This is a genomic window from Aquibaculum arenosum (assembly GCF_029222965.1).
Classification (GTDB): Bacteria; Pseudomonadota; Alphaproteobacteria; order Kiloniellales; family DSM-21159; genus Aquibaculum; species Aquibaculum arenosum.
On record NZ_JARHUD010000011.1, the window covers coordinates 1 to 52,502 of the forward strand.

Sequence of the window (52,502 nt, forward strand, 5' to 3'; positions counted from 1 at the left end):
CGAAGCCTACATCCTGACCAAGGACGAGGGCGGTCGCCACACGCCGTTCTTCACGAACTATCGTCCGCAGTTCTATTTCCGGACGACGGACGTGACGGGCGTGATCAGCCTGCCGGAAGGCACTGAGATGGTGATGCCGGGGGATAACGTCTCGATGGACGTGGAGCTGATCGCCCCGATCGCCATGGACGAGGGGCTGCGCTTCGCCATCCGCGAAGGTGGCCGCACCGTCGGTGCCGGCGTCGTCGCCTCCATCACCGAGTAACCAGGGACCAGTCTCGTACGGTCCGGCGGCATTTTGCTGCTGGACCGTCGGGTTCCCAAGCGAGCGCTGAACAATGGATCATCAAAACATTCGCATCCGCCTGAAGGCGTTCGATCACCGGGTTCTGGACCAGTCCACCGGCGAGATCGTGAACACGGCGAGGCGAACGGGCGCCCAGGTGCGCGGACCGATTCCGCTGCCCACCCGCATTGAGCGTTTCACTGTGCTGCGCTCGCCACACATCGACAAGAAGAGCCGCGAGCAGTTCGAAATGCGGACGCACAAGCGGCTCCTGGACATTGTCGACCCCACTCCGCAGACCGTCGATGCTTTGATGAAGCTCGATCTGGCCTCCGGTGTGGACGTCGAGATTAAGTTGAAGGGATGACCCCAATGCGCACGGGCTTGATTGCGCAGAAACTCGGGATGACCCGGGTGTTCAAGGAGGATGGGACCCACGTGCCGGTCACCGTTCTCAAAGTGGACGCCTGCCAGGTTGTCGCGGTGCGCACTGCGGAAAAAGACGGCTACACGGCGCTGCAGCTTGGCGTCGGCGCGGCGAAGCCGAATCGTGTCTCCAAGCCGGAGCGAGAGCGCTTTGCCAAGGCGAAGGTGGCGCCGAAGAAGAAGCTCGCCGAGTTCCGGGTCTCCCCGGATGCGACGCTGGACGTGGGCAGCGAGCTGTCTGTCGCCCACTTCGTGGCCGGTCAGAAGGTTGACGTGACGGCATCGTCCGTCGGTAAGGGCTTCGCCGGCGCCATGAAGCGCTGGGGTTTCGGTGGCTTGCGGGCCAGCCATGGCGTGTCGGTCTCTCACCGCGCCCACGGCTCAACCGGTAACAACCAGGATCCCGGCAAGGTCTTCAAGGGCAAGAAGATGGCCGGCCACATGGGCGATCGTCGCGTGACCACCCAGAACCTGGAAGTGGTTTCGACCGACGAGGCGCGTGGCCTGATCATGGTGCGCGGCGCGGTGCCGGGTGCCGAGGGCGGCTGGGTGCTGGTGCGCGATGCGGTCAAGGCGAAGCTGCCGGAGGATCTTCCCTTCCCGGCCGCGTTGATGCAGGCCGCCGGTCAGGCGGAGGCCGCCGAAGCGGCGCCGGCCGATAACGAGAAGGAGCAGTGACCATGAAGCTCAAGGTCACAACGCTCGACAACGCCGAAAGCGGTGAGATCGAACTGGCCGACGAGGTCTTCGGTGTTGCCGTGCGGCGGGACATCCTGGCCCGCGTGGTCAACTGGCAGCTGGCGAAGCGCCGCGCCGGGACCCACAAGACCAAGTCCCGCGGCGAGGTGACGGGTACCTCCAAGAAGGCCTATCGCCAGAAGGGCACCGGTCGGGCGCGTCGGGGTAACCTGAAGACCAACATCATGCGCAGCGGTGGCACCGTGCATGGGCCCACGCCGCGTGATCACAGCCACGACCTGACCAAGAAGTTCCGGCAGCTCGGTCTGAAGACCGCGCTCTCGGCCAAGGCGGCCGACGGCAAGCTGGCGGTGCTGGATGCGGCCAAGGTCGACAGCCACAAGACCGGTGAGTTGGCCAAGCGGCTGCAGGCGCTGGGTTGGGGCAATGCGCTGATCATCGACGGGCCGGAAATGGACGAGTTGTTCCAGCGTGCCGTGCGCAACCTGTCTGGCATCGATGTGCTGCCGCAGCAGGGTGCCAACGTTTACGACATCCTGCGTCGCGACCAGCTCGTGCTGACCCGCAACGCCGTCGAAGCGCTGGAGGCGCGACTCAAATGAGCAGAGCACGGTCCCGCAAGAAGATCGAGGTGCGCCTCTCTGAGGAGCGCAAGCTGGAGATGATCCGGCGTCCGATCATCACCGAGAAGACCACCTTGATGGGCGAGCACAACCAGGTTGCCTTCCAGGTGCCGCTCGATGCGACCAAGCCCGAGATCAAGGCTGCGGTCGAAGGCGTTTTCTCGGTAAAGGTCAAGGCGGTCAACACGCTGATCGCCAAGGGCAAGACGAAGCGCTTCCGCGGCCGTCCGGGCCGCCGCGCGGACATCAAGAAAGCGATGGTGACGCTGGAAGAGGGTCACTCCATCGACGTGACGACGGGGATCTGAAGCGATGGCGTTGAAGACCTATAATCCGGTGACGCCGGGCCAGCGCCAGCTGGTGCAGGTAGACCGTTCGGCACTGTGGAAGGGCAAGCCGGTCAAGAAGCTGACCGAAGGCCTGACCAAGTCCGGCGGCCGCAACAATCATGGGCGGATCACCGCCCGGCGGATTGGTGGCGGTCACAAGCGGACCTACCGCATCGTCGACTTCAAGCGGCGCAAGTGGGACGTTCCGGCGACGGTTGAGCGACTGGAATACGATCCCAACCGCACCGCCTTCATTGCGCTGCTGCGCTACGAAGACGGCGAGCAGGCCTACATTCTGGCTCCTCAGCGCCTGGGCGTTGGCGACAAGGTCATCGCCAGCGAGAAGGTCGACGTGAAGCCGGGCAATGCGATGCCGCTGAAGTCGGTTCCGGTGGGCACGATCGTGCACAACGTTGAGCTGAAGCCGGCCAAGGGTGGGCAGATTGCTCGCGCCGCCGGGGCCTACGTCCAGCTCGTTGGCCGCGACCAGGGTTATGCCCTGTTGCGTCTGGCTTCGGGCGAGGTGCGCATGGTGCGCCAGGAGTGCATGGCGACCATCGGTGCGGTCTCCAACCCGGATCAGACCAACGTCAAGCTCGGTAAGGCCGGTCGTCAGCGCTGGCTGGGCAAGCGCCCCTCGGTGCGTGGCGTGGCCATGAACCCGATCGATCACCCGCATGGCGGTGGTGAAGGTCGCACCTCCGGCGGTCGCCATCCGGTGACCCCCTGGGGCCAGCCGACCAAGGGCCGCAAGACCCGCCAAAACAAGAAGACCGACGCGCTCATCGTGCGGCGTCGGCACGCGAAGAAGTAAGGAGCCGCGAAGATGGCGCGTTCTGTCTGGAAGGGCCCCTTCGTCGACGGCTTTCTGCTGAAGAAGGCGGAAGCGGTACGGGGCTCGGGACGAAACGAGATTATCAGGACCTGGTCGCGGCGCTCGACCATCATGCCGCAGTTCGTCGGCCTGACGTTTGGCGTCTACAATGGTCAGAAGTTCCTGCCGGTCCTGGTGACCGAGCACATGGTGGGTCACAAGTTCGGTGAGTTTGCGCCGACTCGGACCTTCTACGGCCACACGGCCGACAAGAAGGCGAAGCGGAGATAAGCGATGGGCAAGCCTAAGAGAGAGCGGAGCTTGGCGGACAACGAGGCGATGGCCTCGGCCAGCATGCTGCGCACCAGCCCGCAGAAGCTGAACCTTGTGGCGGCCATGATCCGCGGCAAGGCGGCGGACAAGGCGCTGGCGGAGCTGACCTTCTCCAAGCGTCGCATCGCACAGGACGTCAGGAAGGTCCTGCAGTCCGCGATCGCGAATGCTGAGAACAATCATCAGCTCGACGTCGACCGGCTCTATGTCGCCGAGGCGACGGTGGGCAAGGCGCTGACGATGAAGCGCTTCCGGCCCCGCGCCCGCGGTCGTGTCGGCAAGATCATCAAGCCTTGGAGCCGTCTGCGCCTGGTGGTTCGCGAGCGCGAGGAGACCGTTTAACATGGGTCACAAAGTCAATCCGATCGGCCTGCGCCTCGGCATCAACCGTACCTGGGACTCGCGGTGGTTCGCCGACAAGGACTATGGGACGCTGCTGCACGACGATCTTAAGCTGCGCGAGTTCCTCTCCAAGCGGCTAAAGCAGGCAGGCGTGTCGCGGGTCGTGATCGAGCGGCCGGCCAAGCGGGCGCGCGTGACCATTCACACTGCACGGCCGGGGGTTGTTATTGGCAAGAAGGGCGCCGATATTGAGCGCCTGCGCCAGGACCTCGCCCGGATGACCGGCGGGGACGTGAGCCTCAACATCGTCGAAATCCGCAAGCCCGAGGTCGACGCCCAGCTGGTGGCCGATAACATCGCCCAGCAGCTCGAGCGCCGTGTCGCCTTCCGCCGCGCCATGAAGCGCGCCGTGCAGAATGCGATGCGCCTGGGTGCCCAGGGCATCCGGATCAACTGCAGCGGCCGTCTCGGCGGCGCCGAGATCGCGCGGCTCGAGTGGTACCGCGAAGGCCGCGTGCCTTTGCACACCCTGCGCGCTGACATCGACTACGGCGAGGCCACGGGTCACACGACCTACGGCACCTGCGGTGTGAAGGTGTGGATCTTCAAGGGCGAAGTCATGGCCCACGATCCCATGGCACAGGACAAGCGTATGGCGGAAGCGCAGCCGGGAAGCTCCGGCGGCGGGCGCCAGTAAGGGCCGAACGGTCGGTCTATCAGGTTAGGGAACGGGAACGATGTTGTCTCCGAAGCGGACCAAGTACCGCAAGCAGCACAAGGGCCGGATCAAGGGCATGGCCAAGGGGGGCACCGAGCTCAACTTCGGTGCCTATGGTCTGAAGGCCACGACTCCGGGTCGGGTTTCGGCCCGCCAGATTGAGGCCGCGCGCCGGGCAATCACCCGCCACATGCGCCGCGTTGGCAAGCTGTGGATCCGCATCTTCCCGGACGTGCCGGTCTCTCAGAAGCCGCAGGAAGTGCGCATGGGCTCCGGCAAGGGTTCCCCGGAATGGTGGGCCGCGCGGGTCAAGCCCGGTCGCATCATGTTCGAACTCGATGGCGTGAGCCGCGAGATGGCTGAGCAGGCCTTCATTCTGGCCGCAGCGAAGCTGCCGGTGCAGACGCGCTTCGTCACCCGTATCGGCGAGGAGGGCTGACGCCATGAAGGTCGTCGATTTGCGGGCGAAGACGTCCGACCAGTTGAAGGACGAGCTGCTCAAGCTGCGGCGGGAATCGTTCAATTTGCGCTTCCAGCAGGCCAGCGGCCAGCTCGAGAATACTGCGCGTGTGCGCCAGGTGCGCCGCGACATCGCGCGTATCAAGACAGTTCTGCGCGATAAGACCGCGCAGAGCGCCCAGTAGGAGTAAGGTTCCATGCCGCGTCGCATGCTGCAGGGTGTCGTCGTGTCGAACAAAGGCGACAAGTCGGCCACCGTTCTCGTGGAGCGGCGGGTGATGCACCCGCTGTACAAGAAGTTTATCCGCTTGTCGAAGAAGTACCATGTCCACGATGAGCAGAATCGCTGCCGCGAAGGCGACGTGGTGCGGATCGTGGAGTGTCGCCCGATTTCCAAGACCAAGCGCTGGACGCTGGTTGAGGAAAACGGTGCTGCCGCTTCGACGCAGGCTTAAGGAGCGCGCGCCATGATCCAGATGCAAACCAATCTCGATGTGGCCGATAACTCCGGCGCGCGCCGTGTCCAGTGCATTAAAGTACTGGGCGGCAGCAACCGGCGCACGGCCGGGATCGGCGATGTGATTGTCGTGTCCGTCAAGGAAGCCATTCCGCGCGGACGCGTTAAAAAGGGCGATGTGCTGCGGGCCGTGATCGTACGCACCGCCAAGGATATCCGCCGCGACGACGGAACGGTGATTCGTTTCGACCGAAACGCCGCGGTGTTGATCAACAAGCAGGGTGAGCCGGTCGGAACCCGTATTTTCGGCCCGGTTACCCGCGAATTGCGCGCCAAGAAGTTCATGAAGATCATCTCCTTGGCGCCTGAGGTGTTGTAATGGCGAAGCAGATGAAGATCCGCAAAGGCGACCGGGTGGTCGTCCTGACCGGAAAAGACAAGGGCCGAAGCGGCGAAGTGTTGCGGGCGATTCCGAAAGAAGATCGCGTCGTGGTGCAGGGCGTAAACATGGTGACAAAGCACCAGCGTCCCACGGCGAGCAACCAGGGCGGCATCATGCAGATCGAAGCCCCGATCCACGTTTCCAACGTGGCGATGGCCGATCCGCGCGACGGTGCTCCGACCCGCATCGGTGTCAAGATTGACGGTGAGCGCAAGCTGCGCGTGGCCCGTCGCTCCGGCGAAGTGATCGACAGATAATGGGCGAGGCAATGAACATGACAGCCCGCTTCAAGGAGCGCTACGAAAGCGCGGTGAAGCCGAGCATGACCGAGGCGTTCGGCTACAAGAACGCGATGCAGATTCCGCGCCTGGACAAGATTGTCATCAACATGGGCGTGGGTCAGGCGGTCGCCGACAGCAAGAAGCTCAACACCGCTGTCGAGGAGCTGGGACTCATCACGGGTCAGCGTCCGGTGGTAACCCGCGCCAAGCGGTCGATCGCCGGCTTCAAGCTGCGCCAGGGCATGGCCATTGGCTGCAAGGTGACGCTGCGCGGCGAGCGGATGTACGAGTTCCTCGACCGCCTGGTGACCATTGCGCTGCCGCGGGTGCGCGACTTCCGGGGGCTGAACCCCAAGTCCTTCGACGGGCATGGCAACTATGCCATGGGCCTGAAGGAGCAGCTGGTTTTCCCCGAAATCGACTATGACCGGATCGACGAGGTCCGGGGCATGGACATCATCATCTGCACGACGGCGAAGACGGACGCGGAAGCGTTCACGTTGTTGAAGCAGTTCGACATGCCCTTCCGGAACTGACGGGCGCGAGGATTGAACGATGGCTAAGAAGAGCTCTGTCGAGACAAACAAGAATCGCGCACGGCTGGTGAAGCGTTATGCCGCCAAGCGTGCCGCGTTGAAGGCCCAGGCGACCGACCGGACGCTGCCGCCGGAGGAGCGCTTTCAGGCGTACCTCCAGCTGGCCGCGCTGCCGCGAAATTCGGCCAAGAACCGCCTGCGCAATCGCTGTGAGCTGACGGGGCGTCCCCGCGGCTACTATCGCAAGCTGCGCTTGTCGCGCATCGCCCTGAGGGAACTCGCTTCCCATGGGCAGATCCCCGGCATGACCAAAGCGAGCTGGTAAGGAGTACGACGGCATGTCGATGAGCGATCCCCTCGGGGATATGCTGACCCGGATCCGCAACGGTCAGCAGGCGGGCAAGACCCAGATCACCGCCCCGGCCTCCAAGCTGCGCTTCAATGTGCTGGAGGTTCTTAAGCGGGAAGGTTACATTCGCGACTATCGCACGGAGAAGGATGCGAAAGGTTTCGACCAGCTTGTGGTCGAGCTCAAGTATCACGACGGCACCCCCGTTATCCGTGAGATCGCGCGGGTCTCCCGTCCCGGTCGCCGGGTTTATTCGAAGATCAAGGAGCTGCCGCGCTTCTACAACGGCCTCGGCATCATGATCCTGTCGACCCCGCGCGGGGTGATGGCGGACCATGAGGCGCGCGCGGCCAACGTAGGCGGTGAAGTTCTCTGCCGCGTGTTCTGAGGGAGTTTTCGGTTATGTCGCGAGTGGGCAAGAACCCGGTGGCCGTTCCCGACGGCGTCGACGTCAAGATCGACGGCGTGCTGGTGACGGCCAAGGGCAAGCTGGGCGAACTGCAGTACCGGGCGACCGAAGACGTGCAGATCGCTATGGAAGACGGCAAGGTGACGGTTACGCCGGCCAACGAGGGCAAGCGGGCCCGGGCCATGTGGGGCACGGCACGTGCGCGCATCCAGAACATGGTGCGCGGTGTGTCCGAGGGCTTCAAGCGTGACCTGGAGATCACCGGCGTTGGTTACCGCGCGGCGGTACAGGGCTCGACCCTGAACCTGCAGCTCGGCTACAGCCATGATATCAACTATCCGATCCCCGAGGGTCTGAAGGTGGTCTGCGAGCGGCAGAGCGCCATTTCGATCTCCGGCGCGGACAAGCAGCTCGTCGGCCAGTTCGCGGCCGAGGTGCGCGGCATGCGTGCTCCGGAACCCTACAAGGGCAAGGGCGTCCGCTATTCGGACGAGCAGATCATCCGCAAGGAAGGCAAGAAGAAGTAATGCTCACCGCCCGGCAAAAGCTGCGGAATCGCGCCATTCGGGTGCGCAGCGATCTCCGCCGCAAGTCGAATGGTCGGCCGCGACTGTCGGTTTTCCGTTCGAGCAAGCACATCTACGCCCAGGTGATCGACGACGCCAAGGGTGCCACGCTGGTGGCAGCTTCGACGATCGATCCGGATCTGAAGGGCAAGTTGAAGTCCGGCGCGGACACCGCGGCCGCTGCCGAGGTGGGCAAGCTCATTGCCGAGCGTGCGAAGCAGGCGGGCGTTGCCGAGGTGGTGTTCGACCGCGGCGGCTACATTTACCACGGTCGGGTCAAGGCTCTCGCCGAAGCGGCGCGCGAAGCCGGCCTGTCGTTCTGAGCGTATAGGGACAGCGAAGCATGGCACGTCCGCAGAGAGAAGACCGGTCCCCGCGTGATCGCGAGGATTCGGAAATCGTCGACAAGCTGGTCGGCATCAACCGCGTGGCCAAGGTGGTCAAGGGTGGCCGCCGGTTCGGCTTTGCCGCTCTGGTCGTCGTCGGCGATCAGCGGGGCCGGGTCGGCTTCGGCCACGGCAAGGCCCGCGAGGTGCCTGAGGCGATCCGCAAGGCCACGGAGTCGGCCAAGCGCGGCATGCGTCGTGTGCCCCTGCGCGAAGGTCGCACGCTGCATCATGACATCGACGGTCACTTCGGGGCCGGCAAGGTCGTGTTGCGCGCGGCACCGGCAGGTACCGGCATCATCGCCGGTGGCCCGATGCGCGCCATCTTCGAGTGCCTCGGGGTGCAGGACGTGGTCGCTAAGTCGCTGGGCACGCAGAACCCCTACAACATGATCCGCGCGACCTTCGATGCGCTCACCCGCGTGCAGAGCCCGCGGATGGTGGCACAGCGTCGCGGCCGTAAGGTCAGCGACATCCTCGGCCGGCGCGAAGACAGCGCCGGCGCGGCTGGCACGGAGTAAGGGTCGATGAGCGATAAAGCCACCGTCATCGTACAGCAGGTGCGCAGCCCGCGTGGCCGCACGCAGGATCAGCGCGCCACGCTGCAAGGCCTCGGCCTGGGCAAGATCAACCGCGTGCGCGAGCTGGAAGATACGCCAGCCGTGCGCGGGATGATCAACAAGGTCGCGCACCTGGTCAAAGTCGTGGAGTGATTTTCCGGCTCGCTTAGGCGAACCGGACCGGCGCTGCCGGCGCCGCGGTCAAAGGATGTGATGAGATGAAGCTGAATGAGCTGAGCGACAACCCCGGTGCGCGCCGGGCGCGCAAGCGCCTTGGGCGCGGCATCGGTTCCGGCCTGGGCAAGACCTCGGGCAAGGGCCACAAGGGCCAGAAGGCCCGGCGCGGCGTCGCCATCAAGGGCTTCGAAGGTGGCCAGATGCCGCTACATCGGCGTTTGCCGAAGCGGGGTTTCAACAATATTTTCCGTCGCGACTATGTTGAGGTGAGCCTGCGTCGCTTGCAGGCGGCCATCGAATCCGGCAAGCTGAATGCCAGCAAGCCGATCGATGCGGAGACCATGCGCGCTGCCGGTCTGTTCAAGCAGACCCGTGACGGCGTTCGTTTGCTCGGCGGCGGGGAACTCAGCAGCAAGGTCGAGATCACCGTGGCCGGCGCCACCAAGGGTGCGGTCGAGGCCGTGGAGAAGGCTGGCGGCAAGGTTACTGTGGTCGCGCCGAAGCCGGCTGCCGCGGACAGCGCCGCCGCGAGCGAATGACGATCCGTCACCAACGGGACGTTCCCGGGAAGGCCTGAGGTATGGCATCCGCCGCCGAACAGCTCGCCGCAAACGTGAATTTCGGCGCCTTTTCCAAGGCGACCGAGCTGAAGAAGCGCATCTGGTTCACACTGGGTGCGCTCATCATCTACCGGCTGGGCAGCTACATCCCGGTGCCGGGGGTCGATCCGATGATTCTGGATCAGATCTTCGAGCAGCATTCCGGCGGTGTGCTGGGCGTGTTCGACATGTTCGCCGGCGGCGCGCTGGGGCGCATGACGATCTTCGCTCTTTCGATCATGCCCTACATCTCCGCCTCCATCATCATGCAGCTGATGACGGCGGTCTCGCCGACGCTCAGCCAGCTGAAAAAGGAAGGCGAAAGCGGCCGGAAGAGGATCAATCAGTACACCCGCTACTTCACGGTGGTGCTGGCGGCCTTCCAGTCTTACGGCATGGCGGTTGGCCTGGAGGCGATGCAGGGCCCCGGCGGCTCGGCGGTCATCGATCCGGGCATGTTGTTCCGGATCACCACGGTCATTACGTTGACCGGCGGCACCATGTTCCTGCTGTGGCTGGGCGAACAGATCACGGCCCGCGGTGTCGGCAACGGCATCTCGCTGATCATCTTCGCTGGCATCGTCGCCAACCTGCCCATGGCGCTGGCCTCGACGCTGGAACTGGGACGCACGGGCGCGCTTTCGACGCTGTTCATCCTCTTCTTGCTGGCGATGGCTGTTGGCGTGATCGCCTTTATCGTCTTCATGGAGCGGGCACAGCGCCGCCTGATCGTGCAGTATCCCAAGCGTCAGCAGGGCAATCGCATGATGCAGGGCGAATCCTCGCATCTGCCCCTGAAGCTCAACCCCGCGGGTGTTATCCCGCCGATCTTTGCTTCCTCTTTGCTGCTCATGCCGCTGACCGTTGCCGGTTTTAGCGCCAATGAGGGGCCCGATTGGCTGATCTGGATCACGAGCAACCTGTCGCACGGCCAGCCCATCTACATGGTGCTCTACGTGGCGTTGATCGTGTTCTTCGCCTTCTTCTACACGGCCATCGTCTTCAATCCGGCCGATACGGCGGATAATCTCAAGAAGCACGGCGGCTTCATCCCGGGTATCCGGCCGGGGAAGAACACCGCCGACTACATCGACCATGTCACGACGCGGCTCGTTACCGTTGGCGCGATCTATCTGGCGGTTGTCTGCCTGATCCCTGAGATCCTGATCTCGCAGTATTCGGTGCCCTTCTATTTTGGCGGCACGAGTTTGCTGATCGTCGTCAACGTGACCATGGACACGGTGGCCCAGATCCATGCCCATCTCCTGGCGCACCAGTATGAGGGGCTGATCAAGAAGGCGAAGCTGAAGGGGAGGCGCCGGTGAATATCATCCTGCTGGGCCCGCCGGGGGCGGGCAAAGGCACCCAGGCGGCGCGTCTGGAAGAGGTTCATGGGGTCAAGCAGCTCTCAACCGGCGACATGCTGCGCGCAGCGGTCGCCTCGGGCAGCGAACTGGGCCAGCAGGCCAAGGACATCATGGATCGCGGCGCGCTGATGCCCGATGCGCTGATGATCGACATGATCTCGGAGCGCATCGAGCAGCCGGACTGCGCCAAGGGTTTTATTCTGGACGGCTTCCCGCGCACCGTGGCTCAGGCCGAGGCGCTTGATGCGCTGCTTGAGTGCAAGGGCCTGCGGCTGGATGCCGTCATCGAGATCAAGGTGGACGAAGAGGCGCTGGTCGGGCGTATCGAAAGCCGTATTGCGGAAGCGGGCGGCAACGGCACGCGCTCCGACGACAACGTGGAGACGTTGCGCAAGCGCCTCGAGGTCTATCGTCAGCAGACGGCGCCGATCCTGCCCTACTATCGGGACAAGGGGGCGCTGAAGACGGTCGACGGCATGCGTTCCATCGAAGAAGTCGCCCAGGCCATTGAGACGCTGCTCGCCGAGGCGCGCAGCACGGCAGGCTCGGGAATATGAGGTGCGGGGGCGTGATCGAGGCTTGACCGCGAAGCATCGCTCCCTATAATCCGCGCGTCCTGGCGCGGGAGGCGGTCCGGGCGTTTCGGGCTGTCTGAGTTTGAATTCGGTTATTCGGTTTTTGTCTTAAGGAGACCACGGCGTGGCACGTATCGCTGGCGTCAATATCCCGACGGGTAAGCGCGTTTCCATCGCGCTGACCTACATCCACGGGATCGGCCATACCAAGGCCAAAGATATCTGCGGGCGCGTCGGGATCCCCGACGACCGCCGGGTGCATGAGCTGACTGACGACGAGGTGGCGCGCGTTCGCGAAGCCATCGACAAGGACTTCGTCGTGGAAGGCGATCTGCGCCGCGAGGTGGCCATGAACATTAAGCGGCTCATGGATTTGGGCTGTTATCGTGGTCTGCGGCACCGCAAGGGTCTGCCGGTGCGCGGTCAGCGCACCCATACCAATGCGCGGACCCGCAAGGGCCCGGCCAAGCCGATTGCCGGTAAGAAGAAGGCTACGAAGTAAGGGGTTCCCAGAGCCATGGCCAAGGCACAAGCGGGTCGGCTTCGCCGCCGCGAGAAAAAGAACATTACGTCCGGCATCGCGCATGTTGCCGCGACCTTCAACAACACCGTGATCACCATCACCGACGTGCAGGGCAATGCCATTGCCTGGTCCACTGCGGGTGCTCAGGGTTTCAAGGGGTCGCGCAAGTCGACCCCCTATGCTGCGCAGATGGCGGCTGAGAATGCCGGCAAGAAGGCGCAGGAACACGGTATGCGCACCCTTGAGGTGAACGTGAAGGGCCCGGGCTCCGGCCGCGAATCGGCCCTGCGCGCTCTGCAGGCGGTTGGCTTCCACATCACCGCCATTCGTGATGTGACGCCGATCCCGCACAACGGTTGCCGGCCGCGCAAGCGCCGGCGCGTTTAAGGTCATCATCGCCGTCTTCCAACGGATAGGGTCCGACGCGTCGAGCGGCGCCGGCAGCCCGGGATAGGAAGACGTGCCGTAGAAGGAAAGGCGGTCCGATGCAGTTGATGCGGGGCCGTCCTTTCGCTTTCACGAAACCAGCTCGAATTCGCGAGGCAAACCGTGTTGCATAAAAATTGGACCGACCTGATCAAGCCGAACAAGCTGGATAGCCGGCCCGGCACCGATCCCCGGCGCCTGGCCAAGCTCGTCGCCGAACCGCTGGAGCGTGGCTTCGGCCTTACGCTGGGCAACGCGCTGCGCCGCGTGCTGCTCTCCTCCTTGCAGGGGGCGGCCGTTACCGCCATCCAGATCGATGGTGTTCTGCACGAATTTTCCTCCGTGCCGGGCGTGCGCGAGGACGTGACCGACATCGTGCTCAACGTGAAGGGTTTGGCGCTGCGCATGCACGCCGAGGGGCCGAAGCGGGTGCGCCTGCGCGCCGAAGGCCCGGGCGAAGTGACCGCCGGCCAGATCGAAAGCGGTGCCGACATCGAGGTCATGAACCCCGACCTGGTCATCTGCACCCTGGACGACGGCGCGCGCCTTGACATGGAAATGACCGTGGCGCACGGCAAGGGCTATGTCTCGGGTGCGCAAAACCGCGCCGAGGACGCGCCCATCGGCTTGATCCCGGTGGACTCCATCTTCTCGCCCGTGCGCCGGGTCTCCTACAAGGTGGAGAACACGCGTGTCGGTCAGGTGACGGACTACGACAAGCTTACCATGGAGGTGGAGACCAACGGTTCCATTTCGCCGGATGATGCGATGGCTCTGGCCGCGCGCATCCTGCAGGACCAGTTGCAGCTCTTCATCAACTTCGAGGAGCCGCAGGGCCGCGAGCTGCCGTCCGAGGAGGCCGAGCCGCCGTTTAACCGGAACCTGCTGCGCAAGGTGGACGAGCTCGAGCTCTCCGTGCGCTCGGCCAACTGCCTGAAGAACGACAACATCGTCTACATCGGCGATCTGGTGCAGAAGTCGGAGGGCGAGATGCTGCGCACCCCGAACTTCGGCCGCAAGTCGCTGAATGAGATCAAGGAGGTGTTGGCCAATATGGGCCTGCACCTCGGGATGGAGATTCCAAACTGGCCGCCGGACAACATCGAAGAGCTGTCCAAGCGGCTGGAAGAGCCCTTCTGATCTCTCGCGTTTTGGCCGGTGCCTGTACTGGGCGCCGGCCATTCTATGGGTCATGCCGACCCACCCCGACGTACCGCAGCTTGTAGGGCGCCGGGCAGACAGATCGGTCTCGCGCGCGAGACCCAGACACCAAGGAGGATGCAATGCGTCACGGAATGGCCATGCGGAAGCTGAATCGGACGAGCCAGCACCGCAAAGCGATGTTCGCCAACATGGCCCACGCGCTGATCAAGCATGAGCAGATCGTCACCACCCTGCCGAAGGCGAAGGAACTGCGCCGCATTGCCGACCGCCTGGTGACGTTGGGCAAGCGCGGCGATCTGCACGCGCGCCGGCAGGCCGCGGCCGTGCTCCGCGACAATGTTATGGTTCAGAAGCTCTTTGGTGAGCTGGCCGAGCGCTATCAGTCCCGCCCCGGCGGCTATACGCGGGTGCTCAAGGCCGGGTTCCGCCATGGCGACATGGCGCCGATGGCGGTGATCGAATTGGTCGACCGCAATCCCGACGCCAAGGGCCAGGACAGCGGCCCCACTGCCGATCGCGAGGAGGACGAGGACGAGAGCTGATCTCGCCCCTCTCCTGATGAAGATCATGCAAACCCCCGTGCCGCGCGCCCGGGGGTTTGTTGTTTCTGCCTCCCTTTGACGGCCGAAGAACAAGCCGGCTCTTGCGAGCGGTGGTGCCTTCGGGGCATAGCGAAGTCATGGAGCATCTTGATCCACCCGATCCAGTGATCTGGGATGAGCGGCGCCTCTGGTTTGAGGAGCGGCAGGCGGCCTTTGCGCAAGGCGGTACCCGTGGCCGTTTGTCGGAACAGGGCACGGCCTTGCTGCTCGATCTGCAGGCGGCTTTCTGTGCCGGGGCCTGGGCCGCGGTGGTTATTCTGGCCGGCGCCGTCGTGGAGATGCAGGCAGAAGCATCGAAGCAGGCGCGCGCCATACCGGCTCGAGATCTAGTTTGGCTGCGCGGCATGCGCAACAGCCTGCTGCACGAAGATCGGGGGCGCCCGGCGCTCACGGTGGAGGATCAGTGGGTCGGGCGCAAGGACTGGGAGCGTTACGCCCGGCGGGCGGTGGAGATTGTCTTTGCGCTCAGCTATGGGGAAAGCGACGATCGCTGAGTGACTCTGAGGAGTGGCGCCCGGCAGCGTTGGCACAGAAGGAGGTTTGGCATGGCGGAGTTACAGGGACAGGTCGCAGTGATCACCGGGGCGAGCCGTGGCATCGGCGCCGCTGCCGCCCGCGCGCTGGCGGCTGAGGGGGCTGCAGTGGCCCTGTTGGCGCGCAGTGAGGCGGCCTGCAAGGAACTGGCCGACAGCATTGTCGCTGAAGGCGGAAAGGCCGCAGCCTTTGCCTGCGACGTGACCTCGGCAAGCCAGGTCGCGGCCGCCTGTCGGGCCTTGCGCGAAGAACTGGGGCGGGTGGACATCCTGGTGAACAATGCCGGCGCCATCGAGCCCATCGGCAAGCTGGCTGACTGCGACACCGATGCCTGGATGGCCAACATCGATGTCAATCTGGGTGGTCCCTTGCGGCTGCTGCATGCCCTGCTGCCGGATATGCTGGCCGGGGGCGGAACGGTGATCAACGTGTCGAGCGGTGCGGCGCATCGGCCGATGGAGGGCTGGAGCGCTTACTGCGCCGGCAAGGCCGGGCTGGCTATGGTCACACGCAGCCTGCATCTGGAGTACGGCGAGGAGGGCCTGCGCGCCTTCGGCTTCATTCCGGGCGTGGTCGACACCGAGATGCAGGTGCTGATCCGTGGGTCCGGCATCAATGAGGTCAGTCGCCTGCCGCGCGAGAGCCTGGCCAGTCCGGAGCGTCCGGGCCGGGTGATTGCTTGGCTCTGCAAGGCGGAAGCGGATGATCTGCTGGGGCAGGAGGTCTCGATCCGCGAGGAGGAGATCCAGCGGCGGGCGGGCCTGGAGGTTGCCTGATGGCAAAGCGGCAAGTCCGGGTCGTGATTTCCGGCAAGGTCCAGGGTGTCTGGTACCGCGCCTGGACGCGCGAGCAGGCTGAGCGGCGAAGCCTCGACGGCTGGGTACGCAACCGCCGCGACGGCACGGTGGAAGCCGTCTTTTCCGGGTCGGCGGAGGCGGTGGAGTCGATGCTGACGGCCTGCCGGGCGGGGCCGGCGCGCGCGGTGGTCGACGATGTCGCGGTGAGCGCCTGGGATGAGGCGGTGGAGCCGGGATTCCGGCAGTTGCCAACGGTATGACGCACCCATGATTTTCTTCGGCGAACGCGCAAACGGGCAGGCCTATCGTTGCCGGCCCGGCGCCTACGGTCTGGCCTGGCGGGCGCGGGAGGGCTTGGTCTTGCTGGTGGAGACAGCCGATGGGCTGGAGATCCCCGGTGGGGGCATCGAGCCGGGTGAAACCGCCGAGGTGGCTTTGGCCCGGGAGTTTCTCGAGGAGACCGGTCATCGGGTGCAGCGCAGTCGCGCGCTCTTCGGCTTGCGCCAGTATCTGACGCGACCGCTGTCGGGAAAGTACTACGACAAGCACTGCACCTTCTTCGCTGTCGCCGTGGCGAAAGCGGGCGCGCCGCTGGAGGCGGGGCATCGCCCCTTCTGGTGTGCGCCGGCTCAGGCGAGGGGCCGGATGGCCGAGGAATGCCAGGAGTGGCTGCTGGAATGCCTAATGGATTCGCAGCGACATCAATTCGACATTTCCAGAATGATTGTTGATTCCCTGCATGAGGCGAACTAACCTAGCAGTCATGGAACTGGATTATGCCGCCCTGTGCCTGGAGAAGCTGGGCAATCCCACCCGGCTGCAGGTGTTCCGTCTGCTGGTGCGGGCGGGGCACGAAGGCTTGCCGGTGGGGGAGATCCAGGCCCAGTTGGGCGTACCTGCCTCGACCCTGTCGCACCATCTGGCGCAGTTGATGCAGGCCGAGCTGATCGCCCAGCAGCGTGAAGGCCGGGTGCTGCGATGTACCGCAAACTTCATGCTGATGGAGCGCCTGCTGGGCTATCTCACGGAAGAATGCTGCCGGGGGATCTCGACCACCCGCGTGGCAGAGTAAGCCCTTTTTTTGTCTATATACTTCGACAATACCGGAATAATGGAGGAAAGGATGACTGCCTGGGTTCGCACTCTTTCCGAACTCGACCTCCTCTGGACCCGGCGGCAGCTTCGCGCCCATGTGGTCTGGCTGGTCAGTCTGGCCCTGTTGCTGGTGCTCGCTGCAACGGTGCCGCGGCAGGCCCTGGAGAGCCTTCGCTTCACACTGGAGTCGCTGCTCTGGATCGCGCCTTTTCTGGCCCTTTCGGTGGGCACGGCCGCCTGGCTCAAGGCGGCCGGTGCCGACAGCCTGATTGCCGGGGTGGTCAGCCGCGCGCCCGTGATCGCCATCGCCTTCGCCGCGCTGCTGGGCGCCTTCTCGCCCTTCTGCTCCTGCGGGGTGGTGCCGCTGGTCGCCGCGCTCCTGGCCGCGGGCGTGCCTCTCCCTGCGGTCATGGCCTTCTGGGTGGCCTCGCCGATCATGGACCCGGAGATGTTTCTTCTGACCTTGCCGGTGCTGGGCCTGGACTTTGCGCTGGCAAAGACCGCCTCGGCTCTGCTGCTCGGGTCGCTGGCGGGCTTTGCCACGCTGGGACTGCAGCGCTTCGGCCTTTTCCGCCAGGTCTTGCGTGACGGTGTGGGAGGTGGCTGTGCCACCAGTCGCCTGCGGCAAGGGCCGCAAGTGCAGTGGGCGGTCTGGCGCGAGCCGCAGCGTCGCGCGCAGTTCGGGCGCGAGGCCCTGCGTGTGGGGCTTTTCCTGGCCAAGTGGCTCACCCTGGCCTTCCTGATCGAAAGCCTGATGGTGGCCTGGCTGCCGGCCGACATGGTGGCGGCGAGCGTGGGCGGTGACCGGCCCTGGGCCATCGCACTGGCGGCCACGGTTGGGGCACCGGCCTACGTCAATGGCTACGCGGCGATCCCGCTTGCCGGAGAGCTGATCAATGCCGGCATGGTCCCCGGTGCGGCGCTGGCCTTCATGCTCGCCGGCGGCATGACCTCGATCCCGGCAGCCATGGCGGTCTGGGCCGTGGCGCAACGCGGCGTCTTTTTCTGGTACCTGCTGATTGTCTTCGCCGGCGCCATGCTGGCCGGCTACAGCTATCAGGGCCTCGTGCTGCTACGCGCCGGCGGAGCCCTCTGATCGCCCCATTGGCCCGTCGGGGCCGAAGATCTCCTCGAAGGTGTCGGCCAGGGCCTGATCCAGGTCGCCGAGCGTGACCGGCAGGCCCAGGTCCACCAGGGAGGTCACGCCATGCTCACGGATGCCGCAGGGCACGATGCCTTGGAAGTGGGAGAGATCGGGCTCGACGTTGATGGCAATGCCGTGCAGCGTCACCCAACGGCGCACCCGCACCCCGATGGCGGCGATCTTGTCTTCCCGGCCGCCGCCGCGTGCCACCCAGATGCCGACCCGCCCCTCGCGACGCTCGCCCTTCACCTGAAAGCGGGCCAGGCTGCGGATCACCCATTCCTCGAGGCAGTGGACGTAGAGCCGCAGGTCGGGACGCCGCGCCTTGAGGTCGAGCTGCAGATAGGCCACGCGCTGGCCGGGACCGTGGTAGGTGTACTGTCCGCCGCGGCCGGTGTCATACACGGGAAAGCGCGCATCCAGCAGGTCCTCGGCCCGCGCGCTGGTGCCGGCGGTGTAGAGCGGTGGGTGCTCCAGCAGCCAGACCAGTTCCGGCGCCGTGCCCGCGCGAATGGCGGCGGCGCGCGCCTCCATTGCTTGCAGTGCCTCGGGGTAGAGCAGTGGGCGCTGTTCGTGGCGCCACTCCGGCTCTATTTTCTCCGGTGTTATGGGGGTTGGAGCGCTCACCGATCGATCTCGCTGCCTGCGGGGCGGCTGCTGGCGCCTGCCACGACCCCTTGTGTTGCCAAGCCGTTAGAGTAGTTTCACCAGACCCCGTGGCGACTCACCGCAGCCGCTGCGGACTGCCATTCAGCACTGCTACCCAGGGGGAAACCACCATGGTCGACGATACCTTCGCCGCGGCCGCCCTGACCTATCACCGCACGCCGGTCCCCGGCAAGCTGGAGGTGGTTGCGACCAAGCCCCTGGGCAATCAGCGCGACCTGGCGCTCGCCTACTCACCGGGCGTGGCAGCGGCCTGTCGTGCCATCGTGGAGGATCCAGCGGAGGCCTCGACCCTGACCGCGCGGGCCAATCTCGTCGGTGTGGTCACCAATGGCACGGCCGTGCTGGGACTGGGCGCCATCGGGCCCCTGGCCTCGAAGCCGGTGATGGAAGGCAAGGCGGTCCTCTTCAAGAAGTTCGCCGGCATCGACGTCTTCGACATCGAATTGGCGGAACTTGATCCGGAACGGCTGATCGAGATCGTGGGCGCGCTGGAGCCCACCTTCGGCGGCATCAACCTGGAAGACATAAAGGCGCCGGAATGCTTCATTGTGGAACGGGAACTGCGCAAGCGCATGAACATCCCGGTCTTCCACGATGACCAGCACGGCACGGCGATCATCGTCAATGCGGCGATCTACAACGCGCTGCATCTGGTGGACAAGAAGCTCGAGGATGTGAAGGTGGTCTGCTCCGGCGCCGGGGCCGCGGCCATCGCGTGTCTCGACCTGCTGGTGGAGCAGGGGGCGCGGCGCGAGAACATCTTTGTCAGTGACATCGAGGGGGTGGTTTACGCCGGACGCGAGACGCTGATGGATCCCTGGAAGGCGCGCTACGCGCAGGAGACCAAGGCGCGCAGCCTGGGAGAGGTGATCGAGGACGCGGACGTTTTCCTCGGCCTCTCGGCGCCCAATGTACTGAAGGCTGAGATGGTGGCGCGCATGGCGCGTGACCCGGTGATTCTGGCTCTGGCCAACCCCGAGCCAGAAATCCTGCCTGAGGAGGCGCGGGCGGCGCGCCCCGATGCCATCATCGCCACCGGTCGTTCGGACTATCCGAACCAAGTCAACAACGTGCTTTGCTTTCCCTTTATCTTCCGCGGTGCGCTGGATGTGGGTGCGACCGAGATTAACGAAGAGATGAAGATCGCCTGCGTGCGCGCCCTGGCCGAACTGGCGCGCAGCGAGGTCTCGGAGGTGGTGATCCAGGCCTATGGCGGCGAAAGTGCGCCCTTCGGGCGCGAGTATCTCATTCCCCGCCCCTTCGACCCGCGCCTCATCTTGCAGATCGCTCCGGCCGTGGCCGAGGCGGCGATGAAGAGCGGCGTGGCCACCCGGCCGATCAAGGATCTGGGCGCCTACCGCCAGCAGCTGAACGAGTTTGTCTTCCGCTCCGGCCTGGCCATGAAGCCGGTCTTCGAACAGGCGAAAGCCGATCCCCAGCGCGTTTTCTTTGCCGAGGGCGAGGCGGAGCGTGTGCTGCGCGCCGTTCAGGCCGTGGTGGACGAGGGGCTGGCGCGCCCGATCATCTGTGGGCGGCCCAAGGTGGTGGAAGACCGCATCGAGCGCCTGGGGCTGCGGATCCGCATCGACGAGGATTTCGAGCTGGTGAATCCGCTGTCGGATCCGCGCTACAACGACTACTGGCGGCTCTATCACCGCCTGATGGAGCGCAATGGCGTGTCGCCGGATCGTGCGCGTACGGTTGTACGCACGGATGCCACGGTGATCGGCGCCTTGGCCGTACGGCGCGGGGATGCCGATGCCCTGATCTGCGGTGTGGAGGGGCGCTACCGCGACCACCTGCGGCACATCGAGAACATCATCGGCAAGGCCGGCGGCGTGCACGACTATTCGGCGCTCAGTCTGCTGATCACCGCCAAGGGCACCTTCTTCATCGCTGACACCTATGTCAGCGACAATCCCACCGCTCAAGAGCTGGTGGAGATGACCGTTTACGCGGCCGAAGCGGTGCAGCGCTTCGGCATCACCCCCAAGATCGCGCTGCTCTCCCACTCCAGTTTCGGCAGTCACCAGGACAGCACGGCGGGCAAGATGCGTGAGGCAGTCCGCATGCTGCACGAGAGTCGGCCGGACCTCGAGGTCGAAGGCGAGATGCACGCCGATGCCGCGCTCTCCGAGGACATCCGCTCGCGCATCTTCCCCAACTCTCGTCTCAAGGGCGCGGCCAATCTCCTGATCATGCCGACGCTGGATGCGGCCAACATCTCCTTCAATCTGCTGAAGGTGCTGGGCGAGGGGCTGTCGGTGGGCCCGCTGCTTCTGGGCACGGCCTGTCCCGCACACATCGCGACCCCATCCATCACCGCGCGTGGCGTCATCAACCTCTGTGCCATCGCAGCGGTCGACGCCCGAAGTCGCACTGAATGCCACCCCCTGCCGGACCTCGCGCCCGGAGCCGATAGCGCATGAGCAATGCCGAGCCGATCCGCCCGGAGGAGGGGGATGCGCTCGGCCTGGGGGAGGCTTTCGTGCGCGAGGTGGAGGAGGCGCTGGCGGCGCAGGACTCCGAGCGGGTCAATGCGGTCGTCGAGAACCTCCACCCCGCTGACGCCGCCGACCTGCTGGAAGCCCTGGGGGCGGACGAGCGCCGGCTGCTGTTGGAGATGGTCGGCACCAACCTCGAACCGGAGACGCTGACCTATCTGGATGCCGGCCTGCGCGAGCCAGTCGCGGCCGCACTCGGCCCTGGCAAGGTGGCACGCATCCTCGAATTGCTGGAAAGCGACGACGCGCTGGCCTTCTTTGAGGATCTGGACGAGGAGCTGCGCGCGCAGATCCTGGCGCGTGTCCCGGTGACGATCCGGCGTCTGCTGCAGGAAGGGCTGACCTACCCCGAAGACTCGGCCGGGCGTCTGATGCAGCGCGAGATGGTCGTGGTGCCCTCGATCTGGACCGTGGGCGAGACCATCGACTACATGCGCGCGCATCGCAAGGAGATGCCCACCGACTTCTACGACCTCTATGTGGTGGATCCCCGCTACCGCCCCATCGGCAAGCTGCCGCTCTCGCGAGTCATGCGCCATACGCGGCCAGTGCGCATCCTCACGCTGATGGACGAGGACATCCAGAGTGTGCCGGTGACCATGGACCAGGAGGAGGTGGCATGGCTCTTCAAGCGCTACTCGCTGCTTTCCGCCCCGGTGGTGGATGACGCCGGCCGGCTGGTCGGCGTCATCACCGTCGACGACGTGCTGGAGGTGGTGGAAGAAGAGGCCGAGGACGACCTGCTGAAACTGGGTGGCGTCGGCGAGGCGGACATCGGGGAAGGCGCCATGGCCACGGCCAAGCGTCGTATCCGCTGGCTGGTCGTCACGCTGTTCAACACCATCGTCGCCTCCCTCGTGATCTCCCGTTTCGAGGGCACGATCGAGGAGATCGTGGCGCTGGCGATCCTGATGCCCATCGTCGCGGCCATGGGCGGCAACGCGGGCATGCAGGTGGTGACCGTCACCGTTCGCGCGCTGGCGACACGCGCGCTGACGTCGCGTAACACCATGAGGGTGGTGGGCAAGGAGGTATTGGTGGGTCTGACCAATGGCCTGGTCTTTGCCACCATCATGGGAACCATTGCCGGCCTTTGGTTCGGTCGCGTCGACCTGGCGCTGGTGCTGGCAACGGCGATGATCTTCAACATGGCCTGGGCCGGCCTGGCAGGGACCCTAATCCCGCTATCGCTGGAGCGCTTCGGCTTCGATCCGGCCGTGGCCGCCGGGCCTTTCCTCACCACGACAACCGACGTGCTGGGCTTCTTCATCTTCCTGGGCCTGGCGACTACCTTCCTGCTGTAGCGCTGTAACTGCTCAGTTCTTGGGCAAGCCTCTCTCCCTGCGCAAGCCCGGCAGCACCAGGACACAGAAGAGGCCACTGATCACCAGGACGAGCGCGAGCAGTTCGGCGGGACCAATGTGCTCACCCAGCAGCAGTCCGCCAGAGAAGACGCCGACCAGCGGCACCAGCATGGTGCCGATGGCCGCCACCGGCGCCGGAAAGATGCGCACGATCTGGAACCAGGCCCAGTGTCCAAAGGCGATCGCGATCGTGATGGCGTAGATCACGCCGATGAGTTGCCCAGTGCTCCAGCTCTCGGCCCAGGCAGCATCGCTCTGCCATGTCAGCGCACCCACCGAGACCACCAGGGCAGCGGTGAGAAGTTGCCAGCCGGAGAGGGTTGCCGCGGAGACCGACCAGGAAAAGCGCTTTGTCAGCACGGTCCCCAGAGCCCAGGACATGGCCGCACTCAGGATCGCAAGCACGCCGTAGGGTGCGGCCAGGATGGCGCGCATTTCCGGCATCAGCAGCGCTGCCAGACCGCTCAACCCCAGCGCCAGCCCGGCCACACGGGTGGCGGTCAGGCGCTCGTTCAGCAGGAGTATGGACAGAAGCGATGCCCAGAGCGGCATGGTGAAGGCGATGATGGAGGCCCGGCCTGCGTCCATCAGGGTGAGGCCATAAGCCGTCAGCAGTTGCCAGCCCACCATGTTGAAGCAGGCGCAGATGATGAGCGGCAGGATCTCTTTGCGCGGCACACGCAGACGCGCGCCGTAAACTCGCGCCAGGAACAGGGTGGTGAGCGCACCGAAGGTCAGGCAGGCCGCACGGAAGTGCCAGACCGGCAGGACCTCCACCGCGAGCTTCATGGCCGGCCAGTTGACACCCCAGCAGAGCCCGAGCGCCAGCAGCAGGCCATAGCCGATGGCTGGGGTCTCAAAACGGCTCCTGCTCTGCTGCCCGACAGCGCTCAAGCCCCTTGCTCCTGATCTTCCGCCCCTCGGTCGCCCGCTTCGAGGGCGGCAAGTCGATCCAGCACCGCTTGCTTCTCCTCGGCGGTCATGATCGGCCAGTCCCGGATCTCGTCCAGAGTGCGCAGGCAGCCGATGCAGTGGGTGCTGTTGCGGTCGATCTGACAGATCTGGCGACAGGGAGAGGGGATGGAGGTGTCGAAGACCCGTCCCCGGGCCGCCCGCCGCTTCTGCCGTCTTGCCTGCCGCTCGTCAGGATCCACATCGACCTCAGCCGGCATCACGTGCGTCGGTGCGCTGGCTGCCACGGTCCAGGCGTGAGGCAAGCGAGGCTTCCAGGAAGGGATCGATGTCGCCGTCCAGCACGCCTTCCGCATTGCCCTTTTCCACGCCGGTGCGCAGGTCCTTCACCATCTGATAGGGCTGCAGGACGTAGGAGCGGATCTGGTGGCCCCAGCCGATGTCGGTCTTGTTTTCCTCTTCGGCGGCTGCGGCTTCTTCGCGCTTGCGCAGCTCATGCTCGTAGAGCCTGGCCTTCAGCATGTTCATGGCCGTGGCGCGGTTCTTGTGCTGTGAGCGTTCGCTCTGGCACTGGACCACGATGTTGGTGGGCAGGTGGGTGATGCGGATGGCGGAATCGGTTTTGTTGACGTGCTGACCACCGGCGCCCGAGGCGCGGTAGGTGTCAACCCGCAGGTCCTTGTCCTGGACGTCCACCTCGATGGTTTCGTCCACCACGGGATAGACCCACACGCTGGCGAAGGAGGTGTGGCGGCGCGCCTGGCTGTCGAAGGGTGAGATGCGCACCAACCGGTGCACGCCGGCCTCGGCCTTGAGCCAGCCGTAGGCGTTGTGGCCCTTGACCACCAGGGTGGCGGATTTCAGGCCGGCCTCTTCACCAGCGCTTTCTTCCAGCCACTCCACCTTGTAGCCATGGGCCTCCGCCCAGCGGGTGTACATGCGCACCAGGATCTCGGCCCAGTCCTGTGCCTCGGTGCCGCCGGCTCCGGCGTTGATTTCCAGATAGCAGTCGTTGGCATCGGCTTCGCCAGAGAGCATCGATTCCAGCTGACGCTTTTCCACCTCGGCCTTCAGCGCTGCCAGGCTGGCCTCGGCTTCGCGCACACTGTCTTCATCACCCTCGGCCTCGCCGAGGTCGATCAGAGTGAGCGAATCCTCCAATTCCTGCTCCAGCTTGCGGTATCCGCCGATGCCTGACTCCAACGCACTGCGCTCGCGCATCAGTTTCTGCGCGGCTTCGGCGTCGTTCCAGAGCTCGGGATCTTCGGATAGTGCGTTCAGCTCTTCCAGGCGCTTGAGGGCATTATCCCAGTCAAAGATGCCTCCTCAGCAGGGTCAACGACTCGCGAATGTCGTCAACCGCCGCTTGGGTCTCTGCGCGCATTGGCCGGAACTCCTTGCGTCGTCGTTTTGATGGTGTGCCGTTTTCAGTACGAGCAGCCTTCACGTGGGCTCGCCGAGCGATCCACGGGCAGGCGCGAAATCTGGTCTAGCAGAGCCGCCGGGCCGGGTACAGGGCGGCGAGAGGCAGCCTCAGTAGAGGCCGCCGGCGCCGCTTCCACTGTCGTCCATGCCGCCTATAGCCGGCGGGGCTGCGGCTGCGCTGCCCAAGGGCGCACCGTCCAGCAAGCCAGGACCGTCACCCGGGCCAGTGCCCTCCTTGAAGGCCTCCCAGATCACGCCGCGGCCCGACTGACTGGCAGGCTCGCCGGTGTCGCGCACCACCCGCACCAGCCGCACGCTGTCGGGCACGCGGAAGGGGGTGGCGGGCTCGTCTTCCAGGGCTGCCATCATGAAATCCCGGAAGATGGGCGCCGCAACGGCGCCGCCGGACTGGCGCGGTCCGAGATAGGCCGGCTGGTCGAAGCCGATGTAGACGCCGACCGCGAGGTCAGGGGAGAAGCCGACGAACCAGGCGTCCTTGTAGTCGTTGGTGGTGCCCGTCTTGCCGGCAAGGGGCTTGCCGACCGCGCGCACCGATGTGGCGGTGCCGCGTTGGACCACGCCTTCCAGCATGGAGACGATCTGGTAGGCCGCGGCGGAATCCACAATCTGCTCGCGGGTATCGGTGAGGACGGGCGGCGGGCTGCCGTCGTAGTCCCCTTCCAGATTGCAGCCATCGCAGCTGCGGCTTTCGTGGCGGTAGATTGTCTTGCCGTGACGGTCCTGCACCCGGTCGATCAGTGTCGGGGTGATGCGCTTCCCGCCGTTGACCAACATGGCGTAGGCCGAGGTGATCCGCAGCGCTGTGGTCTCGCCGGCACCCAGCGCCAAGGACAGAACCGGCGGCGGATTGTCGAGCAAGTCGAAGCGCTCAGCGACGTCCACCACCTTGTCCATGCCCACGTTCTGGGCCAAGCGCACGGTCATCAGGTTGCGCGAAAGCTCGACGCCGACGCGCAGCGGTGTGGGACCGTAGTAGCGGTTCGAATAGTTGCTCGGGCGCCATTGGCCCTGGCCGGGCCCTTGATTGATCACGAAAGGCGCGTCGAGGATGATGCTCGACGGCGTGAATCCATTTTCCAGCGCCGCCAGATAGACGAAGGGCTTGAAGGAGGAGCCGGTCTGGCGGTTGGCCTGAGAGGCCCGATTGAACTCGCTGAGTTCATAGGAGAAGCCGCCGCTCATGGCCAGGACCCGGCCCGTGTGGGGGTCGAGCGCCACCAGCGCCCCATTGACCTCGGGAATCTGGCGCAGAGCGTAGCGCGGAGCCGGCGCGTCTTCGGCCGTTTTATCCTCGCCGCTGTCATCCTCGGCCGTTCCATCCTCGGCCGTTTCGCCCTCTGCCGCGCCATCCTCTGCAGCTTCGGATTCGCTCGACTCCGCGTCCCGCGCTTCGGTGTTCTCCTCTTGCCTATCCAGGCGTTCCACCAGAATCACATCGCCAAGCGCGAGCACATCGGAGGGGTGACTGGGCTCATTGCCGACCCGGCGGTCCTCGAGCTGTGGCCGGGCCCAGCGCAGTTCCTCCATGGGGATGCGCCCACGGCTGCCGTCCGACAGGCCGATGGGGACCTCCTCGGCGATCTCATCGTCCAGCACGATGGCCAGGTCCCAGCCTTCGGCGCCTTCCGGGCGTTCCACGCGGCGCAGCGGGATGAGCCAGCCTTCATCGTCGATCTCGATGTTCTCCAGCGGCCCGCGCCAGCCAAAGCGCCGGTCGTAGGTCAGGACCCCGTTGCGCAGCGCATCATCGGCGAAGCGCTGCAGCTCCGGCACCAGTGAGGTGCGCACGGACAGTCCGCCTTCGTAGAGAGCATCGGCGCCGAATTGACGCATGATCTCCCGGCGTACGTCCTCGGTGAAGTAGTCGGCACGCGCCACCTCGGCTTCGGTGCGGCTGCGGGTTTCCAGCGGCTGCTCCATGGCCGCGCGCGCTTCCTCCGGCGTGATGAAGCCATCCTCGCGCATGCGGCCCAGGACCCAGTTGCGCCGGATGACGGCTTGCTCGGTGCGCCGTGTTGGATGGTAGTTGTTGGGCGCCTTGGGCAGTGCCGCGAGATAGGCCGCTTCGGCCAGGGTGAGATTGTCGAGCGACTTGTTGAAATAAAGCAGCGCGGCTGCGGCCACGCCATAGGCGCCGCCGCCCAGATAGATTTCATTGAGATAGAGCTCGAGAATCTGGTCCTTGCTCAGCGTCTGCTCGATGCGGAAAGCCAGCAAAGCCTCGCGCACTTTGCGCTCCAGGCTGACCTCGTTGGTCAACAGGAAGTTCTTGGCCACCTGCTGGGTGATGGTCGAGGCGCCTTCCGGCCGGCGGTTCTGCCCCAACTGAGAGAGGTTAGTCAGCGCCGCACGCGCAACGGAGCGAAAGTCGATGCCGGGGTGACTGTAGAAGTTCTGGTCTTCCGCCGAAATGAAGGCGTTGCGCACGCGCAGTGGGATCGTTTCGATGGGCACGAAGACGCGCTGCTGCACCGCGAACTCGGACAGCACGCGCCCGTCGCCAGCGTGGACACGCGTGGTGGTCGGCGGCTGGTACTCTGCCAAATGGCTGTAGTCTGGGAGGTCGGCGCTGAAGTGCTGGAAAAGGTAGAATCCCACACCGGCGACGACGACCAGTCCGGCCGCGCCGAGTGTCACGATCCAGGACAGCAAGCGCATCATTCTCGAACAACCTCGATCAAGGGAGCCGCGGGCTCCCGGTACAGTTCATGTTTCTGACGGTGGAATATGGCACAAGCCCGGCAACTGGTAGCCCCTGACGTGTCCATCCTGCGACTTTTTACGGTCGATCCGAGGCAGGGCACGCCGACCGCCGTGCTGCGGCGGTGCCTGATCCTGCTGTGGCTGGAATCTCGCAGGTGGGTGCCTTCCATAAGTCGGGCTCAATATACCCGGGCAAATGTATAATCGCTTCCATCCCTTGCGGCAACGTCGGGCGTGTTTCGTGCGATTGGCTGCGGGATTTGCCGCAGGCGGGGTTTTCTGGACCGGGTTGGGGCGGCATAGTAGCGCCGCGTCGGCGGTGGCGCGCGGCAGAAGGGTGATGAGAGATGCCAGTTAAGGGATTTGTTGCGGCCCTGTTGCTTGGCGGGGGTCTGTGGCTACCGTCTGGCCAGGCACTGGCCCAGGATGGGGAAGCGGGCGAGGGGGCCGAGGCTGGGCGCCTCGCCGCCGAGATCTCTGCCTGCCGTATGATCCAGGATCCGACTGAACGCTTGCGGTGTTACGACGCCGCGGCGGGCGTTGCCGACGAGGAATCGGTGATCGAAGAAGGCGTCGTGATGCAGCTCGCCGGCGAGGATGATTTCGATAGCGACAGCTTTGTTTCCGAGACGCCCTGGCATCTGCGCTATAACAGCCGCGGCTCGATTTTCACAGTCGAGCTGCAGGACGTTACAGGTGAGCTGATCGCCATCATCGGTAACCAGATCGGCGCCGGCGAGGACCGCTCTGAGGTGCAGCCGCCCGGCGAGTACCGGGTGGCAGTGCGGGCCATCGGGTCCTGGCAGATTTGGGTCATGGAGGAAAACTGAGGTGATGCTGGACAGGAATCAGGGGCGATGACCATGCGCATGGCCAAGTTCGCGATCGGCCAGATCGTGCGTCACCGCCTCTATCCCTTCCGCGGTGTGATCTTCGACGTCGACCCCGTCTTCGCTAACACCGAAGAATGGTGGCAGTCGATCCCGGAGGACGTGCGTCCCTCCAAGGACCAGCCCTTCTACCATCTCTATGCCGAGAATGATGAGACCACCTACGTGGCCTACGTCTCGGAACAGAATCTGGTCCCTGACGACAGCGGCCGGCCCATTTCTCATCCCGATGTGCCCCGCCACTTCGAGGGTCCGGCCGACGGGCGCTATCAACTGCGCAATCCCGCCAACCACTGAGCCGATCCACTGAGCCAGTACGAGAGCAGGGCCGGGGACAAGAGGCCCCGGTTGAGTCCCGGAGCCCCTGATCCTTGGGGTTAGCCCTTGGCGCGCGGCTCCTTCAGCTCGACCTCGACGAAGGCCACCGGTGCATCGCCTTCGTTGATCACGTTGTGCGAGGTGCCGGCGTCGCGGTTGTAGGCGCCGCCCACGGTCAGCTCCGCCTCGTTGCGCTTGCCCTGGTCGTCCACCAGCACCAGGCGGCCGGGCACCACCGGCACCACCACATAGTCGTAGTCATGCACATGGTGACCGGTCTCGCTGTTGGGCGGGAAGTCCCAGCGGGTGACCCGCACGCGGTCATTCTCCAGCAGTTCGGTCGGTTGGGCAGGGGCAAGGGCCATGGTCGTATTCCTTTCCGTGTCTTGGATGGCACGCAGAATGCCGCGTCGGCGCATCTTCCGGCACCGGCCGCGCTTTGCAATGCTCCAAGTTGACACCCCCGACGCCAGAGCGCAAAGCATGCCCGCCATGCGCATCGAGTTCAGCAACGTCGAGGTCACGAGGGAGGGGCGCAGCCTGCTGCGCGCCCTCGATCTGGTTCTGGAGGAGCGGCGGCTGGCGGTGATCGGCGCCAATGGCTCGGGCAAGACCACCTTCGCCCGCTTGCTCAACGCTCTGGTGTTGCCGAGCAGCGGCAGCCTGCGCGTGGACGGGCTGGATACACGCCGCGCGGCGCGGGAGGTGCGCCAGCGCGTCGGCATGGTTTTCCAGTTCCCCGAGGCCCAGATCATCCAGCCCATCGTGGTCGAGGACGTGGCTTTCGGCTTGGAACTGCGCGGTGTTGCCAGTGATGAGGCACGGCGGCACGCTTTGGCGCTCCTGGAGCAGCTGGGGCTCGAGGCCCTCGCCGAGCGGCCGGCGCACAGTCTCAGCGGCGGTGAGCGGCAACTGGTCGCGCTGGCGGCGGTGCTGATCACCGAGCCGGAGTTGATCGTCTTCGACGAGCCCACCAACCAGCTCGACCTGGCCAACCGCAACGCCCTGCGCGCGCGCCTCGCGGCGCTGGAGGCGCAGGTGCTGGTGGTGACCCACGACCTCGACTTCGTGGCGGATTTCGACCGGGCGCTGCTGCTCGAAGCCGGGCGGGTGGCCTTCGACGGCCCGCCGCGCGATGCGGCGGCGCGTTACGTTACGGCAGTCTCTGCGGTCGGCTGAGCGGCGAAGCAGGTGATCTCTCTCTATCATCCCGGCCGCACGCCGCTGCACCGTCTGCCGGCCGGGGCCAAGCTGCTCGGCCTCTTTGCCCTGGGCATCGCGCTGTTCCTGACCCGCGATGCGCTGCTGCTCGGCGCGGCCGCGCTGGCGGCGCTGGCGCTGCTGTTGTCGCTGCGAGTGCCGGCGGGGCTGCTCCTGCGCCAGCTCGGCATGACCTTGCTGCTGCTGGCCTTCCTGGTGGCGGCCAACGCGTGGCTGGTCGCGCCGGAGGAGGGGCTGGTGGTGGGCCTGCGCCTGCTGACCCTGGTGACGGCGGCCACGGCGGTGACCTACGCCACGCGTCCCGGGGCGCTGATCGCTGCCTTCCAAGGCGCGCTCTCGCCCTTCGGGAGCCGGGGGCGCCGCCTGGCCTTTCATCTCGGCCTGGCGCTGGCCCTGGTCTTGCGTTTCATCCCCGAGGTGCTTTATCGCATCCGCGAACTGCGCGAGGCCATGGCGGCGCGCGGCATCGCCGGACGGCCCCTGCGCCTCGTCGTGCCGCTGGCCGTGCGGCTGCTGCGCTCCGCCGACGAGGTGGGACTGGCGCTGGAGGCGCGCGGCTATCCCGCCGCCGAAGCGCCGCCGCCGAACAAGACAAAGAAGGATTCCCCATGAACAGCCGCGATCTGGTCGCCGTCCCGCTTTTTGCCGCGCTGATCGTGGCGCTGGGCGTCATGCCGCCCATTCCGCTCGGCTTCCTGCCGGTGCCGATCACGCTGCAGACCCTGGGCGTGATGCTGGCCGGTGCCATGCTGGGGCCCTGGCGCGGTGCGCTGGCCCCGGTGCTGGTGGTGCTGCTGGTGATTCTCGGCCTGCCGGTGCTCTCCGGCGGGCGCGGCGGCCTGGGCGTGCTGGCGGGGCCGACGGCGGGTTTCCTGATCGGCTGGATTCCCGGCGCCCTGGTGACTGGCCTGTTGGCCCGACCGGTGCTGCGGCGCGGCGGGCAGGACTGGCGGGTCCTGCTGGGCCTGTTGCTGGCCTGCACGCTCGGCGGCATTCTGGTCGTCTATGCGCTGGGCATCGCCTGGCTGGCCCTGGTGGGAGGCGTTGGGCTCGGCGCGGCGGCGCTGGGCTCACTCGCCTTCCTGCCCGGCGACCTGATCAAGGCGGTGATCGCCGCCGGCGCCACGCGCGCTGTGCAGCGGGTCTATCCCCTGGTCTGACTCTCAGTCGCCTTCCTGGAAGCGCAACGGCCGGCCGCGTGGCGGGCCCTGCAGCTCGTCCTCACGCATGACCACCTCGCCACGGATCACCGTCATCACCGGCCAGCCGGTCACCTGCAGGCCCTCAAAGGGCGACCAACCGCATTTCGAGGCCAGCCAGGAGCCGGTGATCTCCCGCTTCGCCTCCAGATCCACGACGGTGATGTCTGCGTCGTAGCCCAGCGCCAGCCGGCCCTTGCCCAGCAGCCCGAAGACGCGCTGTGGCCCGTGGGCGGTGAGGTCGACCAGCCGCTCCAAGGTGAGGCGCCCGGCGGCCACGTGGTCCAGCATCAGCGGCAGCAGGGTTTGTACACCAGGCATGCCCGATGGCGTGCGCGGATACTGCCCCTGCTTTTCCGCCAGGGTGTGCGGCGCGTGGTCGGAGCCCAGGACGTCGAAGAGGCCCTGGCGCACCCCCTCCCAGAGCGCGGCGCGGTGGCGGGCCTCGCGGATCGGCGGGTTCATCTGCGCCAGGCTGCCCAGGCGCTCGTAGCAGTCCGGCGCTTCGAGCGTCAGGTGCTGCGGCGTCACTTCGCAGGTGGCGATCTCCCGGGCATCGGCCAGCAGCGGCAGCTCCTCGGCCGTGGTGACGTGCAGCACATGCACCCGGCGTCGCGCCTCCCGCGCCAGGCGCAGCAGACGCTCGGTGGCGAGGCGCGCCGTCTCGGCATCGCGCCAGTGCGGGTGCTGCTCCGGCCCGGCGCCCTCCTCGATCAGGCTCAGGCGCTGGCGCAGCCGCGTTTCGTCCTCGGCGTGGACCGAGACCCGGCGCCGGCCGCGGCGCAGCACCTCGGCCAGCAGCGTCTCGTCGTCCACCAGCAGGCTGCCGGTCGAGGAGCCCATGAAGACCTTGATGCCGGCGCAGCCGGGCAGGCGCTCCAGCGTGGCCAGCTCCTCCAGGTTTTCCGCCGCCGCGCCGATGTAGAAGGCATGGTCGACCCAGGCCCGCTCGCGCGCGCGCTCGAACTTGGCTTCCAGGTCCGCGGCCGTCAGGGTCGAGGGGTTGGTGTTCGGCATCTCGAAGAGCGCCGTCACCCCGCCCAGCGCGGCAGCCCGGGTGCCGCTTTCCAGGTCCTCCTTGTGCTCCAGTCCCGGCTCACGGAAGTGCACCTGGCTGTCGATCACCCCGGGCAGCAGGGTCAGTCCGCGGCAGTCGATGCGCTCCGCCGCCTGCGCGGGCTTCAGGTCGCCGATGGCGGCGATGCGGCCCTGACGCAGCCCCAGGTCCGCCTGCTCCCGGCCGTTGGGGGTGACCAGGGTGCCGCCCTGCAGCAGCAGATCGTAGCGCTCGCTCATCTGTCCCTCCGCTTGCGATGTCGTTTTATCTATGCGCCTGCAGAGCGGCCGCGTCGAGGGGCGCTCCCGGCACCACGGCTTGCAGGCGGCGACAGGATCGCCCACCTTCTGGGGCGCCGGCACGCCTGTGCACCGCCTTTCTCTGGTCTCGAGGAGTCTCTTGCATGACCGCCCACTACAGCCTCGCCCCCGATCGCGGCGTCCTGCGCATCGCCGGGCCCGATGCCCGCAGCTTTCTCCAGGGCATCGTGACCGCCGACGTGGAGCGGGCAAGCGAAGCGCGCGCCATCTGGTCGGCCTTCCTGACGCCCCAGGGCAAGTACCTGCACGACTTCTTCCTGCTCGAGCGGGGCGAGGCGCTGCTGCTGGAGATGGCGGCGGAGCGGCGCGAGGACCTGGCCCGACGCCTCAAGCCCTACAAGCTGCGCGCGAAGGTGGAGATCGTGCCGGCGGATGACGACTGGGTGGTGGCGCTGCTCTGGGGTGACGAGGTGGCCACGCGCCTGGGGTTGCCGACGGAAGCCGGCGCGGCCGGCCCGCTGGGTGGGGGGCTTGCCTTCTTCGACCCGCGGCTGCCGGAAGCCGGCGCCCGGGCGCTGCTGCCTGGGGGCGAGGCGGAAGCGATCCTGGCCGAGGCGGGTTTTCAGGAGGCACCGCGCGCCGACTGGGAGGAGCAGCGCATCGCGCTCGGCCTGCCGGACGGCGGGCGCGACATGGAGGTGGAGAAGGCCATCCTGCTGGAGAACGGCTTCGACGAGCTGGGCGGGGTCGACTGGCGCAAGGGCTGCTTCCTGGGCCAGGAGCTGACCGCGCGCACCAAGTACCGCGGCCTGGTAAAAAAGCGCCTGCTGCCGCTGCGCTTCGAGGGCCCAGCCCCCGAAGCGGGCGCTCCGGTCATCCGCGAAGGCAAGACCGTGGGCGACATTCGCAGCGTCGGCCAAAACCACGCCCTGGCCCTGCTGCGCCTGGAAGCCCTCGACGGCCCGCTCCAGTCCGGCGACACGGCGCTTACCCCGGCACACCCCGCCTGGCTGCGCCTGCAGGCGGAGGAGAAGGCGTAGCGGGGGGCGGGGGCGGGGGCACGTCCTCAGGCGGCTGCGGCGGCGTTGCGGCGGGCGGTGTAGAGCTCGCGGATCGAGAGGTGGTCGCCTTCGCGCTCGGCTATCGTCCAGTTTCGCTTGTCGAGCTTGTAAGAGAGCGGGCGGTGAATGGCCACGTAGCGGCTCAGCTCTCCGTTCAAGAGGACTCTATGGTCTCGTGACAGATTCTGCGGCCCGATGCGCACCATAAAGCGGGCGCAGGCCCGTGTCAGGACTCCCGGCCCGGTGCGGAGCCAAATTGATTCGTTGCCCCCATGTAGTGTCTCTTCACTGGCCTCTTCCAGTGCGTCGGACAGCATCGGATGGCCTGGGGTGGCAGCAATGAAGTTGTTGCCCAGCGCGCCTTCCCACTCCTGCCGCAGAACCATGCGCAGGCCGGGCTCGGCCAGGGGCGCAAGCGAACTGACGCAAACATCGTCCACATCCGCGTAGAATCCGCCGATCCAACGACACCACGTGAGTCCCGACTATTGAAAGCCGGAACCGATCAGAATGTCGATGCCTGATATTATGGAAGGGCGAACAACTGCGCGCGGTTCTTGTGCAACTACGGAGGAGAAGTTTCCTATAGTTGCGTTATCGGCAAGCATAGGGTGAGCGGCTCGGCTGCCACATAGCCAGAGCCTGCAGTGCGGCGCGGTCAGTAGCTTGCGCCGATGCGCAAAATTGCGAATCGCGAATCGGCTCTCAGTCGCTGGAGCGGCTAACGTGATCCAATAAGCCCTGTCCGCCGCGCTCGATGTCCTCGCGGATGGCGTTGCGGGCCGCTTCGGGATCGCGCTCCTCGAGCGCACGAATGACTCGCAGGTGAGGGTGCGGTTCCCAGTCCGGCAAGCCGGCATCGTAGAGGTGTGAGAGGATGGGCCCGCAGCGCACCCAAAGGCCCTCGACCAGTTCGTAGACGATGGGCAAGCGGGCGAACCGGCAGAGTTCAAGGTGGAACTCGGTGTTGAGGTCGACCGCGGTCGCGAAATCCGCGCGCTCATGGTAGGCGGAGATCTGCGCGTGAATCGCAGCAAGGCTCGTAATATCCGCGGCGCTGGCCAGTCGTGCGGCCGCGGCGGCGCCACGCCCCTCCAGGTCGACCCGGATTGCCCGGATCTCCAGCAGCTGGTCCAGGGTGAGTCGTGGCACCACCACGGTACCGCGGCCGTCGAGGGTGAGTGCCTTTTCCGCCACAAGGCGCATCAGGGCTTCGCGCATTGGCGTGGCGCTGATGCCGAAGCGCTGCGAGAGCGGGCGCAGGCGCAGCTTGGCGCCCGGACGGAGTTGGCCGCGCATCAGGGCGCTGCGCAGGGCCTGGTAAGCCTGCTCGCCCAGGCTTTCCTTCAACACCGGCTGCAGCCAGTCGCCGCTGCCGTTTTCCTGCTGACCAGCGCTACTCAGCGTGCTTGACATAACCCAACCGACACTCGTTAATTTGTTATAACACATTACACAGACAGGGCAGTTTCACCAAAGATAATGTCGGCCGGTGAGTCCGTTGCGCAGGTTAGAGGACGCAGGATGGAGTACGTATGCTGGCCGGCCAGGGGCTTAACAGGTTGATGAGACTTCGCCGCGGCCTCCACGCGCCCTCGACGCTTGCCGATGTCGGTTCCGCAGCCGGACCCTGGCAGGACACATCACAGGAAGGACTGGCTCCATGACCGCCGCAGCTCCCCGCACCAATATCACCGGCGCCCACCTGCTGGCCGCTGCGCTGCAGCGCCACGGTGTGCGCGAGGTGTTCGGACAGAGCATTCCCTCCGCGCTCTTCCTCGCGGCGCCGGACTACGGCATCCGCCAGATTGGCTACCGCACGGAGAATGCCGGCGCCGCCATGGCCGATGCCTATGCGCGGGTCTCCAGCAAGGTGGCCGTGGTGGCGGCCCAGAACGGCCCCGCGGCAACCCTGCTCGTGCCAGGACTGGGCGAGGCCTTGAAAGCCTCGATCCCGGTGGTGGCGATCGTGCAGGACGTGCACCGCAAGTTCACCGACAAGAACGCCTTCCAGGAATTGGACCATTTCGCGCTCTTCGGCGGGGTGTCCAAGTGGGTGCGCCGGGTCTCAGATCCCGGCCGCCTGAACGATTATGTGGACATGGCCTTTGCGGCGGCTGCCTCGGGGCGCTGCGGGCCGGCGGTGCTGCTGGTGCCGGTGGACGTGCTGGACGAGCACCCGCAGTTCGATCCCGAAGCGCCGCGCCGCCAAGCCAACCTGGGGCACTTCCCGCTGGACCGAAGCGCCGCCGACCCCGCCCGAGTGCAGGAGGCGGCCGCGCTGCTGGCGCAAGCCAAGGCTCCGATCGTCATCGCCGGCGGTGGTATCCACTCCTCGCAGGCCTGGGCCGAACTGGAAGCGTTGCAGTCCTTGGGCCTGCCGGTGGCCACGACTGTCATGGGCAAGGGCAGCGTCGATGAGACACATCCGCTGTCCGTGGGGGTGGTCGGCTACTTCATGGCGCCTCGCAGCCGCAGCTCGCATCTGCGCGAACTGGTCACCGAGGCCGACGTGGTGCTGCTGGTCGGCAACCGCACCAACCAGAATGGCACCGATAGCTGGAGCCTCTATCCCGAGAGCGCAAGCTACATCCAGATCGACATCGACGGTGCAGAAATCGGGCGGAACTACGAAGCTCTGCGCCTTGCCGGCGACGCCAAACTCACCTTGGCGGCGTTGGTCGAGGCGATGAAGGCGCAAGAGTCGGCCGGCTTGGACGCGCGCCGTGGAGCGCTGGAGGCGCGCATCGCTGCCGGCAAGGAGGCGCACAGAAAAGAGTTGACGGAGCTGGTGGACATGCAGGCCGCGCCGCTGCGCCCGGAGCGCCTCATGGCCGACATCGACGCCGTACTGACCCCGGAGATGCTGGCTGTGGCCGACGCCAGCTATGCCTCGATCTGGATCGCCAATTTCCTGACCGCGCGCCGTGCCGGTCAGCGTTTCCTGACGCCGCGCGGCCTGGCCGGTCTCGGCTGGGGCCTGCCCTTTGCCATCGGCGCCAAGACCGCCCGGCCGGAGGCGCCGGTGATCTGTGTCACCGGCGACGGCGGCTTCGGCCACGTCTGGGCTGAGCTCGAGACCGCACGACGTATGAAGACGCCCATCGTGGTGGTGGTGCTCAACAACCAGGTCCTGGGCTACCAGAAGCACGCCGAACTGAGTTTGTTCGGCGCCCACACCGATGTGTGCCACTTTGAGGCGGTGGACCATGCGGCCATCGCCCGAGCTTGTGGGTGCGAAGGGGTGCGCGTCGACGCCCCGGACGATTTCGCCCCCGCGCTCGCCGCCGCGCTGAAGCACGACGGCGTGACCGTCATAGACGCGATCACCGATCCGCGCGCCTACCCGCCCATCACCAGCTTCATGGGCAAGGACGCGTTGGAGGCCTGACACCAACACAAGATCAACAAACAACAACCCACAGCGGAGGAAAGACATGTCCTTTAAGAAGTTTTTGACGGCGACCGCAGCGGCCACCGCCCTGCTCGCGGCCGGCAATGCTGCGGCCGAAGTGAAGTTCGGCGCGCTCTATCCCTTCAGCGGCGATCTCGCGCTGCTGGGCGAGGAAAGCTACCGGGGCCTTGAGATCGCAGTACAGGAGATCAATGCTAACGGCGGCGTGCAGGGCGAAGAGGTGGTGCTGGAACGCGGCGATGCCGTGGACAACAACCAGGCCATCGGCGAGGCCCGGCGCCTGATTTCGCGCGAAAGCGTGGCGGGCATTTTCGGCACCTACGCCTCCTCGCGCTCGATCGCTGCCAGTCAGGTGGCGGAGCTTTCGGGCATTCCTTACTTTGAGTTGGGCGGTGTGGCCGACGAGATCACCGGGCGCGGCCTGGAGTGGCTCTGGCGCACCAACCCGACTGCCGAAGACATGGGCAAGCTGATCGTCGAGATGGTGGTCGAGGCCATCGCCCCCGGCATCGACCGGGACCCCGGCGACCTGCGCATCGGCATCATCCACGAAGACAGCAGCTACGGCACCTCGGTCGCCGGCCATCAGGAGCGCTATGGCGAGGAGGCCGGCCTTAACATCGTGACGGTGCAGGCCTATCCCGCCAACACGGTCGACATGTCGTCGTTGGTGCTCGATCTCCGGGATCGCGAGGTCGACGTGGTCTTCCAGACCTCCTACCAGAACGACTCAGTGCTCTTCCTGCAGCAGGCCAACGAAGCCGACTTCCGTCCGGCCGCGATCATCGGTGGCGGCGGGGGTTACTCGCTGCAGCCGACCGCCGATGCGGTGGGCCACGACCTGATTGACGGTGTGCTCAATGCCGACTTCACGCAGTATCTGGTCAACACCGAGTCAACCCCGGGCCTCGAGGCCTTCGTGGACGCTTATGAGGAGGCCTACGGCGAGTTCCCGCGCTCCGGCCACTCCCTGAACAACTACGTGGGCGCCAAGGCCATCCTGCAGGCGCTGGACGAGGCCGATGGCTTTGAGCCGGAGACCATCAAGGAGGCCCTGGCGGGCATCGACACTCCCTTCGGCGAAACCGCGGCCGGCTACGGCGTCAAGTTCGGAGAAAACAACCAGAACGAGCGGGCCTCCATGATGGGCTTGCAGTGGCAGGACGGTAAGCTCGTGACCGTCTATCCCGAGGAAGCGGCCTACGCGCCGATGCGCCTCGGCGAGTGAGGCTTTGGGCCGGGACGCTTCATCGTCCCGGCCTTTTTTATCTCCCCACTGCATCGGCTGAGCGCGAGGCGTGATGGAAACCTTTCTGCAGGTGGTGACCAATGGTCTGATGCTTGGTGGCCTCTTCGCCATCGTCAGCGTCGGGCTGACCCTGATCTTCGGGATCGTCAAAGTGATCAACTTCGCTCACGGCGAGTATCTGATGATCGGCATGTACCTGACCTTCCTGCTGGCCACAGGGCTGGACGTGCACCCCTATCTGACCGTTGCCGCCGTGGCCCCGCTGCTCTTCGTGTTGGGCGCGCTGACCCAGCGCTTTCTGATCCAGCCCTTGATGCACGCTCGTGACGAGCATGTGCAAATCTTCGCGACGGTCGGACTCTCGACCGCGCTGATGAACCTGGCGCTGCTGGTTTTCGGCGCGGATATTGCCTCCACCCCCGCCAGCGGTCTGCGAACCAGCCTGCACATTGGCCCGGTGCGCATTCTGGCGGGGCAGGCGGTGATCTTTTGCGTCTCGATCGCCCTGGTCGTCGGACTGCACTATTACCTCCAGCGCACCCAGACGGGGCGCGCGATCCGTGCCGTGGCCCAGAACCGCGATGCAGCCCAACTCATGGGCATCAACGTGAACTGGATCTATGTCCTCACCTTTGGCATCGGCGCCGCCTGTGTCGGCCTGGCCGCCTCTTTGGTGGCGCCGCTCTATCCGACGCAGCCGACCAGCGGCACCTACTTCGTGCTGATCGCCTTTGTGGTGGTGGTGCTCGGCGGGCTGGGCTCCATCGGCGGCGCCTTTGTCGGCGCCATGATCATCGGCCTGATCGACAGTCTCTCCGGCTTTTACATCGGCTCTGACTTGCGTGAGGTCGCGGTCTTCGGGGTCTTCCTGCTGATCTTGATCCTGAAGCCTTCGGGACTTTTTGGCCGGCGCAGCCTCGCCCACGTGTCGCCTTGACGGAGACGGTCATGACGCAAGACAAGACGGACTCCGCCCAGCGCCGCGGTGTGATCGCCCTGGCCCTGGTTCTCCTGGGCATCCTGGCGATCCCCATCGCCATGGACGACCAGTTCATCTACCACATCTTCGTGACGATCTGCATTTTCGCTGCTCTGTCCACGGCCTGGAACATCGTGGGCGGCTACGCGGGTCAGCTTTCCCTGGGTCACGCGATCTTCTACGGCATCGGTGCCTACGCGGCGGTGATGCTGACCAATCTGGGCATCACACCCTGGATCGGCATGTTTGTGGGCGCCTTCTTCGCCGTGATCGCCGCCATCGTGGTCAGCTATCCTTGTTTCCGCCTCCACGGGCCCTTCTTTGCGCTGGCGACCATCGCCTTTCTCGAGGTGTTCCGGGTGTTGGCGCTGCACTTCCGCAGCTTCACCGGCGGGGCGACGGGCATGATGATCCCGCTGAACGTTGGCTGGGAGTGGATGGTCTTTCGCGACCGCCTACCGGCGCTGATCATCGCCTTCGGCCTTTTGCTCCTCACCCTGGCGGTGGCCTGGTGGATCCGCAACCGGCGGCTTGGCTTTCAGCTGATCGCGACGCGCGAGCGAGAGTCCGCCGCGCGGGCAGCTGGTGTCGGGACGGTGCGGGTGCGACTGGTCGGCGTGTCGATCTCGGCCGCGCTCTGTGCCATGATGGGGTCATTCCATGCCATGTACCTCACCTTCATCGAGCCGGAGGCGGTCTTCTCCCTGACCTTCTCGATCCAGATCGCGCTCTTCGCGCTTATCGGCGGCATCGGCACGATCTTCGGTCCCCTGCTGGGGGCGGTGATGCTGGTGCCAATCACGGAGTTCGCTCGCGGCTGGCTGGGCTCCGGCGCCCTGGGGTTGCATGGCTTCGTCTATGGTGTGGTGCTGGTCCTGGTGGTGCTCTTCATGCCCAATGGCATCATGGGCCTGGTGCAGCGCTTCTTCGAGCCTGACCGCAGCGCGTCCGAGGCCGAGCCGGCCAGTGTCCCGGCCGAAGCGCGCGCGAGTGAGGCCCGCAGCTTCGGCGAGGACGTTCTGCAGGTGGAGCGCCTGGACAAGCATTTCGGCGGCCTGCACGTCACCAACAATGTCAGCTTCAGCCTAAAGGAAGGCGAGGTCTTGGCACTGATCGGGCCGAACGGGGCCGGGAAGACCACGGTCTTCAACATGATCTCCGGCTTCCTGAAGGCCGATTCCGGCAGCGTCGTCGTGCGCGGCCCCGACGGACAGTTTCACAGTCCAACGACCCCGGGCGACTATGCAGCGATCGGAGTGGGCCGCACCTTTCAGATCGTGCAGCCCTTCGCCTCCATGACGGTGGAGGAGAACATCATGGTCGGCGCCTTTCACCGCCATCACAATGTCGTGGATGCCCGCGAAGCCGCGCGGGAGACGGCGCATCGCCTGGGGCTGGGGCGCTGGCTCCATGCGGAGGCCCGCGGTCTGACCATCGGCGGGCTGAAGCGTCTCGAGGTCGCCCGGGTCATGGCCATGGAGCCGCGCATCCTGCTGCTCGACGAGGTGATGGCCGGCATCAACCAGACCGACGTGCGCCGGGCGGTGGATCTCATGCTGTCGATCCGCGACAGCGGTGTCAGCATCATTGCTATCGAGCACGTGATGCAGGCAGTGATGTCGCTCTCCGACCGGGTGATCGTGTTGAACTCCGGCGAAATCATCGCCGAAGGCACGCCGCAGGAGGTGGTGCGCGACGCAACCGTGATCCAGGCCTATCTGGGCAAGGAGTTCGCCAATGCTTGAGCTAAAGGCGGTGGACGCCGGATATGGCGCGACGACCATTCTGCATAGCGTGAGCCTGAACGTGCAGGCCGGCGAGTCGGTGACCATCATTGGCGGCAACGGCGCGGGCAAGACCACCACCTTGCGCACGATCATCGGTCTGCTCCGTCCCACCGCTGGCACGATCCACTTCGAGGGGCAGGACATCTCTCGCCTGTCGGCGCATGAGGTGGTGGAACTGGGGATCACCCTGGTTCCCGAGGGTCGCCAGCTCTTCCCCGATATGACGGTGCGCGAGAACCTCTACATGGGCGCCTTCCGGCGCGACGCGCGTTCGCAGGCGGAAAAGACTCTGAAGGAGGTGTTGGAGCTCTTTCCAAGGGTTGCGGAGCGGCTCGACCAGCAAGCGGAGTCGCTGTCCGGCGGCGAGCAGCAGATGGTGGCCATCGCCCGCGGCCTGATGGCGCGGCCGCGGCTCTTGATGTTCGACGAGCCCTCACTGGGCCTGGCGCCTATCATCGTCGAGCAGGTCTTCTCGGTGATCGACAGCATCGTGAAGACCGGCGTTACCGTCCTGATCGTCGAGCAGAACGTGCATCACACCTTGAATGCCGCCGATCGTGGCTATGTGCTGGAAAACGGGGAGGTCGTGCTGGAGGATGCGGCGCAGGCCCTTCTGACCAATGACCATGTTCGCCAAGCCTATCTGGGGATTTGAGCCATGACCTCCGAACTGGAACAGCGGCTGACGCACGCGAAACGGCCGAGCCACGCCGGCCGGCGGGTTTTGGTGACCGGCGGCGGCAAGGGCATTGGCGAGGCCATTGCCCGGGGCTTCGGCGCGCGCGGGGCGAACGTGGGGGTGGCCGACATGGATGCGGCGGCGGCCGAAGCGACGGCGGCTGCGATCCGCGAGGCAGGTGGTTCGGCCTTTGCGCTGGTGCTGGACGTGGCCGACTGGGCCGTGGTTTCTAACAGCCTGGAGCGCGTGGCCGGTGAGATGGGCGGGCCCTTCGATACGGTGATCAACAACGCCGGCATCTCCCCCAAGCACGCCGGCGTGGCCCACAAGGTCTGGGAAATGGACCCCGAGGAGTGGAACCGGGTGGTTGGCGTGAACCTGACCGGCGCCTTCAACACCATTCGCGCCCTTTCGCCTTCCATGCGCGAGGTCGGGCGCGGCTGGATCGTCAACATATCCTCGGTGGCGGGCAAGACCCACTCGCCGATCGTGGCCTGCCACTATGCGGCGAGCAAGTCGGCGCTGATCGGCTTCACCAAGCACCTTGCCGCCGAGCTCGGCCCCTATAACATCCGGGTCAACGCCCTGGCGCCGGGTCGCATCGCCACGCCGATGGTGCGTGGCGTGGCCGAGGAGGTGAATGCCGAGCAGGTGCGCATGACACCTCTGGGCCGCCTGGGCGAGCCGCTGGAGGTGGCCGACGCCGCCCTCTGGCTGACCGACGCGGAATCGAGTTTCGTCACCGGCCAGACGATCGACGTCGCCGGTGGCCTCTACATGACCTGAGGGACCCAAGGAGAACCATGAACATTACCGGCCGCACCCGGGTCTACGGCATCATTGCCGACCCCATCCAGCACGTGAAGGCCCCCGAGGTCATGCACCCCGTCTTCGAGCGCCACGGCGTCGACGGCGTGCTGATCCCGATCCACGTTTCGCCCGAGGGGCTGCCGGAGTTGATGCAGGGCCTGCGCCGGATGCAGAACTTCGGCGGCTTCGTCGCCACGGTGCCACACAAGCCGGCGATGGTTGCGCTCTGCGACGAGGTGGACGAGCAGGCGCGGCTGATCGGCGCGGCCAACATTGTGCGGCGCGAGCCGGACGGCCGCCTGGTCGGCGCCATGCTGGACGGCATCGGCTTCGTCACCGGCCTGCGCCAGGTCGGGGTGGAGCCGGCCGGGATGCGGGTGTGGCTCTGCGGCGCCGGCGGCGCGGCCTCGGCGATTGCCTTCGCCCTGGCCAAGGCCGAGGTGGCGCAGATCACCATCGCCAACCGCAGCCGCGACAAGGCCGAGGATCTGGCCCGGCGGGTGCGCGACGCCTATCCGAAGGTGACCGCCACCGCCGACACGGCGGACTTCGAAGGCCACGACCTGGTGGTGAACGGCACCTCGCTGGGCATGCGGGCCGAGGATCCCGCGCCCGTGGACTTTGCCCGCCTGCACGCCGGTCAGGTGGTGGCGGAGGTCATCATGCAGCCGGCAAAGACACCGCTGCTGCTCGCCGCCGAAGCCGCCGGCTGCCGCATTCAGCCTGGGGCCCCCATGCTCGCCTGTCAGATCGAGCTGATGGCCCAGCATATGGGCGCGATCTGAGGCGGCGGCGCAGGCGGTATAGGGGCAGGGCAGAGGGCATGGCAGAGTGACGGCGGCTTTCGACTACATCATCGTCGGCGGCGGAACGGCGGGCTGCGTGCTTGCCAACCGTCTCACCGAGTCGGGTAGGCATCGGGTGCTCTTGCTGGAGGCCGGTGGCGAGCCCAGCGGCTTTTGGATTCCGATTCCCGCCGGTTTCAGCAAGCTGCTGGTCAACGATCGCTGGAACTGGCGCTTTTGGAGCGAGCCGGAGGCAGCCACCAACAACCGCACCATTGCCATTCCCCGCGGCCGCGGCCTGGGCGGCTCCACGCTGATCAACGGCATGATCTACGTGCGCGGCCAGCCACAGGACTATGACGGCTGGGCCCAGCGGGGCTGCCCGGGCTGGAGCTTCGAGGAGGTTCTGCCCTATTTCCGCAAGCTGGAGGATTTCGACGGCCCGACGCACCCCTTGCGCGCGCGTGGCGGCCCCTTGTCACTGACCGAGGTGAAGGAGCGCCCGGAGGTGGCCGAGGCCTTCATCGCGGCGGCGGAAGCAGCCGGGCATGTGCGCAATCCCGACTACAACGCCGAAAGCCAGGACGGCTTCGGCTACTATCAGGTTAACCAGCGGGCCGGGCGGCGGATCAGCGCCGCGGAAGCCTACCTGAAACCAGCGCGCAATCGCCCGAACCTCGAGGTGCGTACCGACACCCACGTGCTGTGCCTGGAATTGGAGGGGCGGCGCGTGGTGGGCGTGCGGGCGCGCCGCAACGGACAGGAGGAGGTTCTCCGCGCCGAGGGTGAGGTGATCCTCACCGCCGGGGCGGTGCAGAGCCCGCAGCTCCTCGAACTCTCGGGTATCGGCGATCCGGCCGTGCTGGGGACCGCCGGCATCTCCGTGCAGCACGCCCTCCCAGGTGTGGGCGCCAACTACATCGATCACTTCTGCACCCGCATGAACTGGCGGGTGAAGCTGCCCATCACGCTGAACGAGCAGACCCGCGGCTGGCGCCTGGCGCGCTCGGTGGCGCAGTACTTCCTGACGCGCCGCGGCATCCTCACACTGGGCACGGGGCTGGCGCATGGCTTCGTGCGCACCCGCCCTGGGCTGGAAGGGCCCGATGCCCAGTACTTCTTCATGCACGCCAGCTACGCCAACGCGGCCGAGCGCAAGCTGGACCGCCTGCCGGGCATGACCATCGGGGTGACGCAGCTGCGCCCGGAAAGCCGCGGCAGCATCCATCTGCGCAGCCCCGACCCCGACGCGCCGCCGGTGATCCGACCCAACTTCCTGGAGGCGGCCGAGGACCGGCGCTGCATGGTGGAAGCCATGAAGCTGGCCCGGCACATCGTCGAACAGGCGCCGCTGGACCGCTACCGCGCCGAGGAGATGAGCCCGGGCCCCGCCTGCCAGGAGGACGCCGACTGGCTCGCCTTCGCGCGGGAGAATGGCCAGACCATCTACCACGCCATCGGCACCTGCCGCATGGGAAGTGACGAGGCGGCAGTGGTCGACCCGCGCCTGCGGCTGCGCGGGCTGGAGGGGCTGCGCGTGGCCGATGCCTCGGTCATGCCGGCCATGGTTTCCGGCAACACTCAGGCGGCGGTCTTCATGGTGGCGGAGAAGGCGGCGGACCTGATCCTGGAGGACAATCCAGGCGGCCGCTGAAGCGGCCCTTCCCGGGCCTTGGCAGGATGGCTGGGCCTGGGCATGATCGCCGCCATGACGAGGGAATGCCTGACCAAAGCGGCGGCGGACCTGCCGCCCTACACCCCCTTCGAGGGCGGGCGCTATCGCATGGCCATGGGCCTGCAGGCGCTCAAGCCCGACGACTGGATCGAGACCGGCGCGGACCGCGCGGTGCAGTTGGCCGAACGCCGGCGCTTGCTGCGCGAGCAGCGTGCGGATGTCTTTGCGGTGCTGCCCGAGGCCGAGGCGGCCTGCAGCGAACTGCTGACGCGCCTGGCGGACGTCCTGCCGCAGCGCTTCCCCGACTTCTATGAACGGCAGGGCGCGGAGATTCGATGCTGCGACGACGGCAGCGTCTTTCGCCTCGAACCGCCCGAGGACCATCCGCTGGCCTTGGCCGGGTCGCTGGTGCAGGAGGACTTCTGCCTGATGCAGAGTGATCCGCAGCGTGATGCGGGGGCCTATCGCCTGACCGCCGCGGTGCTCTGCTTTCCCGGCCGCTGGCGCCTGGCGGACAAGATCGGCCGCCCCATGCTGGCGATCCATGAGCCGGTGCCGGGCTACGCCGAGAAGCTGGGCCGGCCCGTGGACCGCTTCCTCTCGATCCTCAAGCCGGAAAAGCCGGTCTGGCGGGTCAACTGGAGCCTGACCGACGACCCGGCGCTGTTCCAACCGGTGGGACACGGCAAGGAGACCGCCGACCCCGCAATCACGCCGGAGACGGTGGGTGAGAAAGTCTTCCTGCGCTGCGAACGCCAGACCCTGCTGCGGCTGCCGGAGAGCGGTGCCGTGGTCTTCGGCATCCGCACCTACCAGCACCCGCTGTCCAGCCTGCAGGCCCTGCCGGAGGCCGCCGCCAACCTCGCCGGCGTGCTGCGCAGCGCCCCGCCGGAGCTCGCGCGCTACAAGTCCCTGCCGGTCTTCGCCGCCGCCGCCTGCACCTACCTGGACCGCGTCGCCTCTTCGTAACGAGCCCGCCACCAGCCCTTGACAGGCGGGGTATGTTCTGTTTATGTTCTCGCATTCTCAAGAGGTGTAACCGAAACCCGCCCGGCAGTGCCGCGGCGGGTTTTGCTTTGCGGCGGAGGGCATGGCAGGGCAGCAGACGACAGGACGGCAGACCACAGGGCGGCCGCGCGGGCTCAACGCGGCGTTGCGGCGCGAGATCTGCGAGCGGGTGGCGGAAGGCGAGACCCTGACGCGCATCTGCCACGATCCGCACCTGCCGCCCAAGGCCGCGGTGCTGAAGGCCCTGGCGGCGGATGCCGGCTTTCGCCGCCGTTACGAGCAGGCGCGGCGCCTGCAGGCGGAGCACTGGGCCGAGGAGATCCTGGAGATCGTCGATGCCGGCGGCGGCAGCGAGGACGCCGAAGGCAAGCCGCTGGCCGAGAAGGACCTGCTGGCCCGGGCGAAGCTGCGCGTCGATGCCCGCAAGTGGCTGCTGGCCCGCCTGGGTGGCGGCGGAGAGGCGACGCCGGCGGCGGATGAAGAAGAGGAGGAGGCCGATCCCGACCGCCTCTTTGCCCGCGAGGACCTGAGTGATGAGGATCGTTCGCTGCTGCGGGGGCTGTTGGAACGGCGGCTTACGCAGGCAGAAGAGTGAGAAACAACAGCTGGGGAGTCCGAGCCTTTGTCGGCGCCGGCAAGGCCCTCACCGCTGTCACTGCGAGCGCCCAGCAGGGCGCGCGGCAGTCCAGGGCCACAAGCAAACCGCCCTGGATTGCCACGTCGGCTGCGCCTCCTCGCAATGACGGCTCTGGTGAAGACGTTTCGCCACCTACCGTCGTCACGGCGAGCCGCGAGTGCGGTGTGGCAGCCCACGGCCACGGGCTGCGGCCCGTGATCGGCGCGATCCAGCCGGTTTTTCGCGATGACGGCTCATCAAGGGGGAGGGGTTTTTGATTCTGCCTCTGCCCCAGGCCCTGAACCGGGCGCTGGCCGATCCGGCCCGGGGCTTGCGAGCCTTGGAGCGGCTGGACTGCGAAGAAAGCCTGCTCGGCTTCATCCGGCATGCCTGGGCACTGTTGGAGCCGGGGCGGCGCTTCGTGCCGGGCTGGCACCTCGAGGTGCTCTGCGACCACCTGGAGGCGGTGACCTGTGGCGAGATCACGCGGCTGCTGATCAACGTGCCGCCGGGCGCCATGAAGAGCCTGACGGTCGCCGTGCTCTGGCCGGCCTGGGAGTGGGGGCCGGCCGGGCGGCCGGAACTGCGCACCATCGCGGCCTCCTACGCGGAACGGCTGTCGCTGCGCGACAACATGAAGTGCCGGCGGCTGGTTGCTTCCGACTGGTACCGCGGCCACTGGGGCAAGAGCGTGCAGTTGGTGGGTGACCAGAACGCCAAGGGCAAGTTCGAGAACGATCGCACCGGTTTCCGCCTGGCCACCTCGGTCGGCGGCCTGGGCACGGGCGAACGTGGGGACCGCTTCGTGATCGACGATCCGCACAACGTGCAGCAGGCGGAATCGGTTGCGGTGCGCGAGGCGACGCTGCGCTGGTTTTCCGAGACCGTGCCGACGCGGCTCAACGACCGAGACTCGGCCATCGTGGTGGTGATGCAGCGGGTGCATGAGCGCGACGTCTCGGGGCTGATCCTCTCGAAGGACCTGGGCTATGAGCATCTCATGCTGCCCATGCGCCATGAGCCGGAGCGGCGCTGTGTGACGCGCCTGGGCCCGGCGGACCGGCGACGCCAGGCAGGCGAATTGCTCTGGCCCGAACGCTTTCCGGCGCCTGCGGTGACGGCGCTGGAATCCGCACTGGGCAGCTACGCGGCTGCCGGCCAGTTGCAGCAGCGCCCGGCACCACGCGATGGTGGCCTGTTCCGATGCCACTGGTTCGAGGTGGTGGAGGCCTTGCCGGCCGGCTGCCGCTGCCTGCGCGGCTGGGACCTGGCGGCGAGCCGGGCGCGCGTTGGCAGCGATCCGGACTGGACGGTCGGGCTGAAGCTCGCCCGCTCGCCCGAGGGTGTCTTCTACATCGTCGACGTGGTGCGGCTGCGCGGCTCCGGCCTGGAGGTGGAGCGGGCGATCCGCACTTGCGCGCAGCAGGATGGCGCTGCAACCGCCATCTCCCTGCCGCGCGACCCCGGTCAGGCCGGCAAGGTGCAGGCGGACTATTTGCTGCGCCAGCTTGCGGGCTTTGCCGTCAGCGCCACGGCGGAAAGCGGCGACAAGACCACGCGCGCCGCACCGGTGGCGGCCCAGGCCGAAGCCGGCAACATCCGCCTGCTGCGCGGCGTTTGGAACGAGGCCTTCCTGGAGGAGGTCGCGCTCTTTCCCAACGGCGCGCACGACGACCAGGTCGATGCCCTCTCGCGCGCCTTCGCCGGCCTGGTTGAGGGCGGGCGCGCCCCGCAGGTCTTTGCGTGAAGGAAGGAACTTGACGATGCTGCAACGCCTGCGCGGGCTCATTCGTGCGCCGCTGCCCCTGCCGCGGCCGGGGAGCGGCCTCACCTGGCGCCTGGAGGGGCCGGCGCCAGATACCCGGCCGGTGCGCAGCAAGCGCCAGGCGCTGGAGCGTTACGCCGGCTGGGTCTATGCCGCGGCCAGCACGCTGGCCCAGGATGTGCGCGCCGCCCCCTGGGAGCTCTGGCAGCGTGATGGAGCGGCGAAGGCCGGCTGGCGCCGCTTGCCGCCCGAGCGGATGCCCGGGCTACTGCGCCGGCCCAACGGGCTGCAGTCCTGGCCCGACCTGGTTGAACTGAGCCAGCTGCACCTGGAACTGACGGGCGAGGCCTTCTGGCACCTGCTGCGCCGCGACGGCTGGCTGGAGGGACTGGAACTGCTGCACCCCCACTGGGTGGAAGCGCCGCTGCTGGACGAGGCCGGGCGGCAGCTTCGCGGCTGGCAGGTCCAAGTGCCGGGCCGCAGCCCGCAGGTTCTGCCCGCCGAGGAGGTGGTCTTCCTGCGCTATCCCCACCCGCTGGAGCCGCTGCGCGGCGCCTCGCCGGTGGAGGCCTTCGCGCTGAGCCACGACATGGACCTGCACGCCCGCGCCTATGGGGCTGCACTGCTCAAGAACCGGGCGACGCCGGAACTGGTGATCACCAGCGAGGAGGAACTGACGCCGGAGCAGGCGGAGGTGCTGCGCGAACGCTGGCTCGAGCGCTATCGCGATCCGGCCCGGGGTCCGGCGGTGCTGGGCCGCGCGGCCAAGGTGCAGCAGTTGGGGTTCAACCTGAAGGACCTCGCCTTCCTGGAACTGGCGGAACTGAGCCGCGATCAGATCTTCGCGGTCTACAAGCTGCCGGCCAGCAAGGTGGGACTGACCAGCGACGTGAACCGCGCCAATGCCGAGGCGGCGGACGCCACCTATCGCCGCAACGCCATCCTGCCGCGCCTGCGCCGGATCGAGGAAGCGGTCAACCTGCACCTCCTGCCGCAGCTCGGGTCCGGGGTGGCCAACCTCTGGTACGAGTACGAGAACCCGGTGGAGGAAGACCGCAGCTACACCCTGCGCCGGGCCGAGGCCATGCTGAAGGCCGGCGCCATTACCTTGAACCGCTACCGCGACCTGCTGGGCGAGGACCCGCTGCCCGACGGCGAGGTCTTCCTGCAGCCGCCCGGCGCCCGCTGGCACCGCAGGGTGGGGGAGGGGTGAGAGTCTTTACCCGCGTTGGGCCGGACACCAAATTCTGTGCTATAAGCTCCCTACGGAGGCTTAGTTGATGCTAGCGATCAAACTGCCCAAGGATATTGAGGATCGGCTGGAGGCCCTGGCGGCAGAGACCGGTCGGCCGAAGGATGAGCACGCGCTCGAAGCCATTCTCGACTATCTCGACGACATTGAGGACCGGGTCCTGGCCCAGCAGCGCTCGGCCCGCCTGAAGTCCGGGAAGGATACCGCGGTCTCGATATCAGCGCTCAAGAAAGAGCATGGCCTGGCGGATTGAGTTCGCGCCGGATGCTGCTAAGGAACTCCGCCGCCTGGACCGACCGGTCGCCCGGCGCATCCTCGACTTTCTCGATAACAGGCTTGGCGCGCTGGATGACCCGCGCAGCATCGGGCAGCCCTTGCGCGGGCCGGAGTTGGGCGACTTCTGGAAGTACCGAGTCGGCGACTATCGCATCATTGCGGAAATCGAAGATGGTGTGATGCGCGTGCTGGTGTTGCGCGTTGCTCATCGCCGGGCTGTCTATCGGCGCTCCAAGTAAACACTACAGGAAACCGTAGGCGCGTGTGATCGGATGAGGCGCGCAGCCCTCTGTGCCGACGCGCCGGCCGGCCGTGCTTCCCGTTCTCTCCATCATCATCGCCATCAGGAGCATCACCATGCACCGCCTGACCCGCGGCGGCGCGCTTTTGCGTGCCGCGGAGGAGGGGCGTGTGGCGCATTTTCGCGCTGCCACCCCGGCCCTCGACCGCCACGGCAGCCGCATCCGGCCCGAGGGCATCCGCACCGAGGCCTTCGAGCGCAATCCGGTCTTCCTCTGGGGGCACGACGGCTATGCCCGCGCCGGTGCGCCGCCGGATCCGCAGGCGGTGATCGGGCGGGTGGTCGAGCATCGCAAGGGGCAGGCGGCCTTCGACGTGACGGTCGAGTTCGCGCCGGCGGCGGCCAACCCCAAGGCGGAGCAGGCGCTGCGCCTGGTGCGGGCCGGGTTTCTCAATGCCGTCTCCATCGGTTTCCTGCCGCGCAAGCGCCACGAGGAACGGCTGCCGGACGGGCGCAACATCCCGGTCTTCGACGAGGTGGAATTGCTGGAGGTGAGTCTGGTGCCCGTCCCCTCCAATCCGGAAGCCCTGGCGCTGATGCGCGAGGTGGCGGCGCTGGCGGCCAACCACGCGCCGGGCTGCGCCGACGCCGCACGCGCCCTGCGCCACGGCTTTCGCGTGCTGCGCGCCCAGGCGGCTCTGCGCGCAGCCTTTCGAACTTCCAACACTGACAGCGAGGAACAGCAGCCATGAGTGACGACTTTGCCCAACTCGGCGAGGAGCTGAACGCCGTGGTCCGCCAGGAGGTCAACGGCCTGCACCGCAGCCTGCAGCAGGAACTGGCGGCCGGTAATGAACCGACGGCCGCGCGGGTGGCCGATCTCGAAAGGCGCCTGGTCGATGCCGAGACCCGGCTGGGGGAGAGCGAGGAGCGCCTGCGCCTGGAGCGCGCCGGGCCGACCCTGCCGGCGGCGGGCGGCGGCGAGACCGATTTCCGCGGCGCCTTCGTCAAGGATGTGGGCGACCTGCGGCGGCGGCTGCGCGAACTGCGTGTCGGCGATCCCGGCACCCGGGCCATTGATTCCTCGCTCTTCACCAGCGGCGGCAAGCTTTCGGCCGAGACGGCGGATCGCTTCCTCGACTTCCTGGTCGCGCAGCAGCCGGCGCTCTCCCGGGTGCAGCTGCGGCGCATGGGCAGCCCGGAGGGCCACACCGACGAGCTTACCGTGCAGAGCCGCCGGTTGCGCAAGGGCTCCGAAGGCCAGGCGCCACAGGCGAGCGATGCCCTGGGCACCCGACGACGAACCCTCTCCACGGTGGAGGTGGTCTGGGCCGAGGACATCACGCTCACCTTCCTGGAGGACAATGTGGAAAAGCGCGATGCCGAGGCGGCCATCGCGCGCCTGCTGGCCACCGCCTTCGGCAACGACCTGGACGATCTGGCCTGGAACGGCGACGAGAGCGAGACCGAGGACGACTTCCTCGCCATCAACGACGGCTGGCTCGCCCTGGCGGCCGACGACAACGACGTGAACGACCTCGATCTGTCCGACGAGCAGTTGGGGCTGGACGGTGACACCACGGCCCGGGAGGTTCTGGGTCTCGCCCTGCGCCAGATGCCGCAGCGCTTCAAGGGCCGCACCGACCAGGTCTTCTTCGTGCCGGTGGCCTTTGCCGAGCGCTATGCCGAGGAGACGGCGGGACGCCAGACCGGTCTCGGCGACCAGGTCCTGCTGGGTGGTTTCCCGGCATTGCGCTACTTCGGCATTCCCGTGGTGCCGGAACCGCATCTCAGCGGGGACAGCGGCGACAAGCTGCTGCTCAGCCCGAGAGGCAACCTCTTCTTCGGGGTGCAGCGCCAACTCACGGTGGACGGCCAGTGGCAGCCGCGTAAGCGGGTGGTCGAGTACACCCTGACCGGGCGCATCGACTACGAGTATGCCACCGGGGCCGCCCTGGTTTTGGCTGAGGCCCTGCCGGCGCATCTGCGCTGAGGGTCTGGCGTACTGGCGGTGGTGTGGCCGCTGGTCCGGTCGCACCACCGCCCGCCTGCTCTGCTTCCTGATCTCGGAGGAATCCCATGACGCTGCTTGCGCCGGCGGCGCTTGCCGCCTTTGCGGGCGCCGCGCCTGATCATCCGCGCCTGCGCAGCGCGCTCGTCGCTGCCGAAGCCCTGGCTGCGGCGCGGATCGGCACCGCATCGCTGATCCGGCGCAGCGTGAGCTGCGCGGTGAGCGTTCCGCACTTCCGGCGCCGTATCGAACTGCCGGAAGGACCGCTCAGCGACCTCACGGCCGTCGATCTGAATGGCGAGAGTCTCGACCCCGCCACATTGGCGCCCGGT

The 52,502-nt window shown here is 66.6% G+C and carries 68 protein-coding genes (1 of these 68 running past the window's edge); 59 read left to right on the forward strand and 9 right to left on the reverse strand.

What is annotated here, in order from left to right; all coding sequences use genetic code 11:
* The 34 genes from P2G67_RS14780 to P2G67_RS14945 all read left to right on the forward strand — a co-directional run.
* Positions 1-265, forward strand: a 265-nt coding sequence (locus P2G67_RS14780) for an EF-Tu C-terminal domain-related protein (protein WP_496196324.1), incomplete at its 5' end; no start/stop codon positions are given.
* A 73-nt stretch (positions 266-338) separates the two neighbouring features.
* Positions 339-653 carry a 30S ribosomal protein S10 gene (gene rpsJ / locus P2G67_RS14785; RefSeq protein ID WP_275824027.1) on the forward strand — a complete coding sequence of 105 codons (315 nt, stop codon included), beginning with the start codon at positions 339-341 and terminating at the stop codon, positions 651-653.
* A 5-nt stretch (positions 654-658) separates the two neighbouring features.
* Positions 659-1,390: a 50S ribosomal protein L3 gene (gene rplC / locus P2G67_RS14790; RefSeq protein WP_275824028.1), complete on the forward strand. Its 732-nt coding sequence runs from the start codon at positions 659-661 to the stop codon at positions 1,388-1,390.
* A gap of 2 nt (positions 1,391-1,392) precedes the next feature.
* Positions 1,393-2,013 carry a 50S ribosomal protein L4 gene (gene rplD / locus P2G67_RS14795; RefSeq protein ID WP_275824029.1) on the forward strand — a complete coding sequence of 207 codons (621 nt, stop codon included), beginning with the start codon at positions 1,393-1,395 and terminating at the stop codon, positions 2,011-2,013.
* Positions 2,010-2,342 carry a 50S ribosomal protein L23 gene (locus P2G67_RS14800; RefSeq protein ID WP_275824030.1) on the forward strand — a complete coding sequence of 111 codons (333 nt, stop codon included), beginning with the start codon at positions 2,010-2,012 and terminating at the stop codon, positions 2,340-2,342. The genes rplD and P2G67_RS14800 overlap by 4 nt, the downstream gene beginning before the upstream one ends.
* A 4-nt stretch (positions 2,343-2,346) precedes the next feature.
* Positions 2,347-3,177 (forward strand): 50S ribosomal protein L2, encoded by an 831-nt coding sequence (gene rplB, locus P2G67_RS14805; protein ID WP_275824031.1) that lies wholly within the window; start codon positions 2,347-2,349, stop codon positions 3,175-3,177.
* Between the two features lie 12 nt (positions 3,178-3,189).
* Complete coding sequence (gene rpsS, locus P2G67_RS14810; protein WP_275824032.1) at positions 3,190-3,468, forward strand: 30S ribosomal protein S19; 279 nt, start codon at positions 3,190-3,192, stop codon at positions 3,466-3,468.
* Between the two features lie 3 nt (positions 3,469-3,471).
* Entirely contained in the window at positions 3,472-3,852 is a 381-nt protein-coding gene (rplV, locus tag P2G67_RS14815) for a 50S ribosomal protein L22 (protein WP_275824033.1), read from the forward strand.
* A gap of 1 nt (position 3,853) precedes the next feature.
* The gene (gene rpsC, locus P2G67_RS14820) at positions 3,854-4,549 is read left to right on the forward strand and encodes a 30S ribosomal protein S3 (protein ID WP_275824034.1); all 696 of its coding nucleotides are present in this window, start codon (positions 3,854-3,856) and stop codon (positions 4,547-4,549) included.
* 40 nt (positions 4,550-4,589) lie between these two features.
* Positions 4,590-5,009: a 50S ribosomal protein L16 gene (gene rplP / locus P2G67_RS14825; protein ID WP_275824035.1), complete on the forward strand. Its 420-nt coding sequence runs from the start codon at positions 4,590-4,592 to the stop codon at positions 5,007-5,009.
* Positions 5,010-5,013: 4 nt separating this feature from the next.
* Complete coding sequence (rpmC, locus tag P2G67_RS14830) at positions 5,014-5,214, forward strand: 50S ribosomal protein L29 (protein WP_275824036.1); 201 nt, start codon at positions 5,014-5,016, stop codon at positions 5,212-5,214.
* 12 nt (positions 5,215-5,226) lie between these two features.
* Positions 5,227-5,484, forward strand: a complete 258-nt coding sequence (gene rpsQ, locus P2G67_RS14835) for a 30S ribosomal protein S17 (RefSeq protein WP_275824037.1) — start codon at positions 5,227-5,229, stop codon at positions 5,482-5,484.
* 12 nt (positions 5,485-5,496) lie between these two features.
* Positions 5,497-5,865: a 50S ribosomal protein L14 gene (rplN, locus tag P2G67_RS14840; RefSeq protein ID WP_275824038.1), complete on the forward strand. Its 369-nt coding sequence runs from the start codon at positions 5,497-5,499 to the stop codon at positions 5,863-5,865.
* Positions 5,865-6,185: a 50S ribosomal protein L24 gene (gene rplX / locus P2G67_RS14845; RefSeq protein ID WP_275824039.1), complete on the forward strand. Its 321-nt coding sequence runs from the start codon at positions 5,865-5,867 to the stop codon at positions 6,183-6,185. Before rplN ends, rplX begins: the two co-directional genes overlap by 1 nt.
* A gap of 17 nt (positions 6,186-6,202) precedes the next feature.
* Positions 6,203-6,745 (forward strand): 50S ribosomal protein L5, encoded by a 543-nt coding sequence (gene rplE / locus P2G67_RS14850; protein ID WP_322099723.1) that lies wholly within the window; start codon positions 6,203-6,205, stop codon positions 6,743-6,745.
* A gap of 19 nt (positions 6,746-6,764) precedes the next feature.
* On the forward strand, positions 6,765-7,070 hold the full coding sequence (rpsN, locus tag P2G67_RS14855; RefSeq protein ID WP_275824041.1) for a 30S ribosomal protein S14: 306 nt from the start codon (positions 6,765-6,767) through the stop codon (positions 7,068-7,070).
* A gap of 13 nt (positions 7,071-7,083) precedes the next feature.
* Positions 7,084-7,482: a 30S ribosomal protein S8 gene (rpsH, locus tag P2G67_RS14860; protein ID WP_275824042.1), complete on the forward strand. Its 399-nt coding sequence runs from the start codon at positions 7,084-7,086 to the stop codon at positions 7,480-7,482.
* 14 nt (positions 7,483-7,496) lie between these two features.
* Positions 7,497-8,030, forward strand: a complete 534-nt coding sequence (gene rplF, locus P2G67_RS14865) for a 50S ribosomal protein L6 (RefSeq protein ID WP_275824043.1) — start codon at positions 7,497-7,499, stop codon at positions 8,028-8,030.
* On the forward strand, positions 8,030-8,392 hold the full coding sequence (gene rplR, locus P2G67_RS14870; protein ID WP_275824044.1) for a 50S ribosomal protein L18: 363 nt from the start codon (positions 8,030-8,032) through the stop codon (positions 8,390-8,392). The genes rplF and rplR overlap by 1 nt, the downstream gene beginning before the upstream one ends.
* A gap of 20 nt (positions 8,393-8,412) precedes the next feature.
* Complete coding sequence (rpsE, locus tag P2G67_RS14875; RefSeq protein ID WP_275824045.1) at positions 8,413-8,976, forward strand: 30S ribosomal protein S5; 564 nt, start codon at positions 8,413-8,415, stop codon at positions 8,974-8,976.
* A 6-nt stretch (positions 8,977-8,982) separates the two neighbouring features.
* Positions 8,983-9,168 carry a 50S ribosomal protein L30 gene (gene rpmD / locus P2G67_RS14880; RefSeq protein ID WP_275824046.1) on the forward strand — a complete coding sequence of 62 codons (186 nt, stop codon included), beginning with the start codon at positions 8,983-8,985 and terminating at the stop codon, positions 9,166-9,168.
* 65 nt (positions 9,169-9,233) lie between these two features.
* The gene (rplO, locus tag P2G67_RS14885; protein WP_275824048.1) at positions 9,234-9,731 is read left to right on the forward strand and encodes a 50S ribosomal protein L15; all 498 of its coding nucleotides are present in this window, start codon (positions 9,234-9,236) and stop codon (positions 9,729-9,731) included.
* Positions 9,732-9,772: 41 nt separating this feature from the next.
* Positions 9,773-11,116 carry a preprotein translocase subunit SecY gene (gene secY, locus P2G67_RS14890; protein WP_275824049.1) on the forward strand — a complete coding sequence of 448 codons (1,344 nt, stop codon included), beginning with the start codon at positions 9,773-9,775 and terminating at the stop codon, positions 11,114-11,116.
* Positions 11,113-11,715 (forward strand): adenylate kinase, encoded by a 603-nt coding sequence (locus P2G67_RS14895; RefSeq protein WP_275824050.1) that lies wholly within the window; start codon positions 11,113-11,115, stop codon positions 11,713-11,715. The genes secY and P2G67_RS14895 overlap by 4 nt, the downstream gene beginning before the upstream one ends.
* Before the next feature lie 142 nt (positions 11,716-11,857).
* Positions 11,858-12,235 carry a 30S ribosomal protein S13 gene (rpsM, locus tag P2G67_RS14900; protein WP_275824051.1) on the forward strand — a complete coding sequence of 126 codons (378 nt, stop codon included), beginning with the start codon at positions 11,858-11,860 and terminating at the stop codon, positions 12,233-12,235.
* Positions 12,236-12,250: 15 nt separating this feature from the next.
* A complete protein-coding gene (rpsK, locus tag P2G67_RS14905) occupies positions 12,251-12,643 on the forward strand; it encodes a 30S ribosomal protein S11 (RefSeq protein WP_275824052.1) in 393 nt (130 codons plus the stop codon).
* Positions 12,644-12,805: 162 nt separating this feature from the next.
* Positions 12,806-13,822: a DNA-directed RNA polymerase subunit alpha gene (locus tag P2G67_RS14910; RefSeq protein WP_275824053.1), complete on the forward strand. Its 1,017-nt coding sequence runs from the start codon at positions 12,806-12,808 to the stop codon at positions 13,820-13,822.
* A gap of 143 nt (positions 13,823-13,965) precedes the next feature.
* The gene (gene rplQ, locus P2G67_RS14915; RefSeq protein WP_275824054.1) at positions 13,966-14,388 is read left to right on the forward strand and encodes a 50S ribosomal protein L17; all 423 of its coding nucleotides are present in this window, start codon (positions 13,966-13,968) and stop codon (positions 14,386-14,388) included.
* Positions 14,389-14,525: 137 nt separating this feature from the next.
* On the forward strand, positions 14,526-14,942 hold the full coding sequence (locus P2G67_RS14920) for a hypothetical protein (RefSeq protein WP_275824055.1): 417 nt from the start codon (positions 14,526-14,528) through the stop codon (positions 14,940-14,942).
* Positions 14,943-14,993: 51 nt separating this feature from the next.
* Positions 14,994-15,758 carry an SDR family NAD(P)-dependent oxidoreductase gene (locus tag P2G67_RS14925; protein WP_275824056.1) on the forward strand — a complete coding sequence of 255 codons (765 nt, stop codon included), beginning with the start codon at positions 14,994-14,996 and terminating at the stop codon, positions 15,756-15,758.
* Positions 15,758-16,039 carry an acylphosphatase gene (locus P2G67_RS14930; protein ID WP_275824057.1) on the forward strand — a complete coding sequence of 94 codons (282 nt, stop codon included), beginning with the start codon at positions 15,758-15,760 and terminating at the stop codon, positions 16,037-16,039. Before P2G67_RS14925 ends, P2G67_RS14930 begins: the two co-directional genes overlap by 1 nt.
* Positions 16,040-16,046: 7 nt before the next feature.
* Positions 16,047-16,532 carry an NUDIX domain-containing protein gene (locus P2G67_RS14935; protein WP_275824058.1) on the forward strand — a complete coding sequence of 162 codons (486 nt, stop codon included), beginning with the start codon at positions 16,047-16,049 and terminating at the stop codon, positions 16,530-16,532.
* Positions 16,519-16,851 carry an ArsR/SmtB family transcription factor gene (locus tag P2G67_RS14940; protein ID WP_322099724.1) on the forward strand — a complete coding sequence of 111 codons (333 nt, stop codon included), beginning with the start codon at positions 16,519-16,521 and terminating at the stop codon, positions 16,849-16,851. Before P2G67_RS14935 ends, P2G67_RS14940 begins: the two co-directional genes overlap by 14 nt.
* A 51-nt stretch (positions 16,852-16,902) precedes the next feature.
* On the forward strand, positions 16,903-17,970 hold the full coding sequence (locus P2G67_RS14945; protein ID WP_275824059.1) for a permease: 1,068 nt from the start codon (positions 16,903-16,905) through the stop codon (positions 17,968-17,970).
* Here the strand turns inward: P2G67_RS14945 and lipB are convergent.
* Positions 17,947-18,645 carry a lipoyl(octanoyl) transferase LipB gene (lipB, locus tag P2G67_RS14950; RefSeq protein WP_437124262.1) on the reverse strand — a complete coding sequence of 233 codons (699 nt, stop codon included), beginning with the start codon at positions 18,643-18,645 and terminating at the stop codon, positions 17,947-17,949. The two genes, P2G67_RS14945 and lipB, sit on opposite strands and share 24 nt — an antisense overlap.
* Before the next feature lie 152 nt (positions 18,646-18,797).
* On the opposite strand from lipB, the gene P2G67_RS14955 reads away from it, so the two are divergent.
* The gene (locus P2G67_RS14955) at positions 18,798-21,116 is read left to right on the forward strand and encodes an NADP-dependent malic enzyme (RefSeq protein ID WP_275824060.1); all 2,319 of its coding nucleotides are present in this window, start codon (positions 18,798-18,800) and stop codon (positions 21,114-21,116) included.
* Positions 21,113-22,495: a magnesium transporter gene (mgtE, locus tag P2G67_RS14960; RefSeq protein ID WP_275824061.1), complete on the forward strand. Its 1,383-nt coding sequence runs from the start codon at positions 21,113-21,115 to the stop codon at positions 22,493-22,495. The genes P2G67_RS14955 and mgtE overlap by 4 nt, the downstream gene beginning before the upstream one ends.
* A 12-nt stretch (positions 22,496-22,507) precedes the next feature.
* Here the strand turns inward: mgtE and P2G67_RS14965 are convergent, their stop codons facing one another.
* From P2G67_RS14965 to P2G67_RS14980, 4 genes are all read right to left on the reverse strand, one after another.
* Positions 22,508-23,449 (reverse strand): DMT family transporter, encoded by a 942-nt coding sequence (locus tag P2G67_RS14965; protein WP_275824062.1) that lies wholly within the window; start codon positions 23,447-23,449, stop codon positions 22,508-22,510.
* Complete coding sequence (locus P2G67_RS14970) at positions 23,446-23,727, reverse strand: DUF1289 domain-containing protein (protein WP_275824063.1); 282 nt, start codon at positions 23,725-23,727, stop codon at positions 23,446-23,448. The genes P2G67_RS14965 and P2G67_RS14970 overlap by 4 nt, the downstream gene beginning before the upstream one ends.
* Positions 23,717-24,851 (reverse strand): peptide chain release factor 2 gene (gene prfB, locus P2G67_RS14975; RefSeq protein ID WP_275824064.1). Its coding sequence is split into 2 segments (ribosomal slippage): positions 23,717-24,781 and positions 24,783-24,851, totalling 1,134 coding nucleotides; the frame shifts between segments, so codons are not numbered across the junction. The genes P2G67_RS14970 and prfB overlap by 11 nt, the downstream gene beginning before the upstream one ends.
* A gap of 149 nt (positions 24,852-25,000) precedes the next feature.
* Positions 25,001-27,574, reverse strand: coding sequence for a penicillin-binding protein 1A (locus P2G67_RS14980; RefSeq protein WP_275824065.1), 2,574 nt, complete (start codon positions 27,572-27,574; stop codon positions 25,001-25,003).
* A 389-nt stretch (positions 27,575-27,963) separates the two neighbouring features.
* On the opposite strand from P2G67_RS14980, the gene P2G67_RS14985 reads away from it, so the two are divergent.
* Together P2G67_RS14985 and hspQ are read left to right on the forward strand one after the other, a co-directional pair.
* The gene (locus P2G67_RS14985; RefSeq protein ID WP_275824066.1) at positions 27,964-28,446 is read left to right on the forward strand and encodes a hypothetical protein; all 483 of its coding nucleotides are present in this window, start codon (positions 27,964-27,966) and stop codon (positions 28,444-28,446) included.
* Between the two features lie 27 nt (positions 28,447-28,473).
* On the forward strand, positions 28,474-28,803 hold the full coding sequence (hspQ, locus tag P2G67_RS14990) for a heat shock protein HspQ (RefSeq protein WP_322099725.1): 330 nt from the start codon (positions 28,474-28,476) through the stop codon (positions 28,801-28,803).
* A gap of 80 nt (positions 28,804-28,883) precedes the next feature.
* On the opposite strand, the gene P2G67_RS14995 is transcribed toward hspQ, so the two are convergent.
* On the reverse strand, positions 28,884-29,189 hold the full coding sequence (locus P2G67_RS14995; protein ID WP_275824067.1) for a cupin domain-containing protein: 306 nt from the start codon (positions 29,187-29,189) through the stop codon (positions 28,884-28,886).
* Between the two features lie 127 nt (positions 29,190-29,316).
* Here P2G67_RS14995 and P2G67_RS15000 point away from each other — a divergent pair, with 127 nt between their 5' ends.
* From P2G67_RS15000 to P2G67_RS15010, 3 genes are read left to right on the forward strand one after another with little or no spacing between them, the layout of a single operon-like run.
* Positions 29,317-30,003 carry an energy-coupling factor ABC transporter ATP-binding protein gene (locus P2G67_RS15000; RefSeq protein WP_275824068.1) on the forward strand — a complete coding sequence of 229 codons (687 nt, stop codon included), beginning with the start codon at positions 29,317-29,319 and terminating at the stop codon, positions 30,001-30,003.
* 12 nt (positions 30,004-30,015) lie between these two features.
* Positions 30,016-30,657: an energy-coupling factor transporter transmembrane component T family protein gene (locus P2G67_RS15005; RefSeq protein WP_275824069.1), complete on the forward strand. Its 642-nt coding sequence runs from the start codon at positions 30,016-30,018 to the stop codon at positions 30,655-30,657.
* Complete coding sequence (locus tag P2G67_RS15010; protein WP_275824070.1) at positions 30,654-31,205, forward strand: biotin transporter BioY; 552 nt, start codon at positions 30,654-30,656, stop codon at positions 31,203-31,205. Before P2G67_RS15005 ends, P2G67_RS15010 begins: the two co-directional genes overlap by 4 nt.
* 3 nt (positions 31,206-31,208) lie before the next feature.
* Here P2G67_RS15010 and P2G67_RS15015 read toward each other — a convergent pair whose 3' ends face one another.
* A complete protein-coding gene (locus tag P2G67_RS15015; protein ID WP_275824071.1) occupies positions 31,209-32,540 on the reverse strand; it encodes a dihydroorotase in 1,332 nt (443 codons plus the stop codon).
* 164 nt (positions 32,541-32,704) lie between these two features.
* On the opposite strand from P2G67_RS15015, the gene ygfZ reads away from it, so the two are divergent.
* Entirely contained in the window at positions 32,705-33,601 is an 897-nt protein-coding gene (ygfZ, locus tag P2G67_RS15020) for a CAF17-like 4Fe-4S cluster assembly/insertion protein YgfZ (protein ID WP_275824072.1), read from the forward strand.
* 26 nt (positions 33,602-33,627) lie between these two features.
* Here the strand turns inward: ygfZ and P2G67_RS15025 are convergent, their stop codons facing one another.
* Positions 33,628-34,062: a hypothetical protein gene (locus P2G67_RS15025; RefSeq protein WP_275824073.1), complete on the reverse strand. Its 435-nt coding sequence runs from the start codon at positions 34,060-34,062 to the stop codon at positions 33,628-33,630.
* A 265-nt stretch (positions 34,063-34,327) separates the two neighbouring features.
* Complete coding sequence (locus P2G67_RS15030; protein WP_275824074.1) at positions 34,328-35,038, reverse strand: GntR family transcriptional regulator; 711 nt, start codon at positions 35,036-35,038, stop codon at positions 34,328-34,330.
* A gap of 247 nt (positions 35,039-35,285) precedes the next feature.
* Here P2G67_RS15030 and P2G67_RS15035 point away from each other — a divergent pair, with 247 nt between their 5' ends.
* The 17 genes from P2G67_RS15035 to P2G67_RS15115 form a co-directional block, all read left to right on the forward strand.
* Entirely contained in the window at positions 35,286-37,013 is a 1,728-nt protein-coding gene (locus tag P2G67_RS15035) for an acetolactate synthase catalytic subunit (RefSeq protein WP_275824075.1), read from the forward strand.
* 46 nt (positions 37,014-37,059) lie between these two features.
* Positions 37,060-38,265 carry an ABC transporter substrate-binding protein gene (locus tag P2G67_RS15040; RefSeq protein WP_275824076.1) on the forward strand — a complete coding sequence of 402 codons (1,206 nt, stop codon included), beginning with the start codon at positions 37,060-37,062 and terminating at the stop codon, positions 38,263-38,265.
* A gap of 73 nt (positions 38,266-38,338) precedes the next feature.
* Positions 38,339-39,223: a branched-chain amino acid ABC transporter permease gene (locus P2G67_RS15045; RefSeq protein WP_275824077.1), complete on the forward strand. Its 885-nt coding sequence runs from the start codon at positions 38,339-38,341 to the stop codon at positions 39,221-39,223.
* 11 nt (positions 39,224-39,234) lie between these two features.
* Positions 39,235-41,010: a branched-chain amino acid ABC transporter ATP-binding protein/permease gene (locus P2G67_RS15050; RefSeq protein WP_275824078.1), complete on the forward strand. Its 1,776-nt coding sequence runs from the start codon at positions 39,235-39,237 to the stop codon at positions 41,008-41,010.
* On the forward strand, positions 41,003-41,707 hold the full coding sequence (locus P2G67_RS15055; RefSeq protein WP_275824079.1) for an ABC transporter ATP-binding protein: 705 nt from the start codon (positions 41,003-41,005) through the stop codon (positions 41,705-41,707). Before P2G67_RS15050 ends, P2G67_RS15055 begins: the two co-directional genes overlap by 8 nt.
* A gap of 3 nt (positions 41,708-41,710) precedes the next feature.
* The gene (gene fabG / locus P2G67_RS15060; protein WP_275824080.1) at positions 41,711-42,517 is read left to right on the forward strand and encodes a 3-oxoacyl-ACP reductase FabG; all 807 of its coding nucleotides are present in this window, start codon (positions 41,711-41,713) and stop codon (positions 42,515-42,517) included.
* 17 nt (positions 42,518-42,534) lie between these two features.
* Positions 42,535-43,326: a shikimate dehydrogenase family protein gene (locus P2G67_RS15065; RefSeq protein ID WP_275824081.1), complete on the forward strand. Its 792-nt coding sequence runs from the start codon at positions 42,535-42,537 to the stop codon at positions 43,324-43,326.
* Positions 43,327-43,372: 46 nt separating this feature from the next.
* Entirely contained in the window at positions 43,373-44,980 is a 1,608-nt protein-coding gene (locus P2G67_RS15070) for a GMC family oxidoreductase (protein ID WP_275824082.1), read from the forward strand.
* Between the two features lie 54 nt (positions 44,981-45,034).
* Positions 45,035-45,970, forward strand: coding sequence for a heme-dependent oxidative N-demethylase family protein (locus tag P2G67_RS15075; RefSeq protein ID WP_275824083.1), 936 nt, complete (start codon positions 45,035-45,037; stop codon positions 45,968-45,970).
* 121 nt (positions 45,971-46,091) lie between these two features.
* Positions 46,092-46,604, forward strand: coding sequence for a terminase small subunit-like protein (locus P2G67_RS15080; protein ID WP_275824085.1), 513 nt, complete (start codon positions 46,092-46,094; stop codon positions 46,602-46,604).
* 295 nt (positions 46,605-46,899) lie between these two features.
* Positions 46,900-48,372 carry a phage terminase large subunit gene (gene terL, locus P2G67_RS15085; protein WP_275824086.1) on the forward strand — a complete coding sequence of 491 codons (1,473 nt, stop codon included), beginning with the start codon at positions 46,900-46,902 and terminating at the stop codon, positions 48,370-48,372.
* Positions 48,373-48,388: 16 nt separating this feature from the next.
* Positions 48,389-49,603, forward strand: a complete 1,215-nt coding sequence (locus P2G67_RS15090) for a phage portal protein (protein WP_275824087.1) — start codon at positions 48,389-48,391, stop codon at positions 49,601-49,603.
* Positions 49,604-49,670: 67 nt separating this feature from the next.
* Positions 49,671-49,895, forward strand: coding sequence for a type II toxin-antitoxin system RelB family antitoxin (gene relB / locus P2G67_RS15095; RefSeq protein WP_275824088.1), 225 nt, complete (start codon positions 49,671-49,673; stop codon positions 49,893-49,895).
* Positions 49,879-50,157, forward strand: coding sequence for a type II toxin-antitoxin system RelE family toxin (locus tag P2G67_RS15100; RefSeq protein ID WP_275824089.1), 279 nt, complete (start codon positions 49,879-49,881; stop codon positions 50,155-50,157). The genes relB and P2G67_RS15100 overlap by 17 nt, the downstream gene beginning before the upstream one ends.
* A 52-nt stretch (positions 50,158-50,209) precedes the next feature.
* Positions 50,210-50,911, forward strand: coding sequence for an HK97 family phage prohead protease (locus tag P2G67_RS15105; RefSeq protein ID WP_275824090.1), 702 nt, complete (start codon positions 50,210-50,212; stop codon positions 50,909-50,911).
* Positions 50,908-52,152: a hypothetical protein gene (locus P2G67_RS15110; protein WP_275824091.1), complete on the forward strand. Its 1,245-nt coding sequence runs from the start codon at positions 50,908-50,910 to the stop codon at positions 52,150-52,152. The genes P2G67_RS15105 and P2G67_RS15110 overlap by 4 nt, the downstream gene beginning before the upstream one ends.
* Before the next feature lie 86 nt (positions 52,153-52,238).
* A protein-coding gene (locus P2G67_RS15115) for a hypothetical protein (RefSeq protein WP_275824092.1) crosses the window boundary here: on the forward strand, positions 52,239-52,502 show its beginning. Its footprint extends 270 nt past the window's final position; 264 of the gene's 534 nt are visible here — the first part of the coding sequence; it begins with the start codon at positions 52,239-52,241; its stop codon lies beyond the right edge, outside the window.

Excerpts from the sequence above, each read along its gene's own strand:
- rplF (WP_275824043.1), top strand. The coding sequence starts at position 7,497 with ATGTCGCGAGTGGGCAAGAACCCGGTGGCCGTTCCCGACGGCGTCGAC.
- P2G67_RS14940 (WP_322099724.1), top strand. The coding sequence starts at position 16,519 with ATGAGGCGAACTAACCTAGCAGTCATGGAACTGGATTATGCCGCCCTG.
- P2G67_RS15110 (WP_275824091.1), top strand. The coding sequence starts at position 50,908 with ATGAGTGACGACTTTGCCCAACTCGGCGAGGAGCTGAACGCCGTGGTC.
- rpsS (WP_275824032.1), top strand. The coding sequence starts at position 3,190 with ATGGCGCGTTCTGTCTGGAAGGGCCCCTTCGTCGACGGCTTTCTGCTG.
- rpsC (WP_275824034.1), top strand. The coding sequence starts at position 3,854 with ATGGGTCACAAAGTCAATCCGATCGGCCTGCGCCTCGGCATCAACCGT.
- P2G67_RS15055 (WP_275824079.1), top strand. The coding sequence starts at position 41,003 with ATGCTTGAGCTAAAGGCGGTGGACGCCGGATATGGCGCGACGACCATT.
- rplQ (WP_275824054.1), top strand. The coding sequence starts at position 13,966 with ATGCGTCACGGAATGGCCATGCGGAAGCTGAATCGGACGAGCCAGCAC.
- rpsE (WP_275824045.1), top strand. The coding sequence starts at position 8,413 with ATGGCACGTCCGCAGAGAGAAGACCGGTCCCCGCGTGATCGCGAGGAT.
- relB (WP_275824088.1), top strand. The coding sequence starts at position 49,671 with ATGCTAGCGATCAAACTGCCCAAGGATATTGAGGATCGGCTGGAGGCC.
- rplB (WP_275824031.1), top strand. The coding sequence starts at position 2,347 with ATGGCGTTGAAGACCTATAATCCGGTGACGCCGGGCCAGCGCCAGCTG.
- hspQ (WP_322099725.1), top strand. The coding sequence starts at position 28,474 with ATGACCATGCGCATGGCCAAGTTCGCGATCGGCCAGATCGTGCGTCAC.
- fabG (WP_275824080.1), top strand. The coding sequence starts at position 41,711 with ATGACCTCCGAACTGGAACAGCGGCTGACGCACGCGAAACGGCCGAGC.
- P2G67_RS15040 (WP_275824076.1), top strand. The coding sequence starts at position 37,060 with ATGTCCTTTAAGAAGTTTTTGACGGCGACCGCAGCGGCCACCGCCCTG.
- P2G67_RS14985 (WP_275824066.1), top strand. The coding sequence starts at position 27,964 with ATGCCAGTTAAGGGATTTGTTGCGGCCCTGTTGCTTGGCGGGGGTCTG.
- P2G67_RS14945 (WP_275824059.1), top strand. The coding sequence starts at position 16,903 with ATGACTGCCTGGGTTCGCACTCTTTCCGAACTCGACCTCCTCTGGACC.
- rplX (WP_275824039.1), top strand. The coding sequence starts at position 5,865 with ATGGCGAAGCAGATGAAGATCCGCAAAGGCGACCGGGTGGTCGTCCTG.
- rpsN (WP_275824041.1), top strand. The coding sequence starts at position 6,765 with ATGGCTAAGAAGAGCTCTGTCGAGACAAACAAGAATCGCGCACGGCTG.
- P2G67_RS15000 (WP_275824068.1), top strand. The coding sequence starts at position 29,317 with ATGCGCATCGAGTTCAGCAACGTCGAGGTCACGAGGGAGGGGCGCAGC.
- rpsK (WP_275824052.1), top strand. The coding sequence starts at position 12,251 with ATGGCCAAGGCACAAGCGGGTCGGCTTCGCCGCCGCGAGAAAAAGAAC.
- P2G67_RS14935 (WP_275824058.1), top strand. The coding sequence starts at position 16,047 with ATGATTTTCTTCGGCGAACGCGCAAACGGGCAGGCCTATCGTTGCCGG.
- P2G67_RS15050 (WP_275824078.1), top strand. The coding sequence starts at position 39,235 with ATGACGCAAGACAAGACGGACTCCGCCCAGCGCCGCGGTGTGATCGCC.
- P2G67_RS14980 (WP_275824065.1), bottom strand. The coding sequence starts at position 27,574 with ATGATGCGCTTGCTGTCCTGGATCGTGACACTCGGCGCGGCCGGACTG.
- rpmC (WP_275824036.1), top strand. The coding sequence starts at position 5,014 with ATGAAGGTCGTCGATTTGCGGGCGAAGACGTCCGACCAGTTGAAGGAC.
- P2G67_RS15065 (WP_275824081.1), top strand. The coding sequence starts at position 42,535 with ATGAACATTACCGGCCGCACCCGGGTCTACGGCATCATTGCCGACCCC.
- P2G67_RS15045 (WP_275824077.1), top strand. The coding sequence starts at position 38,339 with ATGGAAACCTTTCTGCAGGTGGTGACCAATGGTCTGATGCTTGGTGGC.
- rplO (WP_275824048.1), top strand. The coding sequence starts at position 9,234 with ATGAAGCTGAATGAGCTGAGCGACAACCCCGGTGCGCGCCGGGCGCGC.
- rplP (WP_275824035.1), top strand. The coding sequence starts at position 4,590 with ATGTTGTCTCCGAAGCGGACCAAGTACCGCAAGCAGCACAAGGGCCGG.
- rpsH (WP_275824042.1), top strand. The coding sequence starts at position 7,084 with ATGTCGATGAGCGATCCCCTCGGGGATATGCTGACCCGGATCCGCAAC.
- rplN (WP_275824038.1), top strand. The coding sequence starts at position 5,497 with ATGATCCAGATGCAAACCAATCTCGATGTGGCCGATAACTCCGGCGCG.
- P2G67_RS15030 (WP_275824074.1), bottom strand. The coding sequence starts at position 35,038 with ATGTCAAGCACGCTGAGTAGCGCTGGTCAGCAGGAAAACGGCAGCGGC.
- P2G67_RS15010 (WP_275824070.1), top strand. The coding sequence starts at position 30,654 with ATGAACAGCCGCGATCTGGTCGCCGTCCCGCTTTTTGCCGCGCTGATC.
- ygfZ (WP_275824072.1), top strand. The coding sequence starts at position 32,705 with ATGACCGCCCACTACAGCCTCGCCCCCGATCGCGGCGTCCTGCGCATC.
- P2G67_RS14800 (WP_275824030.1), top strand. The coding sequence starts at position 2,010 with ATGAGCAGAGCACGGTCCCGCAAGAAGATCGAGGTGCGCCTCTCTGAG.
- P2G67_RS15090 (WP_275824087.1), top strand. The coding sequence starts at position 48,389 with ATGCTGCAACGCCTGCGCGGGCTCATTCGTGCGCCGCTGCCCCTGCCG.
- rpsJ (WP_275824027.1), top strand. The coding sequence starts at position 339 with ATGGATCATCAAAACATTCGCATCCGCCTGAAGGCGTTCGATCACCGG.
- rplD (WP_275824029.1), top strand. The coding sequence starts at position 1,393 with ATGAAGCTCAAGGTCACAACGCTCGACAACGCCGAAAGCGGTGAGATC.
- rplV (WP_275824033.1), top strand. The coding sequence starts at position 3,472 with ATGGGCAAGCCTAAGAGAGAGCGGAGCTTGGCGGACAACGAGGCGATG.
- rpsQ (WP_275824037.1), top strand. The coding sequence starts at position 5,227 with ATGCCGCGTCGCATGCTGCAGGGTGTCGTCGTGTCGAACAAAGGCGAC.
- P2G67_RS14955 (WP_275824060.1), top strand. The coding sequence starts at position 18,798 with ATGGTCGACGATACCTTCGCCGCGGCCGCCCTGACCTATCACCGCACG.
- rplC (WP_275824028.1), top strand. The coding sequence starts at position 659 with ATGCGCACGGGCTTGATTGCGCAGAAACTCGGGATGACCCGGGTGTTC.
- P2G67_RS15080 (WP_275824085.1), top strand. The coding sequence starts at position 46,092 with ATGGCAGGGCAGCAGACGACAGGACGGCAGACCACAGGGCGGCCGCGC.
- P2G67_RS14920 (WP_275824055.1), top strand. The coding sequence starts at position 14,526 with ATGGAGCATCTTGATCCACCCGATCCAGTGATCTGGGATGAGCGGCGC.
- P2G67_RS15035 (WP_275824075.1), top strand. The coding sequence starts at position 35,286 with ATGACCGCCGCAGCTCCCCGCACCAATATCACCGGCGCCCACCTGCTG.
- P2G67_RS15100 (WP_275824089.1), top strand. The coding sequence starts at position 49,879 with ATGGCCTGGCGGATTGAGTTCGCGCCGGATGCTGCTAAGGAACTCCGC.
- P2G67_RS14930 (WP_275824057.1), top strand. The coding sequence starts at position 15,758 with ATGGCAAAGCGGCAAGTCCGGGTCGTGATTTCCGGCAAGGTCCAGGGT.
- secY (WP_275824049.1), top strand. The coding sequence starts at position 9,773 with ATGGCATCCGCCGCCGAACAGCTCGCCGCAAACGTGAATTTCGGCGCC.
- P2G67_RS15015 (WP_275824071.1), bottom strand. The coding sequence starts at position 32,540 with ATGAGCGAGCGCTACGATCTGCTGCTGCAGGGCGGCACCCTGGTCACC.
- rplE (WP_322099723.1), top strand. The coding sequence starts at position 6,203 with ATGACAGCCCGCTTCAAGGAGCGCTACGAAAGCGCGGTGAAGCCGAGC.
- mgtE (WP_275824061.1), top strand. The coding sequence starts at position 21,113 with ATGAGCAATGCCGAGCCGATCCGCCCGGAGGAGGGGGATGCGCTCGGC.
- rpmD (WP_275824046.1), top strand. The coding sequence starts at position 8,983 with ATGAGCGATAAAGCCACCGTCATCGTACAGCAGGTGCGCAGCCCGCGT.
- P2G67_RS14970 (WP_275824063.1), bottom strand. The coding sequence starts at position 23,727 with ATGCCGGCTGAGGTCGATGTGGATCCTGACGAGCGGCAGGCAAGACGG.
- P2G67_RS15075 (WP_275824083.1), top strand. The coding sequence starts at position 45,035 with ATGACGAGGGAATGCCTGACCAAAGCGGCGGCGGACCTGCCGCCCTAC.
- P2G67_RS14925 (WP_275824056.1), top strand. The coding sequence starts at position 14,994 with ATGGCGGAGTTACAGGGACAGGTCGCAGTGATCACCGGGGCGAGCCGT.
- P2G67_RS14995 (WP_275824067.1), bottom strand. The coding sequence starts at position 29,189 with ATGGCCCTTGCCCCTGCCCAACCGACCGAACTGCTGGAGAATGACCGC.
- rplR (WP_275824044.1), top strand. The coding sequence starts at position 8,030 with ATGCTCACCGCCCGGCAAAAGCTGCGGAATCGCGCCATTCGGGTGCGC.